At 71.2% G+C, this 56,172-nt stretch carries 52 protein-coding genes and 1 pseudogene (2 of these 53 cut by a window edge); 26 read left to right on the top strand and 27 right to left on the bottom strand.

Going from position 1 to position 56,172, the window contains the following annotated elements; translation table 11 throughout:
• Together ACIBHX_RS40620 and ACIBHX_RS40625 are read right to left on the bottom strand one after the other, a co-directional pair.
• Positions 1-2,544, bottom strand: partial view of an AAA family ATPase gene (locus tag ACIBHX_RS40620; RefSeq protein WP_397072827.1) — the 5' portion only. The gene continues 276 nt to the left of window position 1, outside the view; the window shows 2,544 of its 2,820 coding nt (coding positions 1-2,544); it begins with the start codon at positions 2,542-2,544; its stop codon lies beyond the left edge, outside the window.
• Between the two features lie 329 nt (positions 2,545-2,873).
• Complete coding sequence (locus ACIBHX_RS40625) at positions 2,874-3,743, bottom strand: LysR family transcriptional regulator (protein ID WP_397072829.1); 870 nt, start codon at positions 3,741-3,743, stop codon at positions 2,874-2,876.
• A gap of 550 nt (positions 3,744-4,293) precedes the next feature.
• On the opposite strand from ACIBHX_RS40625, the gene ACIBHX_RS40630 reads away from it, so the two are divergent.
• Positions 4,294-5,367 (top strand): neutral zinc metallopeptidase, encoded by a 1,074-nt coding sequence (locus tag ACIBHX_RS40630; protein WP_397072830.1) that lies wholly within the window; start codon positions 4,294-4,296, stop codon positions 5,365-5,367.
• A gap of 159 nt (positions 5,368-5,526) precedes the next feature.
• Positions 5,527-7,017 (top strand): LCP family protein, encoded by a 1,491-nt coding sequence (locus tag ACIBHX_RS40635; RefSeq protein ID WP_397072832.1) that lies wholly within the window; start codon positions 5,527-5,529, stop codon positions 7,015-7,017.
• 469 nt (positions 7,018-7,486) lie between these two features.
• Here ACIBHX_RS40635 and ACIBHX_RS40640 read toward each other — a convergent pair whose 3' ends face one another.
• Positions 7,487-7,927, bottom strand: a complete 441-nt coding sequence (locus tag ACIBHX_RS40640; RefSeq protein ID WP_397072833.1) for a PaaI family thioesterase — start codon at positions 7,925-7,927, stop codon at positions 7,487-7,489.
• Positions 7,928-8,084: 157 nt separating this feature from the next.
• Entirely contained in the window at positions 8,085-8,846 is a 762-nt protein-coding gene (gene atpB, locus ACIBHX_RS40645; protein WP_397072835.1) for a F0F1 ATP synthase subunit A, read from the bottom strand.
• 85 nt (positions 8,847-8,931) lie between these two features.
• On the opposite strand from atpB, the gene ACIBHX_RS40650 reads away from it, so the two are divergent.
• Positions 8,932-9,633 (top strand): TetR/AcrR family transcriptional regulator, encoded by a 702-nt coding sequence (locus ACIBHX_RS40650; RefSeq protein ID WP_397072837.1) that lies wholly within the window; start codon positions 8,932-8,934, stop codon positions 9,631-9,633.
• Between the two features lie 122 nt (positions 9,634-9,755).
• Here the strand turns inward: ACIBHX_RS40650 and ACIBHX_RS40655 are convergent.
• Together ACIBHX_RS40655 and ACIBHX_RS40660 are read right to left on the bottom strand one after the other, a co-directional pair.
• Positions 9,756-9,947: pseudogene (locus tag ACIBHX_RS40655) on the bottom strand (serine hydrolase); the annotation flags it as partial.
• A 27-nt stretch (positions 9,948-9,974) separates the two neighbouring features.
• Positions 9,975-12,005, bottom strand: coding sequence for a spermidine synthase (locus ACIBHX_RS40660; RefSeq protein WP_397072839.1), 2,031 nt, complete (start codon positions 12,003-12,005; stop codon positions 9,975-9,977).
• A gap of 182 nt (positions 12,006-12,187) precedes the next feature.
• On the opposite strand from ACIBHX_RS40660, the gene ACIBHX_RS40665 reads away from it, so the two are divergent.
• Positions 12,188-13,546, top strand: a complete 1,359-nt coding sequence (locus ACIBHX_RS40665) for a S8 family peptidase (protein WP_397072840.1) — start codon at positions 12,188-12,190, stop codon at positions 13,544-13,546.
• 4 nt (positions 13,547-13,550) lie between these two features.
• Positions 13,551-13,781, top strand: a complete 231-nt coding sequence (locus tag ACIBHX_RS40670; protein WP_397072842.1) for a hypothetical protein — start codon at positions 13,551-13,553, stop codon at positions 13,779-13,781.
• On the opposite strand, the gene ACIBHX_RS40675 is transcribed toward ACIBHX_RS40670, so the two are convergent.
• On the bottom strand, positions 13,762-14,484 hold the full coding sequence (locus ACIBHX_RS40675) for an ABC transporter permease (RefSeq protein ID WP_397072844.1): 723 nt from the start codon (positions 14,482-14,484) through the stop codon (positions 13,762-13,764). The genes ACIBHX_RS40670 and ACIBHX_RS40675 overlap by 20 nt on opposite strands.
• Positions 14,477-15,208, bottom strand: coding sequence for an ABC transporter ATP-binding protein (locus ACIBHX_RS40680; RefSeq protein WP_397072846.1), 732 nt, complete (start codon positions 15,206-15,208; stop codon positions 14,477-14,479). The genes ACIBHX_RS40675 and ACIBHX_RS40680 overlap by 8 nt, the downstream gene beginning before the upstream one ends.
• 66 nt (positions 15,209-15,274) lie before the next feature.
• Between ACIBHX_RS40680 and ACIBHX_RS40685 the strand changes: the two genes are divergently transcribed.
• On the top strand, positions 15,275-15,961 hold the full coding sequence (locus ACIBHX_RS40685; protein WP_397072847.1) for a TetR/AcrR family transcriptional regulator: 687 nt from the start codon (positions 15,275-15,277) through the stop codon (positions 15,959-15,961).
• On the opposite strand, the gene ACIBHX_RS40690 is transcribed toward ACIBHX_RS40685, so the two are convergent.
• Positions 15,898-16,218, bottom strand: a complete 321-nt coding sequence (locus ACIBHX_RS40690) for a DUF4190 domain-containing protein (RefSeq protein ID WP_397072848.1) — start codon at positions 16,216-16,218, stop codon at positions 15,898-15,900. The genes ACIBHX_RS40685 and ACIBHX_RS40690 overlap by 64 nt on opposite strands.
• A gap of 98 nt (positions 16,219-16,316) precedes the next feature.
• Between ACIBHX_RS40690 and ACIBHX_RS40695 the strand changes: the two genes are divergently transcribed.
• Both ACIBHX_RS40695 and ACIBHX_RS40700 read left to right on the top strand, forming a co-directional pair.
• Positions 16,317-16,790, top strand: a complete 474-nt coding sequence (locus ACIBHX_RS40695) for a nitroreductase family deazaflavin-dependent oxidoreductase (RefSeq protein ID WP_397072850.1) — start codon at positions 16,317-16,319, stop codon at positions 16,788-16,790.
• A gap of 47 nt (positions 16,791-16,837) precedes the next feature.
• Entirely contained in the window at positions 16,838-17,638 is an 801-nt protein-coding gene (locus ACIBHX_RS40700) for an ion transporter (protein ID WP_397072852.1), read from the top strand.
• On the opposite strand, the gene ACIBHX_RS40705 is transcribed toward ACIBHX_RS40700, so the two are convergent.
• The gene (locus tag ACIBHX_RS40705; protein WP_397072854.1) at positions 17,608-18,834 is read right to left on the bottom strand and encodes a low temperature requirement protein A; all 1,227 of its coding nucleotides are present in this window, start codon (positions 18,832-18,834) and stop codon (positions 17,608-17,610) included. The genes ACIBHX_RS40700 and ACIBHX_RS40705 overlap by 31 nt on opposite strands.
• A 2-nt stretch (positions 18,835-18,836) precedes the next feature.
• The gene (gene rpsD, locus ACIBHX_RS40710; protein ID WP_397072941.1) at positions 18,837-19,451 is read right to left on the bottom strand and encodes a 30S ribosomal protein S4; all 615 of its coding nucleotides are present in this window, start codon (positions 19,449-19,451) and stop codon (positions 18,837-18,839) included.
• 68 nt (positions 19,452-19,519) lie between these two features.
• Between rpsD and ACIBHX_RS40715 the strand changes: the two genes are divergently transcribed.
• The 4 genes from ACIBHX_RS40715 (at position 19,520) to ACIBHX_RS40730 (ending at position 23,498) form a co-directional block, all read left to right on the top strand.
• Complete coding sequence (locus tag ACIBHX_RS40715) at positions 19,520-20,221, top strand: DUF2470 domain-containing protein (protein WP_397072855.1); 702 nt, start codon at positions 19,520-19,522, stop codon at positions 20,219-20,221.
• Between the two features lie 89 nt (positions 20,222-20,310).
• Positions 20,311-20,793 (top strand): hypothetical protein, encoded by a 483-nt coding sequence (locus tag ACIBHX_RS40720; RefSeq protein ID WP_397072857.1) that lies wholly within the window; start codon positions 20,311-20,313, stop codon positions 20,791-20,793.
• The gene (locus ACIBHX_RS40725; RefSeq protein ID WP_397072859.1) at positions 20,790-22,916 is read left to right on the top strand and encodes a bifunctional polysaccharide deacetylase/glycosyltransferase family 2 protein; all 2,127 of its coding nucleotides are present in this window, start codon (positions 20,790-20,792) and stop codon (positions 22,914-22,916) included. Before ACIBHX_RS40720 ends, ACIBHX_RS40725 begins: the two co-directional genes overlap by 4 nt.
• A gap of 57 nt (positions 22,917-22,973) precedes the next feature.
• Positions 22,974-23,498, top strand: coding sequence for a hypothetical protein (locus tag ACIBHX_RS40730; RefSeq protein ID WP_397072861.1), 525 nt, complete (start codon positions 22,974-22,976; stop codon positions 23,496-23,498).
• 59 nt (positions 23,499-23,557) lie between these two features.
• On the opposite strand, the gene ACIBHX_RS40735 is transcribed toward ACIBHX_RS40730, so the two are convergent.
• Positions 23,558-24,745, bottom strand: coding sequence for an ROK family transcriptional regulator (locus ACIBHX_RS40735; protein ID WP_397072862.1), 1,188 nt, complete (start codon positions 24,743-24,745; stop codon positions 23,558-23,560).
• Positions 24,746-24,887: 142 nt separating this feature from the next.
• Here ACIBHX_RS40735 and zwf point away from each other — a divergent pair, with 142 nt between their 5' ends.
• Genes zwf through eda form a run of 4 tightly spaced genes read left to right on the top strand, consistent with a single transcriptional unit; the run spans position 24,888 to position 29,848 of the window.
• Positions 24,888-26,333 carry a glucose-6-phosphate dehydrogenase gene (zwf, locus tag ACIBHX_RS40740; protein WP_397072864.1) on the top strand — a complete coding sequence of 482 codons (1,446 nt, stop codon included), beginning with the start codon at positions 24,888-24,890 and terminating at the stop codon, positions 26,331-26,333.
• On the top strand, positions 26,333-28,273 hold the full coding sequence (edd, locus tag ACIBHX_RS40745) for a phosphogluconate dehydratase (protein WP_397072865.1): 1,941 nt from the start codon (positions 26,333-26,335) through the stop codon (positions 28,271-28,273). Before zwf ends, edd begins: the two co-directional genes overlap by 1 nt.
• Positions 28,270-29,250 (top strand): glucokinase, encoded by a 981-nt coding sequence (gene glk, locus ACIBHX_RS40750; protein WP_397072867.1) that lies wholly within the window; start codon positions 28,270-28,272, stop codon positions 29,248-29,250. The genes edd and glk overlap by 4 nt, the downstream gene beginning before the upstream one ends.
• Complete coding sequence (gene eda / locus ACIBHX_RS40755) at positions 29,237-29,848, top strand: bifunctional 4-hydroxy-2-oxoglutarate aldolase/2-dehydro-3-deoxy-phosphogluconate aldolase (RefSeq protein WP_397072868.1); 612 nt, start codon at positions 29,237-29,239, stop codon at positions 29,846-29,848. The genes glk and eda overlap by 14 nt, the downstream gene beginning before the upstream one ends.
• A gap of 9 nt (positions 29,849-29,857) precedes the next feature.
• Here the strand turns inward: eda and ACIBHX_RS40760 are convergent, their stop codons facing one another.
• Positions 29,858-31,111: an MFS transporter gene (locus tag ACIBHX_RS40760; protein ID WP_397072870.1), complete on the bottom strand. Its 1,254-nt coding sequence runs from the start codon at positions 31,109-31,111 to the stop codon at positions 29,858-29,860.
• 147 nt (positions 31,112-31,258) lie between these two features.
• Between ACIBHX_RS40760 and ACIBHX_RS40765 the strand changes: the two genes are divergently transcribed.
• Positions 31,259-32,929 (top strand): serine/threonine-protein kinase, encoded by a 1,671-nt coding sequence (locus ACIBHX_RS40765; protein WP_397072872.1) that lies wholly within the window; start codon positions 31,259-31,261, stop codon positions 32,927-32,929.
• Here the strand turns inward: ACIBHX_RS40765 and ACIBHX_RS40770 are convergent.
• The 8 genes from ACIBHX_RS40770 to ACIBHX_RS40805 all read right to left on the bottom strand — a co-directional run bounded on the left by ACIBHX_RS40770 (position 32,926) and on the right by ACIBHX_RS40805 (position 40,184).
• Positions 32,926-33,831 carry a D-isomer specific 2-hydroxyacid dehydrogenase family protein gene (locus ACIBHX_RS40770; RefSeq protein ID WP_397072874.1) on the bottom strand — a complete coding sequence of 302 codons (906 nt, stop codon included), beginning with the start codon at positions 33,829-33,831 and terminating at the stop codon, positions 32,926-32,928. The two genes, ACIBHX_RS40765 and ACIBHX_RS40770, sit on opposite strands and share 4 nt — an antisense overlap.
• Complete coding sequence (locus tag ACIBHX_RS40775; RefSeq protein ID WP_397072876.1) at positions 33,828-34,520, bottom strand: FadR/GntR family transcriptional regulator; 693 nt, start codon at positions 34,518-34,520, stop codon at positions 33,828-33,830. Before ACIBHX_RS40775 ends, ACIBHX_RS40770 begins: the two co-directional genes overlap by 4 nt.
• Positions 34,521-34,534: 14 nt before the next feature.
• Positions 34,535-35,155, bottom strand: coding sequence for a bifunctional 4-hydroxy-2-oxoglutarate aldolase/2-dehydro-3-deoxy-phosphogluconate aldolase (locus tag ACIBHX_RS40780; RefSeq protein ID WP_397072878.1), 621 nt, complete (start codon positions 35,153-35,155; stop codon positions 34,535-34,537).
• Positions 35,156-35,162: 7 nt separating this feature from the next.
• Entirely contained in the window at positions 35,163-36,074 is a 912-nt protein-coding gene (locus tag ACIBHX_RS40785; RefSeq protein WP_397072880.1) for a sugar kinase, read from the bottom strand.
• 104 nt (positions 36,075-36,178) lie between these two features.
• Positions 36,179-37,495, bottom strand: a complete 1,317-nt coding sequence (locus ACIBHX_RS40790; RefSeq protein WP_397072882.1) for an MFS transporter — start codon at positions 37,493-37,495, stop codon at positions 36,179-36,181.
• Positions 37,496-37,564: 69 nt separating this feature from the next.
• Positions 37,565-37,693, bottom strand: a complete 129-nt coding sequence (locus ACIBHX_RS40795; RefSeq protein ID WP_397072884.1) for a hypothetical protein — start codon at positions 37,691-37,693, stop codon at positions 37,565-37,567.
• A gap of 11 nt (positions 37,694-37,704) precedes the next feature.
• The gene (locus ACIBHX_RS40800) at positions 37,705-38,730 is read right to left on the bottom strand and encodes a LacI family DNA-binding transcriptional regulator (protein ID WP_397072886.1); all 1,026 of its coding nucleotides are present in this window, start codon (positions 38,728-38,730) and stop codon (positions 37,705-37,707) included.
• 5 nt (positions 38,731-38,735) lie between these two features.
• Positions 38,736-40,184, bottom strand: a complete 1,449-nt coding sequence (locus tag ACIBHX_RS40805) for a glycoside hydrolase family 13 protein (RefSeq protein ID WP_397072888.1) — start codon at positions 40,182-40,184, stop codon at positions 38,736-38,738.
• A gap of 251 nt (positions 40,185-40,435) precedes the next feature.
• Between ACIBHX_RS40805 and ACIBHX_RS40810 the strand changes: the two genes are divergently transcribed.
• Together ACIBHX_RS40810 and ACIBHX_RS40815 are read left to right on the top strand one after the other, a co-directional pair.
• Positions 40,436-41,722, top strand: coding sequence for an ABC transporter ATP-binding protein (locus ACIBHX_RS40810; RefSeq protein WP_397072890.1), 1,287 nt, complete (start codon positions 40,436-40,438; stop codon positions 41,720-41,722).
• A gap of 212 nt (positions 41,723-41,934) precedes the next feature.
• Positions 41,935-42,558: an FMN-dependent NADH-azoreductase gene (locus ACIBHX_RS40815; protein ID WP_397072892.1), complete on the top strand. Its 624-nt coding sequence runs from the start codon at positions 41,935-41,937 to the stop codon at positions 42,556-42,558.
• Here ACIBHX_RS40815 and ACIBHX_RS40820 read toward each other — a convergent pair.
• From ACIBHX_RS40820 to ACIBHX_RS40840, 5 genes are all read right to left on the bottom strand, one after another.
• Positions 42,555-43,745: a hypothetical protein gene (locus ACIBHX_RS40820; protein ID WP_397072894.1), complete on the bottom strand. Its 1,191-nt coding sequence runs from the start codon at positions 43,743-43,745 to the stop codon at positions 42,555-42,557. The two genes, ACIBHX_RS40815 and ACIBHX_RS40820, sit on opposite strands and share 4 nt — an antisense overlap.
• 110 nt (positions 43,746-43,855) lie before the next feature.
• Positions 43,856-45,010: an acyl-CoA dehydrogenase family protein gene (locus ACIBHX_RS40825; RefSeq protein WP_397072896.1), complete on the bottom strand. Its 1,155-nt coding sequence runs from the start codon at positions 45,008-45,010 to the stop codon at positions 43,856-43,858.
• Positions 45,011-45,014: 4 nt separating this feature from the next.
• Complete coding sequence (locus tag ACIBHX_RS40830; protein WP_397072898.1) at positions 45,015-45,530, bottom strand: MaoC family dehydratase; 516 nt, start codon at positions 45,528-45,530, stop codon at positions 45,015-45,017.
• 98 nt (positions 45,531-45,628) lie between these two features.
• Complete coding sequence (locus ACIBHX_RS40835) at positions 45,629-46,243, bottom strand: ACT domain-containing protein (RefSeq protein WP_397072900.1); 615 nt, start codon at positions 46,241-46,243, stop codon at positions 45,629-45,631.
• 164 nt (positions 46,244-46,407) lie between these two features.
• Positions 46,408-47,322: an ROK family protein gene (locus ACIBHX_RS40840; protein WP_397072902.1), complete on the bottom strand. Its 915-nt coding sequence runs from the start codon at positions 47,320-47,322 to the stop codon at positions 46,408-46,410.
• 53 nt (positions 47,323-47,375) lie between these two features.
• Between ACIBHX_RS40840 and ACIBHX_RS40845 the strand changes: the two genes are divergently transcribed.
• The 6 genes from ACIBHX_RS40845 to ACIBHX_RS40870 are packed head-to-tail and all read left to right on the top strand — an operon-like array spanning position 47,376 to position 54,067.
• On the top strand, positions 47,376-48,569 hold the full coding sequence (locus ACIBHX_RS40845) for an ABC transporter substrate-binding protein (RefSeq protein ID WP_397072904.1): 1,194 nt from the start codon (positions 47,376-47,378) through the stop codon (positions 48,567-48,569).
• The gene (locus ACIBHX_RS40850) at positions 48,562-49,455 is read left to right on the top strand and encodes a carbohydrate ABC transporter permease (protein ID WP_397072906.1); all 894 of its coding nucleotides are present in this window, start codon (positions 48,562-48,564) and stop codon (positions 49,453-49,455) included. The genes ACIBHX_RS40845 and ACIBHX_RS40850 overlap by 8 nt, the downstream gene beginning before the upstream one ends.
• Positions 49,452-50,252: a carbohydrate ABC transporter permease gene (locus ACIBHX_RS40855; protein WP_397072908.1), complete on the top strand. Its 801-nt coding sequence runs from the start codon at positions 49,452-49,454 to the stop codon at positions 50,250-50,252. Before ACIBHX_RS40850 ends, ACIBHX_RS40855 begins: the two co-directional genes overlap by 4 nt.
• Entirely contained in the window at positions 50,252-51,304 is a 1,053-nt protein-coding gene (locus ACIBHX_RS40860; protein WP_397072910.1) for an SIS domain-containing protein, read from the top strand. The genes ACIBHX_RS40855 and ACIBHX_RS40860 overlap by 1 nt, the downstream gene beginning before the upstream one ends.
• Positions 51,305-51,308: 4 nt before the next feature.
• On the top strand, positions 51,309-53,297 hold the full coding sequence (locus ACIBHX_RS40865) for a cellulase family glycosylhydrolase (protein ID WP_397072911.1): 1,989 nt from the start codon (positions 51,309-51,311) through the stop codon (positions 53,295-53,297).
• Positions 53,294-54,067 carry a GntR family transcriptional regulator gene (locus tag ACIBHX_RS40870; protein WP_397072913.1) on the top strand — a complete coding sequence of 258 codons (774 nt, stop codon included), beginning with the start codon at positions 53,294-53,296 and terminating at the stop codon, positions 54,065-54,067. The genes ACIBHX_RS40865 and ACIBHX_RS40870 overlap by 4 nt, the downstream gene beginning before the upstream one ends.
• On the opposite strand, the gene ACIBHX_RS40875 is transcribed toward ACIBHX_RS40870, so the two are convergent.
• A complete protein-coding gene (locus ACIBHX_RS40875; RefSeq protein WP_397072915.1) occupies positions 54,060-55,559 on the bottom strand; it encodes a hypothetical protein in 1,500 nt (499 codons plus the stop codon). The two genes, ACIBHX_RS40870 and ACIBHX_RS40875, sit on opposite strands and share 8 nt — an antisense overlap.
• An 82-nt stretch (positions 55,560-55,641) precedes the next feature.
• Between ACIBHX_RS40875 and ACIBHX_RS40880 the strand changes: the two genes are divergently transcribed.
• Positions 55,642-56,172: the 5' end (the start) of a BTAD domain-containing putative transcriptional regulator gene (locus ACIBHX_RS40880; RefSeq protein WP_397072917.1), read on the top strand. The gene runs 2,568 nt beyond the window's last position; 531 of the gene's 3,099 nt are visible here — the first part of the coding sequence; the start codon lies at positions 55,642-55,644; its stop codon lies off the right edge, out of view.

A 56,172-nucleotide genomic window follows, 5' to 3' on the forward strand; every position in this document is an offset into this window, starting at 1 on the left:
GCGGGCTCCGCAGGACTCGAAGAGCTTCGTCGCCTCGCTCAGGGTCTCCCTCGAGAGTTCCAGCTCTCCTGCCTCTCGCTGCGCGCCGCCGGCGGTCAGCAGGGCTCGGCCTGCGTCGAGCCGGCGCCCGCCGGAGATCAACTGACGCGAGGCCTCCACGGCGAGCACCGCGGCGGCGGCAGGATCCGAGGGCCGCAGCGCGTGGGCGCGTGCCAGCGGGACGAACCCCATGAATGCGGTGAGGTCGGGATCGAGAAGCGTGGCGGCTTCGTGCGCGTACGCCTGCGCGCCGGACAGCCGTCCCGATTCGGCATCCGTCTGAGCCAGCAGCTCCGCACAGGACAGGACAATCCCTGGCGACAGGTGCGGAGATTGGAAACGGTCGCAGGCATCGAGGATGGACTGCGCGCCTTCCGGCGAACGCCCATAGTTGATGAGCGCCACTCCGTGGGCGTACTGGGCGAGGGCGATCCACACCTCTTCGCCGCCGACGTTCACCCGCAGGCTTTCCTCGCCGGCGCGCAAGGCCGTGAGATGGTCCCCCGACCAGGTCGCGGCCAGGCAGTGCTGGGCCAGTGTCAGGACCCGCTGCTGTCCTGAACCGCACGACCGCGTCTGTACCAGGCTCTCCTCGGTGACTGTCATCGCCTCCTCGAGGCGCCCCAGACAGATCAGGGTCTGGGCGTAACCGGCCAGGAGGTCCGTCAGCACGTAGGCCGGGCCGTTCGCGCGGGCGACGGCGATGGCACGGGTGAAATGCCGAAGCGCTACCGAGTAGCGCCCCATCGCCGTCTCGGCGAAGCACGCTATACAGATCGCGTCCAGGCTCGCAGCGAGATCCCTGTCCGTGGAGTCGGCGATCATGTCTTCGGCCGCGCGTGCGTAGCGCAGGGCATCCCGTGTCCGCCCGGTACGGAAGGCCGCCATGGGCCGTAATGCGGCGACAGTGAGAGTGACACCGGGCTCCGACTCATCCGAGAGTTCGGCCAGCGACTCCAGCGCCGCCTGAGCCGCCGGATAGTCGGCCCGCAGGATGTTCTCCACCACCAGGTGCCTCCGCAGCACCCTCGCCTGACGACGAGAGGACGGGGGCGTCCGCTGGAGTTCCTCCAAGAGAAGAGTTCGCGCCTCGTGCGGCCGGCCGAGCTGCCGCTCGGCCAACGCGCAGAGGCTCACAGCCCGCGCTCTGAGCGCGGAATCGTCGGTCTGGAGCAACGCGAGCGTCGCTTGCGCGGTTTCCCGGGCTTCTGCCAACTGACCGCCCAGGCTCTGGGTCCAGCTCAGCTTCAGCAGGACGTCGAGCCGTCCTTCGGAGATGTCCGGAGAGTTCGGCATCCGATCAAGCGCGTTCCGCAACCAGCCCGCCGCGACCAGCGGGGAGGTCGCCCGTATCGCGGAAGCAGCGCTGAGCAGAGTCTCGATGGCATGCGGACCGCCGAGGGAGCCCGCGCGCTCCAGGTGATATGCCTGGCGTACCTCCGAGGCGCCGATGGCGGCGAGGTGGGCCGCGGCCCGTCCGTGTGCTCCCATCCGCCAACTCGTGGTCGACGATTCCTCCGCGGTTCGCCGGACCAGTTCATGACGGAACCTGAACCGGCCCGTGGACGTGGTCCGCACGATGTCTCGCAGCACGAGCTCATCGAGCGCCATCAGCGTTGCCGATTCCGGGACCTCGGCGGCCGTGGCCGCCATGAAAGGGGCGAAGTCATCGTCGAACGTCGCCGCCCCCTGCGCGACGAGCAGCGCCGTCGGCGTCAAGCGGTTCAGTTCTTCCTGGAAGGCGGCACGCACGCATGGCGGCAGCTCAGCGGTGCCCAGGAGGCTCATGTAGGCCAGCGCTTCGAGATAGAAGGGGTTTCCTTCGCTGGCTTCGTAGAGCGCCTGCCGTCGAGCTGGATCGATGCCGTCGTCGAAGAAGGGCTCCGCCTCGTTCCTGCTGAACGGCCGCAGCAGCACCGTGTTCGACCGGGGGCTGCCGCTGGACAGGAGACGGGCGAGCTTCGGAAAGGCCTGGGCCGTGCGGTAGGTGACCACCATCAGCATGGGCACGCCCGGCGGACGGCGGAGGAGGTGGTCCACGAACTCGATGGAGTGGTCGTCGGCGAGATGGAGGTCGTCGAGGATGAGCGTCACTCCCTGCGGGAGATCCAGCTCGTTGATCAGTTGCCGCAGTGCGCGGAACTCTCGATGATGAGCCTGCCGCGTGGGATCGGCATCCGCTGTCCCCGTCTGGAGATCGAAACCCGCCAGGACGTCCTCGCGCCGCGCCGCACCGGCTTTCGTCGCCATCGGGTCGTGACTCTTGGCGTCGAGAAGGTCATCGAGCGCATCGACGATGGTGCTGAGCGGGGCAGCGGAGGAGGTCTCGGCGATCTGGCGCCACGAGATCGCCATCCCTTTTGCTCCGGCCAGTTCGGCCAGCTCCCTGACGAACCAGGTCTTTCCCATACCTGGATCACCGGCGACCGCCAGGAACTGGAAGGTGCCCTGCGCGGCTTGGTCAATCAGCTGCTGGGCGATGTTCAGCAGGTCTTTCCGACCCACGAACGGGCGAGCCGGACCTGGCCTAGTCGTCATACGGTTGCCGCACCTGCATGATCGGAATCCCTTCCGCGTGGATGGCCGCAGGTTCGCGTGACCGCGTTTCGTCGTTACAAGAAGCCGCCGAGAAGCACCGCGCAGAGCCGGCCGGACAGGGGGTCGGCCACGCAGGTCGGCTGCGGTCGCGTCATGGGATGAGCATACGATCTTCGGAGCCGTGGCCGTAGGTCCATTTCCTGGTTGCGGGGCCTTGAGGAAGGCGTGTCAGCGCGGCGGACCACAGAACGGGCGGGCTTCGGGACGGCGCCGGGCGCGGGCGGCGCCGTCGGGGGTCAGGCTGCGGAGCCCTTCTCCGCCGTGGCCAGGAAGTCCTGGGCGATGAGGGGCAGGCGGCGGCGGGCGTGGATGACGGCGATGACGCGGCGGACGGCGGGTTCCAGGGAGCGGACGACGAGGCCCGCCCTGGCGGCCTGCTCGGCCATCCCCCGGTACCACAGGAGGGAGGCCTGCCCGGCGCGGACCGCGTTGAGCCAGCCGTTGCGCTCGTCGGTCTCCAGGACCACCACGGGATTGACGGCGTACTTGCCGAACATGGCGTCCAGTTCCCTGCGCCGGACGCTGCCACGGGCGGGCAGAGCGAGGCGCATACCGTCGAGGCAGCGCATCGGCACCGGGTTCGGCAGGTCCAGGCCCGGCGGGGAGATCAGGACGATCTCCTGTCGTTCGAGCGGATGGGTGATCAGGTCGGTGGGCACCGGCAGGTCGGTCAGGCCGAGATCGGCCCGCTGGTCCCTGATGGCGCTGACCACGGCGTCCCTGCCGTCGCAGCGCACGATGTGCACGCGGATCCCCGGATGCTCGGCGGCGTAGGCGGGCAGCAGCCGCCCCGCCAGACCGGGCTCGAGGCTGGGGGTCGAGGCGATGCGGAGTTCCGCCTCGGTGGCGCCGCCGTGGTTGGCCAGGCCCTCGATCTCGTGTACGGCGTCGAGCGCCTCCCTCGCCAGCTTCACCACTCGGCGGCCTTGCGCGGTGACCACCACACCGCGTCCTGAACGGGCGAACAGCGTCATGCCGAGCTCCCGCTCCAGATCCCGGATCGCGCGCGAAAGCGCAGGCTGCGCGATGTAGAGCGACCTGGCCGCGTCGGTCATGGTGCGGTGCTCCGCAGTCGCGACCACGTAGCGGAGCTGCTGCAGATTCATGCCACTGAAGCTAGGACACCGCCTGCCGCGCGGTCCGGGACATAGCGGAGATCACCTCGAATGATTTCGGACTGTAACCGAGTACCGCTACATCCGTGACGGGTGATAAATCAGTATGCTTCTGCCCCAAATTCGGCAAAGGTCCGGAGTGCGACCGCGCAAGGGCACTCATTGCGGACAACCGCGTAAAGGGGGATACACGGTGACAGGCAACGGGCAGTACCCACCCCCGCCACAGGGGCCTGGGCAGCCCCAGCGGCCACCGTCGCTGCCCTGGCCGCCGCCGGGGTACCGCCAGCCGCAACCTCAGGGGGGCGGGTACGGCGAGCCGTACCCGCAGCAGGCGCCTCCCCAGGCCCCGCCTTATCCGCCTCAGGCGCCTCCCCAGGGCCCGCCGTACCCGCCCCAGGCGCCTCCCCAGGGCCCGCCGTACCCGCCTCAGGGGCCGCAGTTCCCGCCACAGGGACCGCAGTTCCCGCCGCAGGGCCAGCCGTACCCGCAGCAGCAACCCCCGCCACAGCAGTGGGCGACACCACCACCGCCGCCGCCGATGCCCCCAGGACCGCCGGGGCCGCCGCGCGGGCCGTGGGGGCCGCCGCCGCGCAGGAAGAAGGGGATGGGCGCGGCCGGGATCCTGGGCATCGTGCTGGGCTCGGTGGCCGCGTTATTCGTGCTGATGGTGGTCGTGGGGGCGGTCTTCAAGAGCGCGAGCCACCAGGTCTACCAGCCGGTGGCGCTGCCGACCGAGAGCTCGTACGACCCGTATCACCCGCCGACCGAGTACACGCCGCCACCGGCGGAGACAACGCAGCCGACGCAGCCGACGGACGACTCGACGCCGACGCAGTCGCCCACGCAGGATCCGGTGAACCCGCCGCAGCAGGTCACCGTGAACCGAACGCTGAAGGGCAACACGCTCTACCGCGCCGGCGGGCTGCCGAAGTCGACCTGCCCCGCGGGCAACGGCAGCATCTTCAGCCACAGCCAGCTCAAGGCGCTGATCCTGAAGACGGGGCAGTGCATGAGCCGCGTCTGGGGCCCGGCGCTGGAGCGCCAGGGCATCCAGTTCCGCGCGCCGAACTACGCGATCACCCCCAAGGGCGGCAGGGGCGCGTGCGGCGACTTCCCGTCGCCGGGGAGCATGGTGCCCTTCTACTGCCCGCGCAACAACACGATCTACGCCTCCACCTCGGCGATGGCCAGGGGCAACGGCAACGCCCGCGGCTACGGCGAGTTCATCCAGTGGAACGGCGGGATCATCAGCATGATGGCCCACGAGTACGGTCACCACGTGCAGGAGATGTCCGGGATCATGGGCTCCTGGTGGGACAAGACGCTGGCCAGCTCCAGCCAGAGCGCGAAGCTCGCGCTGAGCAGAAGGTTGGAGCTCCAGGCTACGTGCCTCGGCGGCATGTGGATGAGGTCCGTGGCGAACTCCTATCCGGTCAGCCCGGCCAACCGCAACCGCCTGTTCGAGTTCTACGGTCAGGTCGGCGACTACCCCGGATGGCCCCGCGACCACGGGGCTCCCGTCAACAACAACCGGTGGTTCCGCCAGGGGTGGTTGCGCAACACGGCCTACCAGTGCAACACCTGGGCAGCGGACTCTTCGACGACGTCCTGACGTCATGCGGCGTTCATCTCAGCTTGGGCACATGTCTCGGATGTCCCTATATGGGAGCTAGAATCCTGGCAATCTTCTGTCCAATGGGGGGCAAAACCGCGTTTTGCCAGGTAGGCCTGTGAAGGAGCCGATGGGGTGGACTCAACCAGAAAACGGCGCGTGCCTCGGCGTACGCCCGTTCCTGCCGCCCCACGGTTCGCCAAGCCGCTGACGCTCGGCTCCGTCATCGGCTGGACCGCCCTGTCGGCCATCCTGCCCGGCGCCGCGCACCTGCGGGCCGGGCATCGCCGTACCGGGCTGGCGCTGGTCGGCGTCTACGCCGTGCTGCTGCTCGCCGCCCTGGCCTACGGCCTGACCAGGAACCTGAACAACCTCACCGTGTTCGCGGGCGCGGGCGCGCAGACGGCGGTCATCGTCATCGCTTCCGGCCTCGCGCTGGCCTGGTTCGCGCTGATCGCCGTCTCCTACGTGGTGCTGCGGCCCAACCGGCTCGACCAGCTCGGCCAGATCGTCTCCGGTGTGGCCATCGGCCTACTGTGCGTGACCGTGATGGCGCCGTTCGCCCTCACCGCCAACTACATGCTCACCTTCAAGAACACCATCGACAAGATCTTCCCCTCGGCCACCGACTCCGACGCGGCACCGGTGCCCACGGACCCGGCGAACCCGTGGGAGAGCAGCGATCGGGTCAACTTCCTGCTGATCGGGGGTGACGCCGCGGGTGACCGTACCGGCGTGCGGACCGACAGCATGACGGTGGCCAGCGTCAACACCAAGACCGGCAACACGGTGCTGCTGAGCCTGCCGCGCAACATGCAGCACGTGCGCTTCCCGCCGAACTCGCCGCTGCACAAGCAGTTCCCCAACGGTTACATGGCCGAGCTGCCCAACGGCGGGCTGCTCAACGAGGTCTGGCAGTACGCCAACGACAACCCGCAGCTCATGGGCGGCAAGAACAAGGGCCCGCGCGCGCTGATGGACGCCATCGGCTACACGCTCGGCGTGAAGATCGACTACTACGCCCTGATGAACATGTACGGCTTCGCCGACCTGGTCGACGCGATCGGCGGGCTCAAGATCCGCGTCGAGCGCGACATCAAGTGGGGCGGTCACTTCGGTACGGCAGGCACCATCAAGGCCGGTTACCGGCGCCTCGGCGGAGAGGAGGCGCTGTGGTACGGCCGGTCCCGGGTCGACAGCGACGACTTCTCCCGCATGGCCCGCCAGCGCTGCGTCATCGGCGCCTTCGCCCAGCAGGCGACGGCCGACAAGATCCTGCTGAACTTCTCCAAGATCGCCAACGCGACGAAGCGGCTGGCGCAGACCAACATCCCCAAGCAGCTCGTCGAGCCGCTGGTGGAGCTCGCGGTCAAGGTCAAGGGCGCCCGCATCACCAGCCTGCAGTTCGTGCCGCCGGAGTTCTACTCGGGCCGCCCGGACTGGCTCAAGATCCGGCGTGCCACGGCCAAGGCCCTCCAGGACTCCGCCAAGCCCGCCCAGCGCGCCCAAGCGGCCGACGTCACGGCCTCCCCCGGCCAGCCCACGGCCAGCCCCACCCGGACCCACCTGGCCCAGCGCCCCACCCAGACCCCCACCCAGAACGGCAGCAACAAGACCGCCAAGAGCCTCAGCGAGGTCTGCGGCCTCTAAGGGCATGGTCCTCGCCCCGGACCCGCCTGGACCACCACCCGTCTGACGCCCACCCACAAGGGAGCTGCGGGACACCGCCGCCGAGCCGGAACCCCGCTCCCCTGCATCGCCTCGGGATGGTGTCTCGCCATGTTCACCCAAGGCCACGAGCAGCGACCCCGCCGACGTGCCGTGCGAACCACTCCTCAGGGAAGCCGCCGGCGCCGCGCGAAACGCGATCACCACGCGGAGGGAGACACGGGGCACTACGCGGAGGACGCGAAGGCCGGGCACCACGCGGAGAGGGACCCGTTCAAGCTGCGTCGGACACGCGCCATGCCCTAGCTCCGCCCACTGGAAACGCCCATGGCCGGTCACACCACGCCGAGCCGGCCCCAAGCCCACCAAGCCCCGAGCCGCAGCCGTGGTGGTCGGCGAAGGTACCCCCGAAGCGCACGACCGAGCCCCGGGCATACCAAAGCCCCGGATCTTACGAGCGGACGGTCTGGATCCGGGTCGTGGCTGAGGCCGTGGCCACGAGCTTCCCGTCGGGGTCCACGAGCTCCCCGGACAGGAAGCACACCTCCTTGCCCCGTTGCACGACCCGCCCCCGCCCCACCAGCCGCCCGGGCCGCGCCGGGCGCAGGAACTGCACGTGAAGTGCCAGCGTGGGCGCGAACTTGTCCGGCGGCAGCGTCGCCACCAGCGCGGGCCCGAGCGTGTCGTCGAGCATCGCGGCGAGGAACCCGCCCTGGATCACCCCCACAGGGTTCGCGAACTGCTCACCCGCCTGGAACGCCACCTCGATGGTTCCCTTGTCGGGGTCGATCTCGACGAGCTCCCACCCTAAGAGCCGCGCGGCGGGCGGCTGGGGAAGCCGACCTTCGAGCATGTCCCAGAACGGCCCGCTCCTCTTGGTCTCCGTTTCCATGCGGGCCATTGAACAAGACCCCACCGACAATCCTTGGAGCTCGGAACGCCCACCGCTCCAAGCGAGCCATGCTCGGCCGGCGCCGGCCGTACGCGATCATGTGCCGTTCCGTGCGAGAGCGCCGGCGTTCTGATCCGAGCCGGGCGTACGGCGGGCGTCAGTGGGCGGGGTGGATGGCGTCGCCGAGGTACATCGCGGCCAGCATGGTGAACAGGTAGGCCTGCAGGAACTGGATGAACATCTCGAAGGCCGTCAGCACGCACGTCGCGAGCACGCCCAGGACGCCGACCGGAAAGCCGGGCAGCGTGGGATGGGCCAGGGTGAACCAGAAGCCGACCGCGCTGAAGAACGCCAGCAGCATGTGGCCGGCGAACATGTTGGCGAACAGCCGCACCGCGTGCGTGAACGGCGCCGTGACGAAGATGTAGACGAGCTCGAGCGGGGCGTACAGCACCAGCGCCAGCGCCTTGGGCAGCCCGGGCGGGAACATCGCGTTCCTGAAGAACCCGGCGAAGCCCTGGTGCCTGAAGCCGAGGTACAGCTTGATCACGTACACGACGGCGGCGAGCACGGCGGGGAAGGCGATGTGGGAGGCGACGGGGAACTGGATCACGGGCACGACACCCATCAGGTTCCAGGTCAGCGTGAGCAGGAACAGGGTGAGCAGGAACCCCATCCAGCGGTCGGCGTCCTTGCCGAGGAACGGCCGGGCGACCTGGTCGCGGACGAAGACGTAGGCGTACTCCCCCACGTTCTGCAGGCCGCGGGGCACCAGCCGGGGCCGGGCGAAGGCGGCCCAGCCCAGGCCGCAGATGATCACGACGGCGAGGACGGCGAGCAGCACGGGCTTGGTGAGCCAGGCGGGCGCGCCGTCCCACAGGGGAGGGAGGTCGAACAGGTCCGTGCCGGGGATGGGCATGGGCGGCTCCAGGTCGAAGGGGGAACCGGGTACGCCGTACCCGGTTTCGGAAATCCACCCTACAAAACCGGGTATGGTGTACGCAATGACGAATGTGTGGATGCGGCCCGAGGAGCCGGCCCGTGGCCCACGGCCGAGTTTCAGCAGGGCACAGCTCACCGAGGCGGCGATCCGGGTGGCCGACGCCGAGGGGCTGAAGGCGATCTCGATGCGGCGGGTGGCCGCCGAGATCGGCTCGGGCACGATGTCCCTGTACCGCTACGTCTCCAGCAAGGACGACCTGATCGACCTGATGCTCGACGCCGTGGCCGTGGAGTACCTGCCCGACGAGGTCAGCGGCGACTGGCGGGCGGATCTGCGCGGGCTGGCCGTACGCAGCCGGCAGGTGATGCTGCGCCATCCGTGGATCGCCCCGCTGACCGTGGGCCGCCAGACGGCGGGCCCGAACCGGATACGGGTGATGGAGGCCGCGCTGCGGACGGTCGACGGGCTCGGGGTCTCCATCGACGGGATGCTGACGATGGTCGGGACGGTGTCGGCGTTCGTCAGCGGGTTCGTGTCGTCCGAGCTGGCCGAGATCGAGGCGTCCCGGCAGACGGGGGTCGATCTCGGCCAGTGGCTGATGCGCCAGGCGCCCTTCATCGAGTCGGTGCTCAAGAGCGGCGACTATCCGCTGTTCACCCGCATGACGAAGGAGGGCGCGCGGCGCTACGTAGATTCGGAGGAACGCTTCTTCTACGGCCTCGACCGCGTCCTGGACGGCCTCGCCGCCCGGCTCCCCGACTGAACCGCTACGGGCACAGAACCGACTCCACGGTCTTGATCATGGCGAGGACGGCAGCGGTGGTGTCGCGGAGCGTGAGCGTGGCGGAGATCGCGAACACCTTGCCCCCGTCCGGCCAGTGAGCGGCCCGTCACCCTCTCGATGACCATGCCGAGGAGCGTGTAGTCGGTGTTGGAGTAGGAGAACCTCTCCCCCGGCTCGCCGGTGCGGGCCTGCGCGCGGGACTTCCTGACCAGGTCGACGGGGCTGTAGTAGGTGGTGCCCCCACCAGGCAGAGCGCGCTGATCGCGTGTGCGTACATGGCGCAGAGGAAACACCGTGCCGCGTTTCCGCGCCGTTTCCGGTCAGGCGGCTCGCCGGGGAAGCAGCGCGAAGGCCCCCAGGTAGAGCACGGCGGCCACGATGAGCAGCCCCCGGTAGCCGATCACGAGAGCCAGGTACTCCAGGCACCCGCCCACCATCGCGCCGAGCAGGTTCGCCCCGAACGACGTGGTGGGGTCGGCCGTGTCCGAGAACCGCTTGGCGAAGACCACGTTGGCGGCGAAGATCGGCAGGAACGCCACCACGACCGCGGCCACGGCCCGCACGGGGAGCGGCAGCGACAGCAGCCACGAGTTGGGCACCAGCCAGGCCAGCGCCAGCCCGGCGAGCAGCACGCCGTACATGACGGGCAGCGGCGGGGTGCGGAAGCGGCGCGTCACCTCGACCGCGGCGAGCACCGCGACCAGCACCCCGGCGAAGACGATCGCGTTGACCACCCACGTGGTGCCGAACAGCAGCGCGAACCCGGTCACGCTCTTGGTCTCCAGCAGCAGGAACGCCACGCCGAGCAGGAACAGGTCGGCGTAGGGACGCATCCGCCCGAAGGGCCCGGCGACCACGCGCACGGCGAGCAGGCTGACCGCCAGGATCAGCCCGAGCGTGATCAGGTAGATCGAGGGGACGTCGCGGTCCTTGAGGTACAGGAACGGGCGGTCGTCCCCGGTCGGCGGGGGCGTGCCCGCCGCCGCGCCGGCCCATTCCGTCTCGCACTTCTGCGCCGACGGCGAGACTCCGGCGGTGATCACGGCCTGCTGCCCGGCCTGGCTGACGACGTCGACGCACGGCTTGTGGCCGAAGGCCGCCTGCACGGTCGAGGCGAGCCGGTCCACCAGCCACGGTTCGCGGTAGTAGTTGTACATCGAGAACGCGCCGCCGGGTTTGAGGTGGGTCTGCGCCGCCCGCATGGCCTCCTCGGTGAACAGGTAGCTCTCCAGGCGCAGCGAGCTGGCCCCCGACACCAGCGTGAGCGAGTCGGGCAGGGCGAACAGGATCAGGTCGTACTTCTTCGGGGTCCGCTCCAGGTAGGCGCGCCCGTCGGTGATCGTGGTGGTCACGCGCGGGTCGGCGTAGGGCTTGTCGGGGTGGACGGAGCCGCCGAGCTCGCGCAGCTTGGGGTCGATCTCGACCGCGTCGACGTGTTTGGCGCCCTTCGACAGCGCGATCGCCACGTCTGTGCCGCTGCCCGCGCCCACGATCAGCACGTCGTCCAGCGGCGTGCTGGAACGCTCGTACGGCAGGCCGTACTGCCGCTCCCACTGCAGTCGCGCCGCGGCGGGCACGGCCTGCTGGTGCGGGATGCCGTTGACCGAGATGTCGGTGACGGGCACCCCCAGCTGCATGAACTGCTTGAAGGTCACCTTGTAGTAGGGCGACCAGATCGCCCCCGCGGTCAGCGTCTCCGACAGCAGCAGCGTGACGATCGCCAGCGACGGCACCGTGACCAGGAACAGGTAGTGCGCCAGCGGCCTGGGCGTCAGCAGCAGCCCGTAGCAGATCGCCGCGACGAGCCCCCAGAACACCGGCGGCGCGCTCAGGTACGACAGCGCCGTGAACGCCACGATCCCGCTCAGGCTGCCGATCAGGTCGTAGCGGTAGGCCTCGAGCCGCGGCAGTTCGGGGAAGCAGCGCCCGACCAGCTCGGCGGGCCCCATCAGCGTCAGCGCCGCCGCCGCGAAGATCACCGGCAGGATCGCCCACGCCGGCGGCCCCGTGGTCGCCAGCGACGTCCAGTACAGGACGCCCTCGGTGTTCCTGTCGACGGTCACGGGGAACATCAGCACGACGACCACGAGCCCGAACAGCACCACGGGCGAGTAGTACGGCTGGCGCCCCGACCTGCCCACGCGCAGGAACCCCAGCCCGATGCCGAGGAACGAGCCGAGCAGCACGAAGTTGGTGAAATAGCTCAGGTGGACGATGTTCGACCCGGTCCACCGGATCAGGGCCAGCTCGAGGAAGAGCATGAAGGCGGAGGCCAGAATGAGCCTTGGCCGCACCGCCAGCCAGTGCTCGCGGGTGGGTTGTGAAGGGGCCAGCGATGCCTGCGCCGTCATGTCGACTCACCGTAGTGAACAGACCGAAATCACGGAAGCATGATGCCCGAGATTGAATGACGCCCGCTTCGCGCATTTTGCGGCATTCCAGCAGGTCAGAAACCCTTCGATGCGCTGGACGCGCCCCCGCGGATGAAGGAATGTTGGTGCGTTCGTTCCCTCCAAACGTTCGGTGGTACATCATGCGGGTCCTCATCCAGCTACGCCCCTCACCAGATCTCGTCGCGGCCGTCGCCGATCCCGGCCGGACGGCCACCACGGCCGACGTCGCCGACTCCCTGCCGGGAGTCGAGCTCGACTCCGCCTTCACGCCGGTGGCAGTCCCCCGCCCGATCCCCGCGGCGGGCGGCGACCCGCTCTCCCTCAACCAGCCCCTGGACTTCTCGCTGGCCGCCGAGGACGCCTCGGTGCTGGTGCGCGGCACGATCTCCGACGACGAGTTGGCCACCAGGGTGACGCTGCTGCCGACGCTGCGGCCCGACGTGGTGGGCGTGTTCGCCGACCCGGTCGTGCAGTCGTCGATGACCTGCGGCGGCGACCCGCCGCTCGGCGACTGGCACGACGTCGAACGCCTGCTCAACGTGGCGGGCCTGCACGCCGAGGGCCTGGACGGCGCCGGGGTGCCGCTGGCCGTCTGCGACACGGGCATCAACGCCGCGCACGTGGCCAGGCAGCTGGGCCGCGGCGTCACGCTGGACGCCGAGCGCAGCTGGAACCCGGCCGGCGTCGAGGGCAGGCCGGGCGAGTTCGAGGTCGACCACGGCAGCATGTGCGCCTTCGACGCGCTGATCGGCGCGCCGCAGGCCTCGCTGATCGACATCCCCGTGCTGCGCTCCACCCGGCCGGGCGGCTCGGCGATGGACGGCCTGCTGTCGGACGCGGTGGCCGCCTTCGCGCACCTGCGGGACGTGCTCGACATGCAGCCCGCGGGCACCAGGACGCTGGTGGTCAGCAACTCCTGGGGCTCGTTCTCCCCCGAGTGGGACTTCCCCGTCGGGCATCCTGGCAACTACTCCGACAACGCCGCCCACCCGTTCAACCTCATCGTGGCCAGCCTCGACAGGGCCGGCGCCGACGTGCTGTTCGCGGCGGGCAACTGCGGGCGCGAGTGCAAGGACGCCCGCTGCGCCTGGCCGACCAGGCCGATCTGCGGGGCCAACTCCCACCCGCGGGTGCTGTCCATCGGCGGCGTCGACACCAACGGCGAGCGGGTGGGCTACTCCTCGCAGGGGCCGGGCCGGCTGACCGCGCGCAAGCCCGACGTGTGCGGGTACACGCACTTCTCCGGCTCCAAGGCCTTCGGCGACACCGAGCCCGACTCCGGCACGTCGGCGGCCACGCCGGTCGTGGCGGGTCTGGTGGCCGCCATCCGCTCCCACTGGCCCGCCTCGCGGCTGTCACCCGCCCAGCTGCGCGCGCTGCTGCGCCGTACCGCGGAGGACCGCAGCGACGTGGGCTTCGACTACGACTACGGCTACGGGATCGTGGACTCGGCCGGCATCGTCGCCGCGCTGCAGCGAAGGGCCAAGAGCGTAGCGTGAGGACATGGTCCTCATCACGGTACGGCTTGCGCGGGGCGCCACCCTCGCCGACGCGATCGACCGGCTCGACCTGGCCGAGGAGGACGTCGACACCTCCTACGGCCTGGTCGCGGTCGACCCCGACAAGGGGCTGTACGCGCTGCGCGTGAGCGACAGGGCGGGCCGGAAGGTCGGCCCGCCCTTCGCCGATCCCAAGATCGAGCCGTTCGGCCCGCCTAGGCGTTCTCGCGATTGAACACCCGGGTGCCGATCCACAGGCTCACCAGGGCGAACGCCACGGTCACCGCCACGCCGGCGATGACCGTGCCGGTCAGGTAGCGCCCGGCGAACAGGTCGCGCATGGCCTCGAGCACGTAGCGGAACGGGCTGACGTGCGAGATCGCGTTCAGCCAGCCCGGAGCCATCGACATGGGCAGGAACGAGCCCGACAGCAGCACCAGCGGCACCACGACGGTGGTCATGACCGGGGCGAAGAGCTGGTCGTTCATGGTCAGCGCGGCCGCGTACGACAGCGAGGCGAGACTGACGCCGAGCACGACCATCAGCACCAGGCTGACCAGCACGCCCGCGGGAGCCGCCCGCAGCCCGAACGCCACCCCGACGGCGACCAGCAGCACCGTCTGGATGATCAGCGTGACGGCGTTGTTGAGCACGCGGCCGAGCAGCAGTGACAGACGCCCTGCCGGGGTGACCCGCATCCGCTCCAGCACGCCGGAGCGCTTCTCGAAGACGACGCCGAAGCCGGCCAGGCCGGTGCTGATCAGCCCGAGCTGGATGATCAGGCCGGGCACCAGCGTCTCCCAGGTGCCGATCCTGGCGAAGATCGGGCCGAACAGCACCAGGAACAGCAGCGGCTGCACCGCGCCGAAGACGATGCCCACCTTCTGCCGGAGGGTGATGCGGAAGTTGTGGTGGAACAGCACCCAGGTGTCACGCAACGCCTGCCTCCTCGCGCAGGGAGCGGCCGGTGATGTCGAGGAACACGTCGTCGAGCGTGCGCCCGCCGGTCTTGAGCTCGGCGGGGGTGCCCTCGGCCACGATCCGGCCGTGGTCGATGATCAGGAGCCGGTCGCAGAGCGCGTCGGCCTCGTCCAGGTAGTGGGTGGTCAGGAACACGGTCGTGCCCAGCGCCCTGATGTGGTCCCACAGGTTGGCCCTGCTCTGCGGGTCCAGACCGGTCGTGGGCTCGTCCAGGAAGATCAGCGGCGGCCGGTGCAGCAGGCCGAAGGCGATGTCGAAGCGCCGCCGCTGGCCGCCCGACAGCGCGCCGCCGGGCATCTTCTCCATGCCTGACAGTTCGAGCTTCGACAGCACCTCGGCGGACCTGGTCTCCGCCTCGGCGCGGCGCATGCCGTACAGCATCGCCTGAAGGATCAGCTCCTCTCCGATCGGGTTGACCGGGTTGATCCCCCCGCCCTGCGAGACGTAGCCGATGCGGCGGCGCACGCCGCGCGGGTCGGCAAGCAGGTCGTGGCCGGCCACCGTGGCCGTGCCCGAGGTGGGGGTGAGCAGCGTGGTCAGCATCCGCATGGTCGTGGTCTTGCCGGCGCCGTTGGGACCGAGGAACCCGACGATCTCCCCCGCTTCCACCGATATGTCCACGCCTTTGACGGCTTCCACGCCGCCTTTGAAGGTCTTGCTCAGACCCACAGTCTTGATCATTTCATCGCCTCCAAATTTAGAGTAGCTGAAAATTTGGAGTCACTGCAACATTGATAGCATAGGGGCGTGGAAGAGGGACTGCGGGAGCGGAAGAAGCGGGAAACCCGGCAGCGCATCGCGGACATGGCGATGGGCCTGTTCATGATTCACGGCTTCGACAAGGTGACCGTGGCCGACGTGGCCAGAGCCGCCGACGTGTCCGTGAACACGGTGTTCAACTACTTCGGCACCAAGGAGGACCTGTTCCTCGACCGGCAGTCGGAGGTGGGGTTCCTGCCGAGCGGGGTGGTGCACGGGCGCCGGCCGGGCGAGAGCGTGGTGGCGGCCTTCCGCCGCGACTTCCTGGAGGCCATCGAGCAGCGCGACTGGCGCTACGGCCTCAACGACGGCTCCGACGTCTTCGGGCGCCTGGTGGGCGACAGCCCGTCACTGATGGCCCGGATGCGGGAGCTGGAGCACGAGCGCAACACGAACCTGGCGAACACGCTGGCGGAGGCCACCGACGCCGACCCGGACGACCTGACGCCGCAGCTCGTGGCGGCGCAGATCCTGGAGACGACGCGGCTGCTGTCCAGGAACGCGGTGCGGCGCAAGCTGGCGGGGGAAACCTGGAGCGAGATCCAGCCGTGGCTGCGCGAGCAGGCCGAGGCGGCCTTCGATCTGCTGGAGACGGGGATCGGCGGCTACGGTCAGCTGTTGGACAGCCCGCCCAGCAACGCGATCCCGCCGAAAAGCACGAAGAACAGCACGTAGAAGCCGATGATGGCGATCATGAGCCAGGTGGCGACCATGCCGCAGATCCGTCCCGCCTGGACCTGGCCGCGGTTCTCGTAGTAGTAGCCGCTGCCGTCGATCTCGCGGAGCGCCTTGTTGCCCATCGACCAGGCGAATGGGCCCAGGATGGTGCAGATCACCAGGCTCAGGATGCCCAGCACCAGGATGGTGGTCCCGTTGGGGTGCGTCTGGGGCGGCGGACCGTAGTAGGACGGGCCGTAGTTCGGATACGACATGCTGGCTCGAACCCCCGTCTGCTACGTGTTTTAGGTGGGTTTTATACCACAGGGCCGGGCGGCATGGCATTTGAACGAGCGCTTGCTACACTCCCGGCATGCTCGGGTTCCTCAAGCCCTTCTTCCAGTGGCTGGCCGGGACCGACTGGTTCATGAGGGTCGGTCCCCGTTTCGTGCCGCAGCTCGACCGCGCGGTGCACCGGATCTTCAAGCGCCTGGGCAGCAGCCAGGTGATCCCCACCCTGGTGCTGTTCCACACCGGCGCCCGCAGCGGGCTGCCCCGCCGTACGCCGCTGGCCTGCCTGCCCGTCGAAGGCGGCTTCCTGGTCGTGGGGAGCAACTTCGGGCTCCCCCAGCATCCGGCCTGGACGGCCAACCTGCTCGCCGAGCCGCACGTCAGGGTCAGCTACGCGGGGCGCGAGGTCCCCGCCGAGGCCAGGCTGCTGACCGGCGCCGAGCGGGAGGCGGTCTGGCCGGACCTGCTCGCGCTGTGGCCCGTCTACGCGGCCTACACCGCGAAGTCGGGCCGGGAACTGCGGGTCTTCTCGTTGACCAGCTCTCAATCCGGATAAGCCATGATTAGGGGGCATTTGATCAAGAACTACTAGGAGTCCCCCTCGTGCGCGACCGCGTCCGCCATGTCATCGAGCATCCGCGCTTCCAGCGGTTCATCGTCGGCCTGATCCTCGTCAACGCCGCCACGCTGGGCCTGGAGACGTTCCCGGCCGTGCTGAGCCGCTTCGGCCCCGAGCTGCACGTGATCGACCACGCGGCCCTGTACATCTTCGTGGCCGAGCTGCTCGCCAAGATCTACGTCGAACGCCTGCGCTTCCTGCGCGACCCGTGGAACATCTTCGACGCCCTGATCGTCGGCATCGCCCTGGCACCGGCCACCGGCGAGTTGTCCGTCCTGCGCTCGCTGCGCATCCTGCGCGCCCTGCGCCTGCTGTCGGTCGTCCCCAGTCTCCGCCGCGTGGTCTCCGCCCTGCTGCGCGCCCTGCCGGGGATGAGCTCGATCGTGGTGCTGCTGTCGCTGGTGCTGTACGTGGCCGCCGTGATGGCCACCAAGATGTACGGCGGGGCAGCCCCCGACTACTTCGGCTCGCTCCAGACGTCGCTGTTCACCCTGTTCCAGACGATGACCGGCGAGGCCTGGCCCGACATCGCGCGCGAGGTGATGTCCGTGCACCCCTTCGCGTGGGTCTTCTTCGTGATCTTCATCCTGATCTGCACGTTCGTGGTGCTCAACCTGTTCATGGCGGTCGTGGTGAGCGCCATGGACGAGGAGTCCGCCGAGGAGCGGGCGGAGCTGGAGGAGGACTCGGCCGCCTCGACCCGGCTCATCCTGGACGAGCTGGCGGCGTTGCGCCAGGAGGTGGCCGCCCTGCGTCAGGCGACCGCGGGCGTGGACGGCTTGTAGAGCACGCGCCACAGGGCGACCAGGGCCAGCAGCGCCACCACGATCCACGCCTGGACCAGCCCCGCGAAGACGGCCACGACCGGCGGAGCCGCCACGGAGGGCAGCGCCCAGCCCCACAGCCAGCGCCGCTCCGCCCGGTTGGCCACGCCGAGCACGGCGGAGGCCAGGAAGTACACGGCCAGCCCGCCGCACAACACCCAGACGATGCCGCCGTGCAGGTGCGCGGACGCGTCCTCCGCGACCACGCCGAGACCGGCGGCGGTGGCGGTGATCCCGGCGGTCATCACATAGTGGGCGGGCATCGCGACGGCGGGCCTGAGCCCGTTCTCGCTGGCGTCGGGCACGGCGCTCAGCCCGTACTGCAGCGTCAGCCACCACAGCGACACGATCAGCCCGAACCCACCGAGCGCGGCCAGGCCGAGCGCCTGGTCCCAGCTCTTGCCCGAAGCGGCGACCACCACCTGCATGACGGCCTCGCCGAGCACGATGATGACGAACAGGCCAAGCCGCTCCCCCAGATGCGCCGAGTGCAGGATGGCGGCGGTGGGCACCGTGATCTCCTGGGACCGCAGGCCGAACTCCTGCCTGCGTTCCTCTCGCTTGCGCAGCCGCTCGGCCTGCGCCTGCGCCTGCTTCACCACCCTGTCCGGGTCCAGGCTCGCGCGGACGGTGAAGGTGATGTCCAGCACGGCGCCCAGCCCCCACAGCACGTACCGCCACGCCACCGGGTCGCCGGGGGCCGGCGGGTCGATCCAGAGCGAGGCGACCCACGGGATCACACCCACGCCGATGTGGACCGAGGGCCAGGAGATCAGGATGTTGCCCGACCCCTGCAGGGAGCGGGCCGCGACGGCACGGCAGAAGACGTAGGCGGCGATGAACCAGGGGTCGTGGGTGTTGTCACCGCTGCCTAGGCTCAGCGCGTGGCCGACGTCGGGGGCGGCGGCGGCCATGACCGCGATGCCGAACATGCACAGGAGCATGCTGCGCACGCGCGTCTTGTCGCCCCTGACGTTGGCGTAGAGCGTCATCGACGTCCAGACGCTCCACACCGCGTAATAGAGCATGGCGAACAGCGCCACGTCGAGCCAGGTCGGGTGCTGCAGGCGGTGCGCCAACTGGGCGACCGCCACCACCACGACGAGGTCGAAGAAGAGTTCCAGCCAGCTGGCATGCCGTTCACCCGCGTCACTCACGGCTAACGAGAATAGAACTCCACCACGAGTTGCTCGTCCACGGGGACCGCGATCTGCTCGCGCTCGGGCCTGGCGGTCAGCGTGAAGCGCAGCTCGGCCAGGTCGACGACCAGGTAGGGGGCGGTGCGCTCGTCGGCGTGGACGCCCTCGGCGGCGGCCACGAACGGCTGCATCTTCCTGGACCGCTCGCGTACCGCGACGACCTGCCCCGGCTTGACCAGGTAGCTGGGGATGTCCACCTTGCGGCCGTCGACGGAGATGTGGCCGTGGCTGATGTACTGCCTGGCCGCGTAGATCGAGGGCGCCAGACCTGCCCGCAACACCAGCGATGCCAGCCGCGACTCCAGCAGCGTGACCAGTTCCGCGCCCGACGCGCCCTGCTTGCGGACCGCCAGGTCCCAGTAGCGGCGCAGCTGGCGTTCCGAGACGTCGTAGTACCAGCGCAGCTTCTGCTTCTCCATCAGGCGCATGCCGTAGTCGCCGGTGCTGCGGCGGTTGGTCTTGCGGCCGTGCTCGCCCGGCGGGTACGGGCGCTGCTCGAAGTAGCGGACGGCTTTCCTGGTCAGCGGCACGCCCGCGCGACGCGACAGCCGCACCTTCGGACCGGTGTAGCGCACATTCACCTCAATGTGATTAGGTAATCCTTACTTAGGTAAGCCTAACCTAGCATGCCAAGGAGTCGTCCATGCTGCCGATCCCCGAGCGGATCCGCACCCTCGCCGCGACCGCGAGCCTCGCCCGCCTGTCCGTGGACGGCGTGCCCTGCCCCGCCCGCGGCGGCGTGGACGGGCGCGGCCGCCCGGTGCTGCTGGTGCGTCCCGGTGAGCCGCTGCACGGGTTGCGCGAGGACGCCGTGGTGTCGGTGAACCTCACGGCGATGCGCCTGCTGGGCGACGTGGAGCACCCGCGCGGCCTGCTGGAGGTGCAGGGCTGGGTCGAGCCGGTACCCGCCGGCCAGGCGCGCGAGGCCGCCGTCGCCGTCGCGGCGCGCCACGCCGACGAGAGCCTGTTCGAGGCACTCGAGCGGTACGGCGAGCGGGACGTGCCCCGCCTGCTGCGGCTGGACGTGGGCCAGGTCGTCTACCTGACCGGGGAGGAGTCCGGCGTGCTGGACGCCGACGACTACCTGGCGGCGGCGCCCGACCCACTGGCGGAGACAGCCGAGCGGGTGCTGGCCCACGTCAACGACTCGCACCGGGCACAGCTGGCCATCGGCGTGGCCAGGCAGCTGGGCGAGCACGTGGGCCAGGCGTGGCTGTGGGAGCTGGACAGGTTCGGCGCCACGGTACGGGCGGACGAGGCGCTGATCCGCTTCCCCTGGCCCACGCCCGCGCACAGCGCCCCGTGCCTGGAGACCGCGCTCCGTGGTCTGCTCTGCACGTGCTGACACCTGAGCCTGAAGGTTCGCTGTGAATCAAGCGCAGGCTCCGCCACTTTGACCAGATAAGTCCTCACCCGTCACTACGATCTCCGCCTGTGAACGACCCCCAGCCGACGGCCGTCTTCGTCGACCACAGTGGCCGGCGCAGGCGCGTGCTGATCGCGGCCGCCGCGCTCACCGCCGTCGTCATGCTGGCCGTGGCCGCGATCCTGGTCGGCGGGGCGTTCTCCAACACCACCCTGGACGTGGTGGGCTGGCCAGGCGGCGGCCCCGACGGCAAGCAGCCGCCCGGCGCGATCAGGTCGGCGCCCTCCACGCGGCCCGCCACCCGCCGCCCGAGCCCCACTCCCGCCCCGGCGTGGACGCCGTCGGCCACCAGGTCCCGCACCACGACGCCCACGCCCACGTCCTCGCCGACGCGGAGCCGTACTCCCGCGCCGTCCGGGACCCCCACCCCGAGGCGGACGACCGCCACGCCCACGCCTACGGAAGCGGTCACCACCGATCCGGCGCCGCCGGGAAGGACCAAGCAGCCGCCGGGCCTGGATCCGACGAAGACGCACGGCCCGAAGAAGTGACGACCACCGTCACCACGACGGTCCAGGCGCCGCGCCGGCAGCCGGACCCGCGCGGCCACTGGCTGGTTGTCCTGTGCGGCGTGCTGCTGATGGTCGGCGCGCTCGTGCTCAACGGATACGCCACCAACGAGGTCGGCGAGACCCACGCCGCCCCCGCGACCTCCTCCTCCGAGGACCTGGGCGGCGTGGACCGGGGCGGGCCGCTGGTCAACCTCACCGGCGAGGGCTCGCAGAGCGCGCGCGTGCCCGCCAAGACGGTCGCGCTGACCTTCGACGACGGTCCCGACCCCATCTGGACGCCGCGGGTGCTCGACGTGCTGAAGCGGCATGGCGCGAAGGCCACGTTCTTCACGGTCGGGGCCCGGGTCGCCGAGAACCCCGATCTCGCCCGGCGCATCGTCGCCGAGGGGCACGAGCTGGGCAACCACACCTACGCGCACGCCGACCTGACCGGCGTGCCCGCCTGGCGGCTGCGGCTGGAGGTGTCGCTCACGCAGAAGGTGATCGCGGGCGCCACCGGGTTCCAGACCAGGCTCGTGCGCCTGCCGTACTCCTCCACCCCGGAATCCGTCACCGGGCCGCAGGTGCGCGCGATGCGCGAGCTGGGCGGGGCCGGCTACCTGGTGGCGCTGGCCGACCTGGACACCAAGGACTGGAGCAGGCCCGGCGTCGAGAAGATCGTGCGGGCCGCAGTCCCCGAGCGGGGACGCGGCGCGGTGATCATGATGCACGACGCGGGCGGCGACCGCGCGCAGACGGTCGCCGCGCTCGACCGGCTGCTCACCCGGCTCGACCACGGCGGCTACCGGGCCACGACGCTGACGGTGGCGCTCGGACTGGGCTCGGCCTACCTGCCGGCGGGCGGCTTCGACCAGGTGGCTGGGTCGGTGCTGGGCTTCGCTCAGCGCGCCTCCGGCACGTTCACGCGCGCTCTGTCGTGGGTGCTGGCGATCGCCGGGGTGCTCACGCTGGCCCGGCTGCTGTTCTTCCTCGCGCTGGCCTGGCTGCACGTACGGCGGGCCAAGCGCGGGCGGCGGCGGACGGGCGCGGCCCCGCCCTGGCCGGCACCGCCTCCGGTCAGCGTGATCGTGCCTGCCTACAACGAGGAGGTGGGCATCGAGGCCACCGTGCGCTCCCTGGTGAACACCGCCTACCGCGGGCAGGTCGAGGTGATCGTGGTCGACGACGGGTCGAGCGACGCCACGGCCGCGCGGGCCGCCGCGCTCGGCCTGCCGCAGGTGCGGGTGGTCCGGCAGGCCAACGGCGGCAAGCCCGCCGCGCTCAACACCGGCGTCGCGCACGCCTCGCACGAGATCCTGATCATGGTGGACGGCGACACCGTGTTCCAGCCGGACACCATCGGCCACCTGGTCGAGCCGCTGCGCGATCCGGGGGTCGGCGCCGTCAGCGGCAACACCAAGGTGGGCAACCGGCGCGGGATGCTGGGACGCTGGCAGCACATCGAGTACGTGATCGGCTTCAACCTGGACAGGCGCGCCTTCGACCTGCTGGGGTGCATGCCGACCGTTCCCGGCGCGATAGGCGCGTTCCGCGGGGCGGCGCTGGCCCAGGTGGGCGGGCTGAGCGTGGACACGCTGGCCGAGGACACCGACCTGACGATGGCGATCTGCCGCGCCGGGTGGCGGGTGGTCTACCAGGAGAAGGCGCTGGCCTGGACCGAGGCGCCCACCACGATCGGCCAGCTGTGGCGCCAGCGCTACCGCTGGTGCTACGGCACGCTGCAGGCCATGTGGAAGCATCGCGGGGCCGCCGTGGAGCGCGGCACGTTCGGCCGGCGCGGGCTCGGGTACCTCACGCTGTTCCAGGTGCTGCTGCCGCTGCTCGCGCCCGTCGTGGACGTCATGGCGGTGTACAGCGTGCTGGTCGGCGAGCCGCTGCCCGTCGTGGCGGTGTGGGCGGGGTTCGTGCTCGTGCAGGCGATGACAGGCTGGTACGCGCTGCGGGTCGACCGCGAGCGGGCCTCGGTGCTGTGGGTGCTGCCGCTGCAGCAGTTCGTCTACCGGCAGCTGATGTATCTCGTGGTGATCCACTCGGTGGTGACCGCGGTGCTGGGCGTGCGGCTGCGCTGGCAGACGATCCGCCGCGAGGGCACGTTTTCTTGATCACGATTCGTCCGGCCGGGTCCCATTCGGTGCGCGGCGTCACTATCATCGACGGTCGTGGGACTGACCGAGCGGCGCCGACGCATCGTGATGGCCGTCAGCGTGCTGCTCGGCACCCTGATGCTGGCCTTCGCCGCGGTTCTGGTCGGTGAGGCGTTCACGGGCACCTCGCTCAACCTGATCGGCATGCCCGGCGCGGATTCGCCGAGCGTTCGCCACTCGGAGGCGGCCGCGATCGAGTCGAAGTCGGGCTCCTCGCCGCGCACGCCTCCCGCGCGCCGCCAGCCGGCCGCGCCGCCTGCCACGGTCAGGCAGCACACGCGGGCGACGCCCAAGTCCGACCAGCCGCAGGGCACCGTCTCGCCCCGTCCGTCCGCCACACCGCACCCGGAGGCCACCTCCCCGCGGCCGGTGGCGGCCGCGCCCATCCCGCCCGGGGGGGTGACGTTCCTGCCCGCGCCGGTGCGCACCGTCAAGGTCCGGCCGCACAGGACTCCCAGCCCGAGCCCGTCGGGGACGCGCCGGCCCAGGACCCCCAAGCCCACGGTCAAGCAGCACGTTCAGCACGAGAGCGACGAGTAACCGCGCCACGGATCCGCTGCTCGCCGTACAGGGCGCGGGCGGGCCGGCGCGGCGCGGAGCTAGATTCCCGCGAGGCGATGTGTGAGGGTCTCGTCCACCGCGTCCGGGGACAGGACGTGGTCGAGGACCATCACCGCGCACCCGGTGATGCCGGCCCCGGCGCCCAGGCGTGACGGCTCGATCCGCAGCCGGCGGGTCGCCAGCGCGGTCGAGCGCCGGTAGACGACCTCCCTGATGCTGGACACCAGCGGCCCGAACGCCTCGGCCATGTCGCCGCCGAGCACGACCACCGACGGGTTGAGGATGTTCACGGCCCCGGCCAGCACCTCGCCGATGCGCCGCCCGGCCTCGCGCACGATCGCCATGGTGCCCGCGTCGCCCGCCCGCACCAGCTTGGTCACGTCGGCGATGGTCTTGACGTCGCGCCCGGCCTCGCGCAGCTCGCGCAGCAGCGCCGTACCGCTGGCGACGGAGTCGACGCAGTCGATGTTGCCGCAGCGGCACAGCACGCCGCCGCCGTCGCGCACGGGGATGTGCCCGATCTCCCCCGCCGCGCCGAGCGCGCCGCGCAGGATCCCGCCGCTGGCGATCACCCCGGCGCCGATCCGCGTGGAGACCTTGACGAACATCAGGTCGCTCAGCTCCGGGTAGACACCGCGGTGCTCTCCGATGGCCAGCACGTTCACGTCGTTGTCGACCAGGACGGGCACGTCGAAGCGCGCCCGGATCAGCGGCGGGATCACCACCCCCGTCCACGAGGCCATCACGCGGGCGCTCTCGGTGCGCCCCTCGGCGAACTCGACGGTGGCGGGCACGCCCATCCCGACGCCGCGCACCATCTCGCGCGGCCGGTCGCCGAGCAGCTCCTCCCAGGTGTCCATGAGCAGCGGCAGGACGACGTCCGGCCCCTCCTCGACGTCGATGGCGAAGTCGCGCCCGTCGATCTCGCGCCCGGCCAGGTCGCAGATCGCCACCCGGGTACGGCTGGCGCCCAGCGCGGCCACCAGCACCACGCCTCCGGCGGCGTTGAACTCGAGCCGGACGGGCGGCCTGCCTCCGGTGGAGGGGGCGTCGGCGCGCTCGACGACCAGGCCACGTTCAAGCAGCTCACCCACGCGCAGCTGAACCGCGGGACGGGACAGGCCGGTCACCCTGCCGAGGTCGGTCCGCGTGACGGCCTCACCCGTGCGAATGAGGCGGAGCACCTCGCCACTGGTGGCGAGGGTCCCGGAGGTACGTCGAGACATCGGCTAAGTGAATCACAGGAGGTTAGGTAATGAAAGGTCGCTACTTTCTTATCTCAAATAGCAAAACTCTGCTTGTGTGAGCACCAAACCCTCGCTAGTGTCCGTTCTGTCCTTGCTTGGTAGATCATCGGAGTTCTCTGCCATGTCCTCCCCCTCCGCGCACGCTGTCGATTTGGTGGTCTTCGGCGGCACAGGCGACCTGTCCATGCGCAAGCTGATCCCCGCCCTGTACCACTGCGACAGGGACGGCCGGCTGGCGCCCGAGTCGCGCATCGTGGCCATGTCCCGCGGCGGCCTGACCGACGCCGACTTCCGCGGCAAGGTGGACGCCGAGGTACGCGACCAGGTGCCCGTTGACGACCCCGAGCTGTGGCGCCGCTTTCTGGGCCGGTTGCACCACGTGTCGGTGGACGTCGGAGGCGAGGACACATCCGGATGGGCCGCGTTGAACGCACTGCTGGGCGGGTTCGAGCAGCGTGACCGGGTGTTCTATCTGGCGAGCCCGCCGATGACGTTCGGGCCGTTCTGCCGTGAGCTGGAGGCCGCCGGGCTGGTGACGCCGCTCTCGCGGGTGGTGCTCGAGAAGCCGCTGGGCCGCGACCTGACCAGCGCGCAGCTCATCAACGACGAAGTGGGCGCCATCTTCGACGAGCGGCAGATCTTCCGCATCGACCACTACCTGGGCAAGGAGACCGTGCAGAACCTGCTCGTGCTCCGCTTCGCCAACGCCTTCCTCGAGCCGATCTGGAACTCGCTGTGGATCGACCACGTGCAGATCACCGTGGCCGAGACCGTGGGCACGCCGGGCAGGCGCGGCTACTACGACCAGGCGGGCGCGCTGCGCGACATGGTGCAGAACCACCTGCTGCAGCTGCTCTGCCTGACCGCGATGGAGCCGCCCGCGCGCAACGACAAAGAGGCCATCCGCGACGAGAAGGTCAAGGTGCTGCAGGCGCTGCGGCAGCTTGACGAGGCCTCCGAGGCCGCCCGGTTCACCGTGCGCGGCCAGTACGACGGCTACCTCGACGAGCCGAGCAGCACGCCGCCGAACGACGCCTCCAAGCGGGTCGAGACGTTCGTCGCGGTCAGGGCCGAGGTCAAGAACTGGCGCTGGGCCGGGGTGCCGTTCTACCTGCGCACCGGCAAGCGGCTGCCGCGCCGTACGTCCGAGATCGTGGTGCAGTTCAAGGACGTGCCGCACTCCATCTTCCCCGGCGGGTCGCCGAACCGGCTGGTGCTGCGGCTGCAGCCGGAGGAGGGCATCCAGCTGCACATCATGGCCAAGGAGCCGGGCGCGGGCGAGGTGGCGCTGAAGCCGGTGCCGCTCAAGCTCAGCTTCGGTGAGACGTTCACCGCGCGGGTGCCCGAGGCCTACGAGCGGCTGCTGAACGACGTGCTGGCCGGCAACCCGACGCTGTTCATGCGCCGCGACGAGGTGGAGGCGGCCTGGCGGTGGATCGATCCGATCCTGGCCGCCTGGGAGGCGTCCGGCGACCTGCCCGAGCCCTACGCCCCCGGTACGGCCGGTCCCACCGGCGCCCACGAACTGCTCGGCCGCAGCGGTCGCGTCTGGCACGAGGAGGCCTGATGAACAACGTCATCCAGGAGATCACCGAGCGGATCGCCGAGCGCAGCGGCGCCAGCCGTACCGCCTACCTCGCGCGGATCCGCCGCGACGGCGAGGCGGCGCACGCCAAGGGCCCGGCCCGCACGCACCTGGGCTGCGCGAACCTGGCGCACGGCTTCGCGGCCGCGCCCGCCGAGGACAAGCAGGCCCTCAGGGTCGTCGGCAGCGCCGCCAAGCCCGGCGTGGCGATCGTGACCAGCTACAACGACATGCTCAGCGCCCACCAGCCGTACGAGACGTACCCGGCCGAGCTGAAGCAGGCCGTGCGCAGGGCGGGCGGCGTGGCGCAGGTCGCGGGCGGCGTGCCCGCCATGTGCGACGGCATCACGCAGGGCCGCCCCGGCATGGAGCTGTCGCTCTACAGCAGGGACGTGATCGCGATGGCCACGGCGATCGCGCTGTCGCACGACATGTTCGACGCCACGCTGCTGCTGGGCGTCTGCGACAAGATCGTGCCGGGCCTGCTGATCGGCGCGCTGCACTTCGGGCACCTGCCGACGATCTTCGTGCCGGCCGGGCCGATGACCTCCGGGCTGCCGAACAAGGTCAAGGCGCGGGCCCGCCAGTCCTTCGCCGAGGGCAAGGTCGGCAGGGAGGAACTGCTCGACGCGGAGGCCAAGTCCTACCACTCCCCCGGCACCTGCACGTTCTACGGCACGGCCAACTCCAACCAGGTGCTGATGGAGGTCATGGGCCTGCACCTGCCGGGCTCGACGTTCGTCAACCCGCACACCGAGCTGCGGCACGCCCTGACCGAGGCGGCCGGCCGGCGCGCGGTGGAGATCACCGCGCACGGCGGCGAGTACACGCCCGTGGGCGAGCTGGTCGACGAGCGGGCCATCGTGAACGCCTGCGTCGCGCTGCTGGCCACCGGCGGGTCGACGAACCACACGATGCACCTGGTCGCCATGGCGGCCGCCGCCGGGATCGTGCTGACCTGGGATGACCTGGCCTGCCTGTCGAAGGTGGTGCCGTCGCTGACCAGGATCTACCCCAACGGCCAGGCCGACGTGAACCACTTCCGCGACGCGGGCGGCATGCAGGTGCTCATCGGCGACCTGCTCGACGAGGGGCTGCTGCACGCCGACGTGCTGACGGTGGCCGGGCGCGGCCTGGACCGCTACCGTGACGCGCCCTGGCTGGAGGACGGGCGGCTGGCCTGGCACCGGGTCAACGGCGGCAGCGCCGACCCGGACGTCCTGCGGCCGGTGTCGGACCCGTTCGCGGCCGACGGAGGCATCCACATGATCTCCGGCAACCTCGGCACCGCGGTGTCCAAGGTGTCGGCTGTCAAGCCGGAGCACCTGGTCATCGAGGCGCCCGCCAAGGTGTTCGACGACCAGCTGGAGCTGCTTGCCGCCTTCGAGGCGGGGACGCTGGACGGCCAGGACTTCGTGGCCGTCATCCGCTACCAGGGGCCGTCGGCCAACGGCATGCCCGAGCTGCACAAGCTCACGCCGCCGCTGGCCGTCCTGCTGGACAGGGGGCAGCGGGTGGCGATCGTCACGGACGGCCGGATGTCGGGTGCGTCGGGCAAGGTGCCGGCCGCCATCCACCTGTCGCCGGAGGCGGCCGACGGCGGGCCGATCGCGCTGGTGCGCGACGGTGACGTGGTCAGGCTCGACTCGGCCGCGGGGACGCTGGAGCTGCTGGTGCCGGCCGAGGAGCTGGCCCGGCGTACCCCCGGCGGGCGGCCGCTGAGCGACGCCGAGTGGGTGGGGACCGGGCGCGAGCTGTTCGCCGCCTTCCGCCGCATGGCCGGGCACGCCGAGCAGGGCGCGGGCATCTTCGGCGTCAGCGGCGCCGAGTCGCCGCATCACGGGCCGGGCCTGGGCTTCGTGGCCGAGGCGGGCTCCTCGCACCTGGAGTCCGGGGTCACGCCCGTGGTGACGGTCAAGTGAGCTCGTTCGCACTGCCCTGGCTCGTCGCCGACATCGGCGGCACCAACGCCCGTTTCGGGCTCGTCACCTCCCCCGGCGCGGCGCCCGAGCGGGTCGCCGTGCTGGCGGGGGCCGATCACGCCACCCTCCCGGAAGCCGTAGCCGCCTATCTCGTGGATCACGCGGGCGGAGTGCGGCCGGGGGCGGCCTGCGTGGCCGTGGCGGGTCCCATCGAGGGCGAGTCCTACCGGCTGACGAACCTGCCCTGGCAGGGTTCGGTACGCGACCTCGGCATCCCGTACGCGGTGCTGCTGAACGACTTCGAGGCGCTGGCCGTGTCGCTGCCGCACCTGTCCGGCGACGACCTGGTCCCGCTCGGCGGCCCCGCGCCCGCGCACGGCGTGAAGGCGGTGCTCGGCCCGGGCACCGGACTGGGCGTGGCCGGGCTGGTGCCGGCCGAGCACGGCTGGACGCCGATCCCCGGTGAGGGCGGCCACGTCACCGTGCCGGTGCTTGAGGCCCGCGAGCTGGAGATCGTGCGTGTGCTGCACGCGCAGGGCCTGACGCACGTGCAGGCCGAGCACGTGCTGTCGGGACCCGGCCTGGTGCGGCTGCACCGCGCGCTGGCCGCCGTCAACGGGGTCGGCGCGCCCGAGGTGACCGCCTCGGACATCGTTTCGCGGCTGGACGACTCGCTGTGCGCCGAGACCGTCGAGGTGTTCTGCGCGATCCTGGGGAGCTTCGCCGGGAACGTCGCGCTGACGCTGGGCGCCCGCGGCGGCGTCTATCTCGGCGGCGGCGTGCTGCCCCGTATCGTGGACCGCGTGCGCGCCAGCGACTTCCGCGCCCGCTTCGAGGCCACCCCCAACCTCACCGACTACCTCTCGGCCATCCCCACGTCCCTGATCGTGGCGCCGCAGCCCGCGCTCACCGGTGCGGCGGCCTGGCTGACTCAAGTGCTGACCCAGCAGACAAGGAAGACCTATGAGCCTGCTTGACCTGGCCCCCGTGATCCCGGTCGTGGTGATCGACGACGCGGCCACCGCCGTGCCGCTGGCCAGGGCGCTCGTCGCCGGCGGCCTGCCGGCCATCGAGGTCACGCTCCGTACGGCCGCCGGCCTGGAGGCCATCGCCCGCATCGCCGCCGAGGTGCCCGACGCCGTGATCGGCGCGGGGACGGTCCGCACGCCCGCGGGCGTGCGGGCGTCGGTGGCGGCGGGCGCGAAGTTCCTGGTCTCCCCCGGCACGACCCCGGCGCTGGTCGACGCGATGACCGCGAGCGGCACACCGTTCCTGCCGGGCGTGGCGACGGCTTCGGAGGCCATGGCGCTGGCCGAGCGGGGCATCACGGAGCTGAAGTTCTTCCCCGCCGAGGCGGCCGGCGGCCTGCCGTATCTGAAGTCCCTGGCCGGGCCGCTGCCGGAGGTGCGCTTCTGCCCGACGGGCGGGGTGCGGCCCGAGACCGCACCCGACTACCTGGCGCTGCCGAACGTCGGCTGCGTGGGCGGCACGTGGCTCACCCCCGCCGACGCGCTGGCCTCCGGCGACTGGGCGCGCATCGAGAAGCTGGCCGCGGAAGCGGCCGCGCTCCGCTAGCGGCCCGGGTTAGCGGCCCAGGGTGGCGGCGCGGATGCCGCGGCGGAACAGGGCCGGCAGGCACAGCACCGTGCCCAGGCCGCCGATCCAGACCGCGCCGCGCAGCCCGGTCAGCTCGATCGCGGCGGAGGCCAGCAGGCTGCCGAGCGCGATGGCGCCCCAGATGAGGAAGCGCTGCACCGAGGCGACCCGGCCGAGCAGTTCCGCCGGCGTCTCGGTGTGCCGCTGCGTGGCCGAGGTCGGCCCGAACGCCCCGTCGCCCACGCCGTGCAGGATGCTGCCCGCCACCAGGCCCAGGGTGCCGAGCAGCCCGCCGTACGAGCCGAACAGCGGCATGAGCACGATGCCACTCACCGACACCGAGGCGGCCACCACCAGCCCGCGCGCGGTGCCGAAGCGGCGGATCAGGCGGGCCGACAGGATGTTCCCGATCGGGAAGCCGGCCGCGGCGGCGCCCACCACGACACCGATGCCCAGCGTCGACAGGCCGAGCACGTCGCGGCCGTAGAGGACCAGGCTCGTCTCGATCATGCTGAGGAACAGCACGTACACGGTGCCGCAGGTCAGCACCGGCTCCAGCAGCGGGTGGCCGATCGCGAAGCGCAGCCCGGCGGCGATGTCCCTGCGCAGCCAGCCGCGCTCGCGCTCGACCGCGGCGGTCCGCTCCTCCTTGTGCCTGATCGACGTCAGCGACAGCACCGAGACCAGGAAGCTGACCGTGTTCGCGGCGACCGCCCCGGCCAGCCCGATCATCGCGATGACGGGGCCCGCCACGATCGGCCCGACGGCCTTCGCGGTCGACTCCGACAGCGCCAGCCGCGTGTTGCCGCGGTGCAGCTCGCGCTCGTCGTGGAACAGCGACGGCAGGTAGGAGGTGTAGGCCACCTGGAAGAACACCACCGCCGATCCGCTCAGCAGCACCAGGCAGAACAGCAGCGGGAACGTCAGCGCGCCGGTCGCGGCCAGCACGAAGATCGAGCCGAACGCGATGATCTGCACGCCGTCGCACACGAGCATCGTCGTCCTGCGTGGCAGCCTGTCCACGATCGCGCCGGCGGGCAGCCCCAGCGGCAGGAACGGCAGGAACAACGCGAACGGCAGCAGCGCCGCCTGCGCGGCCGACGCGCCGAGCAGCGTCACGGCCAGCAGCGGCAGCGCGAGCGTCATGAACTGGTCGCCGAACAGCGAAAGGGACTGCCCGGCCCACAGCAGGGCGAAGTCGCGCCGGGCGGTCGGCACGCGGGGCGTGGTCACGGTGGTCATGGGCCGAGTTTCCGCGCAGGCCAGGATGGCACGCTGGCGGGAATCGGACGCTGCGGCGCGAGGTCCGATTCCCGCCAGGGCCCTCGAGCCGCGTTCCTCCGTTAGAGTCTTGGGGGAAAAGGGCATGCCGCGCGGAGGATCGGTCGGTTGAGGCGGCGGGATGACGACGGTGAGAGGACCACGACGTTGGGGCAGCAGGGGCGCTCCGCCGGTTCGCCGCTGACGCCGGACGACCCGCCGGGTATCGGCTCGTACGAGCTGGTCAGCCGGCTGGGCTCGGGCGGCATGGGCACCGTCTACCTGGCGCGCGGCGGCGACGGCGCGAAGGTCGCGCTCAAGGCGATCCGCCGCGACTACACCGCCGACCCCGTCTACCGGGCGCGCTTCCTGGAAGAGGTGTCCAACGCGCGCAAGGTCGCCTCGTTCTGCACCGCCCGTGTCCTGGACCACGGCGAGGACCAGGGCAGGCTGTACCTCGTCACCGAGTACATCGACGGCATCTCGCTCGAGGACCAGCTGATCGAGCACGGCCCGCTGCCGCCGTCCGTGCTGCACTCGATGGCCGTGGGCGTGGCGGCGGCGCTGACCGCGATCCACGCCGCGGGCCTGGTCCACCGCGATCTCAAGCCGGCCAACGTGATGCTGACGCTGGCGGGGCCGCGGGTGATCGACTTCGGGCTGGCCAGGTCGACGCACGTCAGCGGCGGCCACACGAACGCCGGGATGGTCATGGGCACGCCCGGCTGGATCGCTCCCGAGCAGGTCTTCGAGGGCCGCACGAGCCCTGCGGGCGACGTGTTCGCCTGGGGCTCGCTGGTGGCCTACGCCGGGCTCGGCGGGCATCCGTTCGGCGAGGGCGACGCGTACGTGATGGCGGCCCGCGCCCGCACCGCGCCGCCCGACCTGCGGGGCCTGCCCGCGCCGCTCGACCGCCTGGTCGCCGCGGCCATCCACCCGGACCCCGCGCGCCGGCCGCCGGCCAAGCAGCTGCTGCTCGAGCTCGTGGGCGCCGCCGACGAGCCGGCCGCGCAGCTGGCCGCCACGCGCCACCTCACGAACTCGTGGAACCCGGCCGCGTTCCCGCCTCTCAACACGCAGGTACGGCCGGCCGCCCCGCCGCCCCGCCCGAACCAGACAGGCCAGGGCCCGCTCCCCCCGCCGCCCAGCCAGGCAGGGAAGGGACCGCTTCCAGGTAAGGGACCGCTTCCTCCGCCGCCGAGCCGGACCGTGCAGGCGCCGACTCCGCCGCAGCACCCGAACCAGACCGGTCAGGGACCGCTGCCGCCGCCCGGCGGTCACACGGGCCAGGTGCCGCTGCCGCGGCCGCCCTTCACCCCGCCGAGGCAGAAGCGCAGCGTGCTCGGCGGCTGCGTGACGGCGCTGGTGATCGCGGTGGTGCTGATGCTGTTACTGGTCGCGCTGCTGATCTGGGTCATCCGCTCGCCCGATGCGGTCAGCGCGACGGGCCCGGTGAAGGACGGCAAGCTGACGTTCACGGTGACGAGCACGAAGTGCCCCAAACCCGCCAAGCAGGCCACCCAGCGCTCCTGCCAGATCGCGCTGAAGGTGAGCAACGACGACATCGAGGGCCGCGTGCTCTACCCGGGCCAGCAGAAGCTCCGCGACGAGGACGACGGCCAGTACGCGGCCTCCAAGCTGCTCGACAGGAACGGCGCCGAGATCACGCCGATCAGGATCGGTCCTGGCGAGTCGTTCGTCGGGGCGCTCCAGTTCGACCTGCCCAAGACCGCCAAGGCCGACTCGGTGGAGCTGCACGACTCGGCGCTGAGCGCCGGAGCCCGGGTCAAGCTGGGCTAGAAGCCCTCATCCGGACAGACCCTGCCCTCCAGCGGCGAGCCTGCGCTCAGGTTCCTGACGTTGGCCGTGACACGGTTGGCCAGCCCCCGCCAGTAGCAAGCGCGCGGGTTCGCGGAGTGCGGCGTGATCAGCACGTTGTCGAGATCCCACAGCGGGTGCCCCGCGGGCAGCGGCTCGGGATCGGTGACGTCCAGCGCGGCCCCGCCGATGATGCCGTCGCGCACCGCCTCGACCAGGTCCTCGGTCACGACCAGACCTCCGCGGGCCACGTTGACCAGCCAGGCCTCCGGCCGCATCAGCGCGAACTCGGCCGCGCCCATCATGCCGCGCGTGCCCGGCGTGGCGGCGGCGGACACGACCACATAGTCGGCCCACGGCAGCACCTTGTGGTAGTCGGCCCTGGGCACGACCCGGTCGGCGCCGTCGACGTGGTCGCTGTCGGTGACCGCCATGATCCGGCAGCCGAACGGCTGCAGCAGCCGGATCAGCGCCCGTCCGATGCCGCCGCAGCCGACGATCGCCACCGTGGACCCGGCGAACTCCCTCGAGCGGTTCGGCCCCCACTGCTTGGCTCCCGCGAGCCGGTGCAGGCCGCGGGCGGAGGCGAGCATCACGGCCAGCGCGTGTTCCGCGACGGCCATGCCGTACGAGCCGGTGGCGGCGGTGAAGACCGGGTGGTCGGCGATCACCCCGGCGTCCGCCCAGCGCTCCACGCCGGCGTGCGGCAGTTGCACCCAGCGGATCCGCTTGTGCAGCATCGAGCGGATCTCCTCGGGGTCGTCGCTGCCGTAGTAGACGATGGCCTCCGCCTCCTCCAGCGGGACCAGCTCACCGCCGGCCCGCCGTACGGCGTCCATCAGTACGGGCACAGGTTCGGGTCCGACGTGTACAGCGATATTCACAGCAGGGACTCCACCTCGTGGTCGGCGATTGCCAGCAGGGCGCGGACGCCCGCGGACGCCCCTGCGGCGTCCGCGGCGTCGATGGCGTCGGCCACGAACCGGTGCTGGTCGGCGGCCGCGTGGGACAGACGTTGCGGCAGCAGGGCGAGCTCCTCCCTGGATTCGAGCAGTTCCTGGGTGACCTCGGAGAACTGGGCGAACATGCCGTTGCCCGAAGCGGACAGCAGCACCCGGTGGAAGGCCGCGTCGGCGGCCACGTACCCCTTGCGGTCTCCAGCCGTCGCCGCGGCCCCCATGTCCGCGGCGTGCCGGCGGAGGGCCTGTTTGGCCTGCTCATCCGCGTTGGCCGCGGCGAGCGCGGCGGCCGACACCTCCACGGCCGTGCGCAGCTCCGACAGCTCGCGCAGCTGTTCGGCCCGGTACGGCGAGGCCAGCCGCCACCGGATGACCTGCGGGTCGTACAGGTTCCACGCGCTCAGCGGCAGCACGGTGACGCCGACGCGGGGCCTGCTGGTGACCACCCGCATGGATTCCAGCACGCGCACCGCCTCGCGGGCCACGGTGCGCGAGACGCCGTAGCGCTCCTGGAGGTCCTCCAGCCGGAGGATGCCGCCCTCCGGGATCTGTCTGGCGGCCAGGGCGCGGCCGATGCCGTCGACCACCTGTCCGTGCAAACCCTGCAGTCTCATGTTCCACCTCTCCATCAGCGCGCCGCGGCGAGCCTGTCGAGCAGCGCGGCCACCCGCTCGCCTGCCGCGGCGGCGCCGCCTGACGTCAGTGCCGAGCCCATGCCGCAGGCCACGGCGCCGGCCGCGATCCAGTCCGGCGCGTTGTCGATCGTCACGCCGCCGGTGGGGATCACGGGAGCCTGCGGCAGCGCGGCGCGCACGTCCCGCAGCCAGGCCGGGTCCACCCCGGAGGCGGGGAACAGCTTGAGCCCGTCGGCGCCCTCCTCCAGAGCGCGCACCATCTCGGTCGGCGTGGCGATGCCGGGGAAGACCGGCACGCCGTATCTGTGGCCGGTGCGGATCACGGCGGGGTGCAGGCTGGGCGAGACCAGGAAGCGGGCGCCCGCCTCGATCGCGGCGCGCGCCGCGGCCTCGTCGAGCACGGTGCCCGCCCCGATCAGCGCCTCAGGACGGGACTCGGCGAGCCTGGCCAGCGCGCTCACGGCCCTGGGCGTGGTCAGCGCGACCTCGACGGCGCGCAGCCCGGCGTCGAGCACGGCCTCGGCGGCGGCCACCGCCTCCTCGGGCCGCGCGGCGCGCACGATGCCGAACACGCGCTGGCCGGTAACGGCCGCCACGGTTTCCCAGCGGTACATCCCTCTCCTATCGGTGGACGGTCTCGGCGCCGGCGAACGCGGCCAGCGCCCGCTCCAGCCCCTCCCGGTGCGGCAGTCCGTCGGTGTCGTTGGCGCACTGCACGACCAGCGCCGCCACCGCCGCCGCCTCTCTCATGCAGCTCTCGTACGGCAGGCCGCGCAGCATTCCCGACAGGAACCCCACGGCGAACCCGTCGCCCGCCCCCACGGGGTCGACCGCGGTCACCGGGAACGGCTCCTGCCTGATCCCCTGGCAGCTGGCGGACTTGTCGCGGTGCTTGACCACGAGCAGCGGCCCGGGGCCGGGTTCGCCGAGCAGCTCCAGCTCGTCCTCGCCGGCCAGCACCACGTCGGCCAGGTCCATCAGCGGGGCGACGCGCTCGCGCCACCGGCCGGGCGTGCCGAGCTTGAGCCGGACGTTCGGGTCGAAGCTCACCGTGGCTCCTGCGTCGCGGGCCAGCTCGGCCAGGCGCAGCACGGCCCGGTGCGCGGACTCCGAGAGCATCGCGGTGATGCCGGTGAGGTGCACCAGCCGGGCTCCGGCCACCGACTCGCCTGTGAGCTCGCCGGGACCCAGCCGGGACGCGGCCGACGCGGCCCGGTAGTACTGCACGTCGATGCCGCGCGCCGGGTGGCTGTCGCGCAGCAGCAGCCCCGTCGGCGCGTCCGGGTCGACCACCGCGTGGTCGGTGTCGATGCCGTCGGCCCGCAGCTGAGCCAGAACGGAACGGCCCGCCGGGTCCGCGCCGACGCGGCCCAGCCAGCGCACCCGGTGGCCGAGCCTGGACAGCCCGGCGGCCACGTTGGTCTCGGCGCCCGCGACGGACGCCCGGAACGCGCGGGCGCGCTCCAGCGGGATCCCCGGCTCGGCCACCATGAGCAGCATGGCCTCGCCGCAGACGACAACTTCGGGTGTCACAGGCATACTCCTTAATGATGCTATCAAATGATGATAGATGCCCGTGACGTGACGAGACCGCGGCGCGGAACCGGGGTTCCGCGCCGCGGTGCCGTAGGAGAAGGTCAGACGTAGGCGGCGTGGTCGCCGATGTCGATCTTGGAGCGGTCGGGCAGCGCGAGCGCGGCGAGGAAGCCGATGGCCGCACCGATGATCATGAAGATGGAGATGGCCTGCCACCCGAAGCTGTGCAGCAGCCATACCGCGATCAACGGCGCGGGCCCGCCGGCGATGACCGAGGCCAGCTGGTAGCCGAGCCCGGCCCCGCCGTAACGCAACCCCGTGGGGAAGCTCTCGGCGATGAACGAGGCCTGCGGACCGTATTCCATCGAGTGCTGCACCTGCGTCACCATGATCGTCAGCAGGATGATGATGGCGACTCCGGTGTTGAGCAGCATGTAGTACGGGAACGCGATCACCGCCAGCAGCGCGGCTCCGATCAGGTAGAGCCGCCGGCGGCCGACCCGGTCACTGAGATGGCCGAAGTAAGGGATCGCGAACAGCTCCACCGCGGCCGCGCAGGACACCGCCAGGAACGCGAACGTCTTGGACATCCCGATGTCAGGGGCGGTGATGTAGGTGATGACGAACGTGGTGTACAGGTAGAACGGCATCTGCTCCGAGACTCGCAGCAGCGCGCTGAGGACGACCTCCTTCGGGTGCTTCTTGAGCACTTCGACCACCGGCAGCTTCGCGACCTGCCGGGTCTCCAGCACCTTGGCGAACAGCGGGGTCTCCATCACCCGCAGCCGGACCCACAATCCCACGCCGACCAGCACGAGGCTGGCCAGGAACGGGATGCGCCAGCCCCAGACCTTGAACGCGTCGCCCGCCGAGAAGGCCAGCAGCGACATCATGCCGGTGCCGAGTATCAGCCCGATGGGGACGCCGACCTGCGCCCAGCTGGCCATCAGGCCACGCCTGCGCTGGTCGCCCCACTCCATCGACAGCAGCACCGAGCCGCTCCACTCGCCGCCGACCGCGATGCCCTGCAGGATGCGCAGGACGACGAGCAGGATGGGCGCCCAGACGCCGATCGTGGCGGTGCCGGGCAGCAGGCCGATCAGCGCGCTGGAGACACCCATCATGACCAGCGTGACGATGAGCGTGGCCTTGCGCCCGATGCGGTCGCCCCAGTGGCCGAAGATCGCCGCACCGACGGGCCTGGCCGCGAAGCCGACGGCGTAGGTCGCGAACGCCGACAGTGTTCCCGCGTAGGGCGAGGACTTCGGGAAGAAGACCTGGGCGAAGACGGTCGCCGCGGCCGTGCCGTAGAGGAAGAAGTCATACCATTCGATGGCGGTTCCGACGACGCTGGCCGTGGCCGCCTTCCGGACCTGGGAGCGGTGTTCTTCGGCTGTGAGTCCGCTGGTGTCGCTCATGTTGCGCCTCCCGCTTTCAGCCAGGATTACCCCCAGTTGCGGGGTGCACACAAGAGCGTTGTCAGATCGTTAGAAGGCCCGCTCGAGCAGGGGTTCCTCGGTGATGGGCGCCTCGTGGGTGCCTGGAACGGTGCACGCGTGCGCCCCGGCGACGGCGCCCTTCCTGACGCACGACGCCAGCGGCTCTCCGCGCAGCATGCCGTACAGGGTCACCGGTTGACCAGCGGCCCCGACCCGGTGGAGCCGCGTACCACGAGCTCCGGCTGGAAGATCAGCTCGACGTGCCTGGCCTGGGTGCCGTTGACCTCCTCGAGCAGCGTCTGCACCGCGGCCGAGGCCATCGCGCCGATCGGCTTGCGCACGGTCGTCAGCGGCGGATCGGTGAAGGCGATCAGCGGCGAGTCGTCGAACCCGACCACCGACACCTCGCCCGGCACGGCCAGCCCCTTCTCGCGGCAGGCCCTGATCGCGCCGAGCGCCATCAGGTCGCTGGCGCACACGATGCCGGTGCAGCCGCGCGACAGCAGCTGCGCCGCGGCGGCCTGGCCGCCCTCGACGGAGAACAGCGAGTGCGCGATCAGGTCGTCCACGTCGGCCGCGCCGAGCAGCTGCGCCATGGCCTGCCGGTAGCCCTCGATCTTCCTGATCACCGGGACGAACCTGCGTGGGCCGAGCGCCAGCCCGATCCGCTCGTGGCCGAGGTCGACCAGGTGCTGCACGGCCAGCCGGGCCGACAGCCGGTCGTCGGGCGAGATGAACGGCGCGTCGATGTGCTCGCTGTAGCCGTCGACCAGCACGATCGGCAGGCCGCGGTCGGTGAGGCGGGTGTAGCGGTCCATCCGCGCGGTGGTGTCGGCGTGCAGGCCCGAGACGAACACGATCCCGCAGACGCCCCTGTCGACCAGTAACTCGGTGAACTCGTCCTCCGGCGCGCCGCCCGGCAGCTGGGTGCACAGCACCGGCGTGTAGCCGTGCTGGGTCAGCGCCTTCTCGATGGCCTGCGCGAAGGCGGGGAAGATGGGATTGTCCAGCTCGGGGGTGACCAGGCCCACCAGGCCGTTGCTGCGCTGGCGCAGGCGCGGCGGGCGCTCGTACCCCATCAGATCCAGGGCGGTCATCACCGCCTGCCGGGTGCCCGAGGAGACCCCCGGCTTGCCGTTGAGTACCCGGCTGACGGTGGCCTCGCTCACTCCGGCCTGGGCGGCGATGTCGGCGAGGCGAGCGTGACCGTTCATGGCGATTACTTTACTTTCCACCAGGCCGCTGAATCGGGCGCGCCTGGCGTGTCCGATGCGACCATCAGCTCCCCTTCGATCGCGAAGTCCACGTGCTCGCCGGTCAGGTTGACGGCGCAGACCAGATCGCCCCTGCGGAACAGCAGCGTGCCACCGGGCGAGCCGAGCCACTCCAGGTCCCCCGCGATGCCACGCCTGAGCTCCAGCGCCTTCCTGTAGAGCTCCAGGGTGGAGCCGGGGTCGCCGGTCTCGGCCTCGACACTCTTGTCCGACCAGTCCGCGGGGATCGGGAGCCAGGGATCGGTCCAGCCGAGGTCGCGCGTCCACGGCAGCGGCACGCGGCAGCCGTCGCGGCCGCTGTCCGGGTCGCGCAGCCGCTGCGGGTCCTGGCACACCTCGGCGGGCAGGTCGAGCACCTCGGGCAGACCCAGTTCCTCACCCTGGTAGAGGTAGGCCGAGCCGGGCAGCGCCAGCGTCAGCAGCGCGGCGGCCCGCGCCCTGGCCAGGCTGCCGTAGCGGGTGACGTGCCGCTTGACGTCGTGGTTCGACAGCACCCACGTGGTGGGCGCGCCGACGGAGCCGGAGGTGGCCAGGGACTCGTCGATCGCCCTGCGCAGTTCGCCGGCCTCCCACGGGGCGAACAGGTAGTGGAAGTTGAAGGCCTGATGCAGCTCGTCCGGCCGGATGTAGAGGGCCAGCCGCTCCGGGCTGGGCGCCCACGCCTCGGCCACACCGATCCGCTCGCCGGGGTAGGAGTCGAGGATGCGCCGAAACGAGCGGTGGATGTCGTGCACGGCGTCGTTGTCGAAGTACGGGACCTTCTGGCTGCCGACCATCCGCACCTGGTCGGGGTGGCCGATGTCGGGCAGGTCCGCGGGCTTGACCATGCCGTGCGCCACGTCGACGCGGAAACCGTCGACGCCCAGGTCCAGCCAGAAGCGCAGGATCTGCTCGAACTCCTCGCGGACCACCGGGTTGTCCCAGTTCAGATCGGGCTGCTCAGGCGCGAACAGGTGCAGGTACCACTGCCCGTCCTCGGTCTGCGTCCAGGCGGACCCGCCGAAGATCGACTCCCAGTCGTTCGGCTTGTCACGGAAGATGTAGCGGTCGCGCAGGCCCTGCTGGAACCACGCGTGCCGGTCGGAGGTGTGGTTCGGCACGATGTCCACGATCACCCGGATGCCGAGCCCGTGCGCGTCGTCGACCAGCGCCTTGAAGTCGCCCAGCGTCCCGAACAGCGGATCGACGTCGCGGTAGTCGGCCACGTCGTAGCCGAAGTCGGCCATCGGCGAGGTGTAGAAGGGTGTCAGCCAGATCGCGTCCACGCCCAGGCTCTTCAGGTACGGCAAGCGGTCACGGACCCCGAGCAGGTCGCCGACGCCGTCGCCGTTCCCGTCCGCGAAGCTCCGGACGTACACCTCGTAGATCACGGCGTCACGCCACCAGGCGGTCACATTACCCCCATGAGGTCAACTCTTTCCGCAAATTTCTGCAAGAGATTACAGCATCGCCATATCTCCGGCCAATCGGATGTAACCGCTGGTGAGCGGACGGTGCGCCTCCGTACGGCCTGTCCGAAACTCAGTCCGAAAACGGCCCGAAGCAGATTCTTTATGTCAAGGGTGGACATGCGGCGTTAAGGCGCGATGTACTACCCCTTCAATCAGCCCCCGTCACTGGTGACACGCGTGCAAGGTGTGGGCCCATGAGCTCGGTCGTTCTGGACAAAGTGACCAAGGTGTACCCGGGCGACTACCTCGCGGTCGACCAGCTGAGCCTCAAGGCGGGGGACGGCGAGTTCCTGGTACTGCTCGGGCCCTCCGGTTGCGGCAAGTCCACGCTGCTGCGGATGATCGCCGGACTGGAGGAGATCACCGAAGGCGACCTGTGGCTGGACGGCCAGCTCGCCAACCACCTGGCTCCCCGCGACCGCGACGTGGCCATGGTGTTCCAGAACGGCGCCCTCTACCCGCACAGGACGGTCCGAGGGAACATCGCCTTTCCCCTGGAGATCGCCAAGTCGGACCCGGCGATGGTGCGCGAGCGGGTGACCGAGCTGTCCAAGGCGCTACACATCGACGAGACGCTCGAGCGCCGGCCGGGAACGCTGTCCGGCGGGCAGCGGCAGCGGGTGGCGATGGGCCGGGCGATCGTCCGGCAGCCCAAGCTGTTCCTGATGGACGAGCCGCTGTCGAACCTGGACGCCGGCATGCGGACCGAGTTACGGATGGAGATCTCCGCCCTGGTCAGGTCGCTCGGCGTCACCACGATCTACGTCACTCACGACCAGGTCGAGGCGCTGACCCTGGCGGACCGCATCGCCATCCTCAACCGCGGCGTGCTGCAGGACGTCGGCACGCCTGCGCAGATCTACAACGACCCCGCCACGGCCTTCGTCGCCGCCTTCCTCAACTCGCAGCAGCTGAACCTGCTGGCGGCCACGGTTCGCACGCCGCAGAACCAGTACGTGCTGCTCGACTTCGGGCCGCACCGGCTGACGATCCCGTGGAGCGATCCGCGCGCCTACGCCATCTCGCAGCACACGGGCGGGCAGGTGCTGGTCGGGATCAGGCCCGACGGCCTGGTCCCGGTGCCGGAGAACTTCGAGGGGCCCTCCTTCTTCGGGCGGGTGCGCACGCTGGAGTACCACGGGCACGAGTGGCTCGCCTACGTCGAGTGCGGCGTGCCCTCGGCGCCGGTGCCCGAGCCACCGGACCGGCGCGCCCCGGCCAACGGGCACAGCAACGGCTCCGGCGGACTGGGCGGCCTGGTGCGCCGGCTGTTCCCCGGCCGCGAGGAGCAGCAGCACCAGGACCAGGAGCACGTCGGGCCGCACGCGGGCAGCGGCATCCACCGCCGCTCGGACATCATCGTCCGCCTCGGTGGCCGCCCGGCCTGGCGCCCCAACGACGCGGCCCGCGTCGGGGTGGACATCTCCCGCATCATGATCTTCACCGAGTCGGGCGCCCGCATCGACCCCCCGCGCCGGTAGTTCCCTTCTCTGTTTCTGTACGGCGAGCCGCCCCACCGCCAGTCGCCGCACTTCGACTGAGGACCTCCAGGGATACGCCCGCTGACCGGGTGACAGCAGGCCGCCGTCACAACTCCGCCCTCCCTTGCGTATCCGCTCTTGACCAACCGGACCGTGGTCCGTATCGTTGCATGCGCATCGATAAACGGACCACAGTCCGGAAGGAAAAGGCTATGAGTAAGTTGCTGCATGTTTCAGCGTCGCCGCGGGGTGAGGAGTCGATCTCGAGCGCCATCGCCGAGGTCTTCGTCGAGGAGTACCGCCTCACGCACCCGGATGACGTGGTGGACCGCTTCGACCTGTGGGACGGGTCGCTGCCTGAGTTCGGGCCCGACGCGGCGCGGGCGAAGATGACGGTCTTCGGCGGCGGCACGCCCGAGGGTGCGCAGAAGACGGCCTGGGACGCGGCCATCGCCACGTTCGAGCGCTTCGACGCCTACGACCGGTACATGTTCAGCGTGCCGATGTGGAACGCCGGCGTGCCGTACAAGCTCAAGCAGCTCATCGACGTGATCAGCCAGCCGGCCAGGATCTTCGACGTGCACCCGGAGACGGGCTACCGCGCCCTGCTGACGGGCAAGCGCGCGGCCGTCGTCTACACCAGCGCGGTGTGGGGTCCCGGCCTCGGCCCGGAGTTCGGCACCGACTTCCAGTCGACGTTCTTCGGCGACTGGCTCCGCTGGGCCGGCATCGCGGACGTCCAGGAGATCCGCCACCACCCCACCCTCACCGGCGACTACGACGAGGCCCGCAAGCAGGCCGACGCCTCCGCCCGCCACATCGCCCGCACTTTCTAGGGCGACCAGCGGGGGCCGTCGGGGGTGTCCTCGACGGTGATGCCACCCGCGAGCATGGCGGTGCGGAGGGTGTCGGCGAGGTCGTAGGCGCCGTCGCGGCGCAGCCGGTCGCGCAGCGCGAGGAGGGGCTCCACCAGCGCGCGGACGCGTTTGGTCGAGGCGAGTTCGCCGAGCTCGCCGATGAGCAGGCGCAGGAGCTCGCGGGCCTCGTCCACGCCGCCGGCGTCCTCCTCCGTGTCGGCGGCCCAGGCGACGAGCGCCGCCTCCAGGTCGAGCACCGCCCGGGCGGCCGCGACCGGGTCGGCCCCCTCCGCGGCCTGACGGAAGTGCTTCTCGCACGAGCCGCACACCTCCGCCAACGTCTCCTGCGGGGCCGGAGCAGGGGCTTGGCCCCGCGGCGGGGCGGGCCGGGCCGTGGCGGAGCCCCGGGTCAGGCGGCGGACCTCGTCGAGCGAGGTGGTCGTCCCGGCGGGCAGGACGACCTGCGAGCCGCGCACCCGCACCGTGAGCCCGCCCCGCCCGGCCACCTCCACCTGCTCGGTCCGCAGGTCCACCAGAACCGCCGTGTGCTCGTCGACGCCCAGGACGGCGGTGCCCTCGGGCAGCTCCCGCTCCATCCTGGCCAGCCGGCGCTCCCCCAGGTAGCAATACCGGGTGTCGTGGGTGCCGCCCTCGGCGTTGTCGTAGTGCGGGATCAGCACCGCCCGCAGGTCCAGTTCGGCCAGCAGGTCGAGCCCAGGACGCCAGTGCGGCTCGGCGCCCACCTTGTAGATCTCGTACACGGGCACCGTGGCCGCGCCCGCCGTACACGCCGCGGCGGAGGCCAGCACGGTCACCCCGCGCCCGGCCCGCACGCGGGCCCGCAGATCACCCGCCACCGGCGTGGCCAGCCACCGCTCGAGCGCGTAGGTCGGGCTGCCCGGCCCGGAGAACACCCAGTCGGCGCCCGCCACCTCGTCCCCGACCTCCACCGTCAGCCCGACGCTCCGCGCGAAATAGGCCCGCGCCCTGGCCGAGATGTCGGCCGCGTTCTCCTGGAAGGCGTACGGCGTGTCCAGCAGCACCGCGCGCGGCCCAGGACGCAGGCAGCGCACCGCCCGGCGGTGGATCTCCACCATCGTCGGGCTGGTCTCCCCCGACCCCATCAGCACCAACAGCCCCGGTTGCCCCTGCATCACGGACGCCACGCTTTCGACTACAGCGACACGAGCCGAACTCTTCAAGAGGTCGCGCCTTGATGCGACCAGAAAGCTGCTGCGAAGATCTGGCACCAAGCAGCGGTCAGGGATGCCCGCGCTCACCAGCCGATGTGCCCCTTGCCCGACACCAGGGACTTGGCGATGACCAGACGCTGCACGTCGTTGGTGCCCTCGCCGATGGCCATCAGCGGCGCGTCGCGGTAGAGCCGCTCGACCACGAACTCCTGCGAGTACCCGTACCCGCCGTGGATGCGCATGGCCTCCAGCGACGCCTTGAGCGCGACCTCGGAGGCGAAGTACTTGGCCATACCCGCCTCCATGTCCACCCGCTTGCCCCCATCGGCCTGCGACGCCGCCCAGTAGGTGAGCAGCCTGGCGGCCTGGATCTCGGTCGCCAGGTCGGCGATCTTGAGCTGGATGGCCTGGAAATCGGCGATCGGCTGCCCGAAGGCCGTCCGCTCCCGCGCGTAGGACAGCGCGGCGTCGTAGGCGGCCTGCGCCACCCCGACCGCCCGGGCGGCGATGTTGATCCGCCCGATCTCCAGCCCGCCGAGCACCTGCTGCATGCCGCGCCCCTCGACGCCGCCGAGCAGGTTGGCCGCGGGCACGCGCACGTCGTCCAGCACGACCTCGCACGTCTCCGTGCCCTTGTAGCCGAGCTTGGGCAGGTCGCGGCTGACGCTGAAGCCGTCGTCGATCAGCAGCACCGACATGCCCTTGTGCGCGGGCTCGGTGATCGAGGTCTTGACCAGCACCGGCAGCGGCGAAGCGTGCCTGGCGTTGGTGATCCACGTCTTGGTGCCGTTGACCACGTAGTGATCGCCGTCCCGTACGGCGCGCGTCTGGATCCCCTGCAGGTCCGTGCCCGCGCCCGGCTCGGTCAACGCCAGCCCGGTACGGCGGGCGCCGGTCGCCAGGTCGGGCAGGTAGCGCCGCTTCTGCTCCTCGGTGCCGTGGCGGGCGATCATCCAGGTGGACAGCGAGTGCGAGCCGATCGTGCCCGCCACGCCCATCCAGCCCCTGGCGATCTCCTCGAAGACGAGCGCGAAGGACACCATGTCCGCGCCCAGTCCGCCGTACTCCTCGGGCACAGTGAGCCCGAACAGGCCCATCTCCTTCATCTTGGCCACGATCTCCGTGGGATACCGGCCGGAGTGCTCCCACTCGGTGGCCACGGGGACGATCTCCTTGTCGACGAAGGCGCGCAGCGTCTCGCGGAAGGCCTTCTGTTCCTCGTTCAGCTCGAAATCCATGGCTCTACTCCAGGGGTCCGGTCTTGGCGCGCGGGAAGTAGCCCTTGTCGTGCGGCGCGTCTCGCTTGTAGACCATGACGGTCCGCGTCCACGACATGAGCTCGTCGCCCTCCTGGTTGAGCCCGCGGGTGCGGCAGGTGACGATGCCCGCGTACGGCCGCGACTTCGACTCCCGCTTGGCCACCACGATGGACTCCGCGTACAGCGTGTCGCCGACGAAGACCGGATGGGTGAGCCTGATCTCGTCCCAGCCCAGGTTCATCATCGCCGTCTGGCTCACGTCCATGACCGACAGCCCGAGGACGATCGCCACCGACAGGCCGGAGTTCACGATGATCTTCCCGACCGGGGCTTTGGCGGCGAAGTGGGCGTTGAAGTGGTTCTGGTTGGTGTTCATGGTCAGCAACGTGAACCAGGTGTTGTCGGCCTCGCTGATCGTGCGGCCGAGCGGGTGCTGGTAGACGTCGCCGACCACGAAGTCCTCGTAGTAGCGGCCGATATGGGCTTCGTGCAGCGTCACGGGCGGCTCCTCGCGCTCCAGGTTCCAGAATATTGTTTCAGTCCGGATCCGGTGCGGCAACGAAGCGCGCCCGTCACGCCGTTACGGCGGGCCAGCCGTCAGGACGGCGGGGCGAGTGAGGGCGCCAGGGCCGCGACGATGCCGACGATGCGCGAGGCGCGGTCGAGCTCGGCGCGGTGGAAGCCCGGCCCCTCCGAGCGGGCGATCACCAGGTGCAGGCCCTCGCGCTCCACGGGCAGCAGCATCAGGCGCAGGTCGTCCGACGTGCGGATGGTGGGCCGCGTCGGCGGGTCCGGCAGGTCGAAGACGGCGGGAGCCGACAGGCTGGCGTGGCGCACCGCGTCGCCGGCCAGGGCGAGCGACCACTCCGCCCCGCACAGCCCCGGCAGAGCGTCCACCAGCGTGGCGAACCCGCGGCCCGGCTCGGCCACGACGTGCATGAGCAGGTCGTAGTCCGGCGCCGACCCCGGCACCTCCTTGGTCGGCCAGACCCCCTCCACGCGCACGCCGGGCACGGCCGACAAGCGGTCGCGCACCTCGGCGGACGTGGTGTTGCCCGGCCAGGACACGGTGAAGTCGTCGACGGCCCGGCCCGCCTCGCGTTCGAGCACGGTCACCTGCAGGATGTCCGCGCCCAGCGCGCCCAGCGCCCGCGCCACCTGGCCCAGCCCACCCGGCCGGTCCGGCAGCGATACCCTCAGTCGTAGCAGCATGCGTGCCTCCTTCCAGGTGGTCCACAGTGCCCCGGCAACGTTTCGGGATTGTTCCACGCACATTTCCGGTATTTCCCAGGATGCGACCCCCCTTACGGATTGTCGATAACCGGGGTTGTGTGCGCTCCGGAGATCTTCTGGCGTTCCCCGCATGACATCGCGGATCACCGGCGTGTTCCGCTGAGCGCGACCAGCGGCACGGCGCCGAGCAACCCGCCGTCGCCGCCCAGCGCGGCCGCCACGATCCGGGTGCCGCGGGCGGCCGCGCCGTACGCGTGGCGTCGCACGGCCCGGCGGGCGGGCTCGAGGAGGCGTTCGCCCTGCGCGTCGGCGACGCCGCCGCCCACCACGACCAGCCCGGGGTCGTAGGCGTTGACCAGGCCGACCATGCCGGCGGCGAAGGCGGCCCTGGCCCACTCCATGATCGCGGCGGCGGAGGCGTCGCCTTCGAGTTCCCGCGCGGCCACCGTGGGCGCGGGCACGCCACCGGCGGCGATCCCCGAGCCCGAGGCCAGGGCCTCCAGGCAGCCGCGGTTCCCGCACCCGCAGCGCGGCCCGCCGGGGTCGACGGGGAAGTGGCCGATCTCGCCCGCGTACCCGTGGGCGCCGGTGAGCAGCCGCCCGCCGTACACGATCGACGCGCCGATGCCGGTCGAGACGGTCACGTAGGCGAAGTCGGCGACTCCGCGCGCGGCGCCGAACGTCGCCTCGCCGAGCGCCGCCACGTTGGTGTCGCGTTCGATGACGACCGGCGGTCCCAGCGCGCCGAGCGGTTCCGCGAGCGGCACCTCGGGCAGGTTGGCCGACACCTCGATCGCCCCCGCGGCCCGGTCGAGCGGTCCCGGCGCGGAGACCCCGATGGCCAGCAGCCCGGGCCGCAGCGCCGCCCTGGCTTCGGAGACGACCTCCTCCACCAGCTTGGCCGCGTCCTGAGGGGTGGGGATCTCGCGCCGGTGGTGGATGGTTCCCGCGCCGTCGACGACGGCGGTCCGCACGCGGGTGCCGCCGACGTCGATCGCGAGGACCAGTCCGTCGAGCGGCGGGGCGGGAAGGGACAGGGGCTTGACGTAGCGACGCACGGCGCCAATGCTATGAAGCTCATAAGCTTCTAATCAATACCCCAGGAGATCCCATGCACCGCAGTATCGGTGCGCTGGTTCTGCTGCCCTGCCTGGCCGCCTGCGGGACGGCTGCGACACAGAAGGGCCCCACGACCATCACGGTCTGGGACTACTACGGCAGCGCCACGCCCATCAAGCCGGTCGTCGGGGAGTTCGAGCGCACCCACCCGGGCATCAAGGTCGACTACCAGGCCTACGACTACGAGACCATGCGCCAGAAGTACGCCACCGCGGTCTCCGGCGGCACCGCGCCCGACGTGGCGACGCTGGACATGACGTGGATCCCGGCGTACGCGGCGAAGAAGACGCTGGCGCCGCTGCCGGACAAGCCGCTGGACACCCTGTACGGCAAGGGCGCGCTGGAGGCGATGAGCTTCGACGGCCACTTCGTGACCGCGTTGTACGACTTCGACGCCTACGCCCTCTACTACCGCAAGGATCTGATCAAGGATCCGCCGAAGACCTGGAACGATCTCATCGCCACGGCCGCCCATCTCAAGCAGGGCAGGTTCCAGGTACTCCCGGACACCTTCCACTTCACCCAGTTCCTCTTCCAGGCGGGGGGCGACCTCGTCCAGGGCGGCAAGGCGGTCTTCCAGGGCCCGCAGGGCGTCAGGGCGCTCACCCAGCTGCACGACCTGCTCAAACGGGGCGGCGTCTACTGGGGCGACGACCAGGGCGACTCCAGCGGCATCGCGGGCGTGAAGGACGGCAGGATCGCCATGTTCCTCAACGGCCCGTACATGATGGGCGTGCTGAAGGACGGCGCCCCCGACCAGAAGGGCAAATGGGCCGTCGCGCCCGCCCCGATCGACGTCCAGCCCGGCTCCTACCTCGGCGGCACCGGCCTGAGCATCCCCGTCACCTCCGAGCACAGGGACGCCGCCTGGCAGTTCATCCAGTTCCTGCTCCAGCCGCGGCAGCAGGTCAAGGTCTTCACAGAGGCGGGCGCCGCGCCCGCGACCGAGGCGGCGCTCAAGGACCCGGCCCTGACCAGTCCTGACCCGTACTTCGGCGGCCAGCAGACCTTCCCCGTCTTCCAGCAGGCCCTGGCCACCGCCCGCCACTACCCCTACGTCAAGCAGTGGACGGACATCGACCGGGCCGTCCAGGACGCGGTCACCACGGCGCTGCTCGACAAGAAGTCCCCGCAGCAGGCGCTGTCGGACGCGGCGAAGGAGGTCGACGATCTACTCGTTGACTGAGCCGGCCGTCCGCCCCGCGCGCAAGCACCGCACGACGCGCAGGAGACGGCCCGACCTGATGCCCTACCTGCTGATCGCGCCCGCCCTGCTGGCCGCGGCCGCCTTCCTGTACCTGCCGATGATCGTGTCCGCGTACTGGAGCATGACGGACTACACCGGCGTCACCGCGCCCGCCTTCACCGGGCTGAGCAACTACGCCGAGCTGTTCGGCTCGGCCAGGTTCCGCCAGGCGCTGGTCAACACGGCGGTCTTCACGGTCGCCGGCATGGGCGTCGGCCCCGCGCTCGGCCTGAGTGCCGCCCTCCTGCTCAACCAGCGGGTCAAGGGGGTCGGCTTCTTCAGGACCGTCTACTTCCTGCCGGTGACCACCTCCCTGGTCGTCACCGCCACGGTCTGGAAGATGATCCTCAACGAGGACGGCATCCTCAACACCGCCCTCGGCCTGTTCGGCGTGCCAGGCCACGCCTGGCTGGCGGATCCGTCGACCAGCCTGCTCGGCGTCGCCGCGGCCAGCATCTGGCAGGGCTTCGGCTTCGAGACGGTCGTCTTCCTGGCCGCTCTGCAGTCCATCCCGCGCGACCTGTACGGCGCGGCCGCGGTGGACGGCGCCGGCGCGCTTCGCCGCTTCTGGCACGTCACGCTGCCCGGCCTGCGGCCCACCCTGCTGTTCGTGTACGTGGTCGGCGTCATCGGCAGCTTCCAGGCCTTCGACCAGATGTTCGTGATGACCCACGGCGGTCCCGCGGGCTCGACCACCACGCTGGTGTACTACCTGGTCGACCGCTTCAAGGACCTGGAGCTGGGCAAGGCCTCGGCGGTGGCGTACGTGCTGTTCCTCATCCTGGCCGTGCTGTCGTACCTGCAGCTCAGAGGGGAGCGCCGGTGAAGCGCGCGCTCGTGTACGCCACGCTGGTGATCACCGCGGTGGCGATGGCCTGGCCGTTCCTGTGGATGGTCCGCACCTCGCTGCGCACCCCCGCCGACGTGTGGACGCCGGGCTGGCTCCCGCAGACCTTCGACGCCTACGGGCGGGTGTTCACCGCGCTGCCGTTCGGCCGGTTCCTGCTCAACAGCTCGATCGTGACGGCCGCCGTGGTGCTGCTGAACGTCGTGTTCGACACGGCCGCCGCCTACGCCTTCGCCAAGCTCCGCTTCCGCGGCAGGACCCCGCTGTTCTGGCTGCTGCTGATCACGCTGATGGTCCCGTTCCAGGTGAACCTGGTGCCGCTGTACCGGCTGATGGTGGAGCTGCACGCCACCGACACCTACTTCGGGCTGATCGGGCCGAGCGCCGTGCAGGTGTTCGGGGTGTTCCTGATGCGCCAGTACCTGCAGTCCATCCCGGACGCCGTGCTGGAGTCGGCCCGCCTCGACGGGGCCCGTGAGCTGCAGATCCTCCGCAGGATCGTCTTTCCCGTGGCCAGGCCCGCGATGGCGGCGCTGGCCATCTTCACCTTCCTCGGCGCGTGGAACGACTTCCTGTGGCCGCTGATCGTGACCGACTCGGAGCAGATGCGCACGCTGCCCGTCGGGCTCGCGCTGCTGGCCAGGAAGAACAGCGTGAGCTGGACGGACAGCATGGCCGGGGCCGTGATCACGATCCTGCCCATGGTGGCGTTCTTCGCGGTGCTGCAGCGCCGCTTCGTCGAGGGTCTTACCGCAGGCGCAGTAAAGGACGGCTGATGCACGACATCTTCCTCAACGAGATCCTCGGCCAACCGGCCGCGATCGAGCGCTCGGCGCGGGCGCTGGAGTCCCAGCGCCCGCAGCTGGTACGGCTGGCCGCACTGGCCTCCGGGGCGCGCCACGTGCTGCTGACGGGCATGGGCGCCTCCTACGACGCGTGCCTGGCGGCGGCCAGCGTGCTCGGCTCGGCCGGGGTCCTGGCCACCACGGTCAACACGGCCGAGCTGGTCCACTTCCGGCGCCCCGCGCTGTCGGAGGACACGCTGGTGGTGGCGATCAGCCAGTCGGGCCGGAGCGCCGAGCTGGTCCGCCTGACCAGGTCGGGCATCCGTGCCCGCCTGGTCACCATCACCAACGGCGTGGACAACCCGCTGGCGGCCGCGGCCGACGTCGCCCTGGACACCGCGGCGGGGCCGGAGCTCGGCCCGTCCACGATGACGTTCGCCGCGACCTTCCCCACGCTGAGCGCGGTGGCGAAGGTGATCGCGGGAGCGGAGAGCGGCGCGGCCGTGGGGATCATCGCCGGCGAGGTGGCCGCGGCCCGGGCTGCGGCGGCCGCGGCGACGCGGCTCCTGGCCGACCCCGGTGGCCTGGCCGAGGTCGTGGCCGGGTGGGCGGGTGACCGTACCGGGGCGGTGCTGGTGGGACGTGGCACGGCCAGGGCGGCGGCCGATCTGGGGGCGCTGGTGCTGAAGGAGGCCGCGGGGTTCGCCGCGGAGTGCCTGGACGCGGCGGAGTTCCGGCACGGGCCGCTGGAGCTGGCCGGTCCCGGATTGGCGGTGGCCGTGGTGGCCACCGAGCCGGAGACGTTCGCGCTGGACGTGGCGCTGGCCCGGGAGGTGGCCTCGCACGGCGCCGCCGTACTGCTGCTGGCGGGCGAACCCGTGGAGGCCGGGGTCACCGTGGTGCCGGTCGGCAGGGCCGACAGGCTGCTGATGCCGGGGGTGGCGGCGATCCCGTTCCAGGTGCTGGCCTGGCGGCTGGCGGTCGCGCAGGGCCGCGATCCCGGCCGGTTCACGGTGGGCAACAAGATCACGACAAGGGAGTAGAGGGTTGCGTTACCTGCAGATCGACGGGCGTCCTGTCATTCCGGTGGGCACCCACGTGGTGCCGCCGGAGGGGCCTGACTGGCCGTGGCGGACCACGGCGAAGGCGTTCGACGAGGCGTTCGCCCGGATGGCCGCGCTGGGACTGAACCTCGCCAGGATCGACCTGATCTGGGCGGCCGTCGAGCCCTCCCCCGGCGTCTACGACGAGGAGCACCTGAGGGTCCTCGACGAGATCCTGGAGTCCGCCGGGCGCCACGGCGTGTACCTGCATCCGACGCTGTTCGTCGGCGGCGAGGTGGGTGACGCGTTCTGGGACGTGCCCTGGCGCGCGGGCCGCAACCCGCACGCCGACGCAGACCTGCGCGCGACGCAGGTGGAGCACGCCAAGCGGTTCGCCGAGCGGTGGGCGGGCGAGCCGGCGATCATCGCGTGGGACCTGACCGACGAGCCGCCGTTCTGGGCCGTCGAGGGCACCACCGACGACGACGCGAGAGCCTGGACGGCGGGCCTGGTCGAGGCGCTGCGCCCGGCGGGGCACCCGATCACGGTCGGCACCGCCTCGCAGGAGGTGGACCACGGGCCGTTCCGCGCGGACGTGGTCGCGCCGCTGCTCGACTTCGCCTGCGTCCACCCGTATCCGATCTACTCGCCGGAGCTGTACCCGGACGGGCTGCTCGACGCCCGGATGACCCACGCCGGCGCGTTCGAGGTGGCGCTGGCGGCGGGGGCGGGCAGGCCGGTGATGCTGCACGAGTTCGGCGCCTCGTCCACGCAGTTCGACCCGGCCCGCATCGCGGCCTACGACCGGCTGCTGTGCTGGTCGGCGCTCGGGCGCGGGGCGATCGGGTTCGTGTCGTGGTGCTGGAGCGACTGCGAGCCGGCCGCCTACCGCCGCGTGCCGTACTCGCGGATGCCGCACGAGACCCAGTTCGGCATGGTCACCGCCGGCGGCGAGCTGCGGCCCCGCGGGCAGGTGCTGGCCGACCTGGCCGCCACGCTGAAGGAGCTCGACCTGGTACGGCACGCCGCCCACGGCCCGGCGCCGCGGGCGGCGATCGTGGTCCCGCACGAGTACGTCCACCCCTACGACCCCGCCTCCTACGGCCTGGAGGCCCCGCACGGCCCCTACGTGCCCGCCGAGCTGACCTGGCGCCCGGACCCGAGCGTGAAACCCCTGGTCCGAGCCTGGCTCAACGCCTTCGTGCTGGCCGCGGGGGCGGGCATGGCCGTCTCCTTCCCCAGGGAGCGCCTGGACGAGGTGTGGCCGTCCGAACGCCTGGTCATGCTGCCCGCGCCGCTCGCCTCGACCACCACGTCGCTGTGGCACGTGCGCGCCTCCTACTGGGACGGTGCCCCCGAGTACCTGGCCGGGGGCGGCACGATCTACGCCTCCCTGTCGGCCGACGTCGCCATCCCCGACCTCGACAAGCTGACGGGATGCGCGATCGCCGACCGCGCCCCCGCGGCCGACACGATCACCCTTCGCTTCCTGGAGCCCTGGGGGCCGTTGCGGCCGGGCGCCGTCCTCACCCTCCCCGCCGTGGACGACGATCCGACGCTGCGGGGTGTACGGCTGACCGTGACGGGCTCCTCGGCGAAGGTCATCGCGGTGGACGCGGAGGGGGCACCCGCCCTGGTGGCCGCCGGACACTTCGTGATCTGCGGCTATCCCGTCGAGCTCCTGCTGGCCAGGATCCCCGACGCGCACCGCCGCCACCCCGAGTGGAAGGCGCTCTATCAGGGCCTGGCCGATCTGGCCGACGCCCGCGAGGACGCCTGGGCCGAAGGCGTCACCAGCGGCGCGCTGCACGGTCCCGAGGGCGGCGTGCTCGCCCTCACCAACCACTCCCCCGATCCCGTCGAGGCCACCCTCCACCTGCCCGAGGCGGCGAAAGCCGTACACCTCCTCGAACCCCACGGCAGGCAGCCGATCGGCGAGGCGCGCGTCCGAGTGGCGGGGCACGGCGCCGCTCTGGTTGTGTGGGACACGTGAGCGTCTTCAGCGGCGGCCCCATCAGGCTCGAACAGGGCCCGATCCCCCTGCACTACCAGGTGTACCAGCACATTCGCGACGCGCTCGACCGCGGGGCGCTCCGCCCTGGCGACCGGCTGCCCGGTGAGCGGGAGCTGTGCGACTTCTACAGCTGCAGCCTGATCACCGTGCGGCGGGCGCTGGACGAGCTCACCCGCGACCGCCGCCTGGTGCGCATGCGCGGCCGCGGCACCTACGTCACCGAGGCGCCCGTCGAGCGGAACCTGCAGCTGCTCGGCTCGTTCACCCAGGAGATGCGCGCGGCCGGGCTGGAGCCCTCCTCCCGGCTGCTGGCCGCCCGCGAAGAACCCGCCTCGGGCGTGGTGGCCGCCGCGCTGCGGCTGGAGCCCGACGCGGCCACGATCTACCTGGAGCGGCTGCGGCTGGCCGACGGCGAGCCGCTGGTGCTCGAGGAGGTGCACCTGCCCGCCGCCCGCTTCCCCGGGCTGCTGGAGGAGGACCTGGAGGGCGGCTCGCTGTACGGGCTGCTGGCCGACCGCTACGACACGCGGCTGGACCACGCCGAGGAGACCATCGAGCCGGTGGCGCTCGGCACCCGCGAGGCCGAGCTGCTCGACCAGCGCCGTGGCAGGCCCGCACTGCTGATCGAGCTGCTCGCCTTCGACCAGCAGAGCAGGCCCGTCGAGCACTGCCGGAGCGTGGTGCGCGGCGACCGGGCCCGTTACCGGGTCGCCGCGCAGGGTTCACGCGCGATCCTCGACCTCAGGTGAGCCGGTCGGTTACTCCTCGGATGGCCGCCTGAAGCGCGGAGTCACCCGGCACCTCCTGGACGAAGTACCACCAGAAGCAGCCGCCCACGCTGCGCGCGTAGCCGAGGGCCGCGGCGTAGTACTGGGCGGCGACCGCGCGCCTGCCGGCCAGAGTGTCGCTCTGGTTGAACGCCCAGAACGCCTTGGTGGTGTCGGACGACCAGTAGTCGAGCTCCCCGACCGCGATCTTCTGCGCGGGGAACTCGGCCTGCAGGGCCCGCATGACCTGGTCGAAGGCCAGCCCCATGGGCGCGTCCTCCACGTAGGTGGACAGGGTCACCACGTCCAGGTTCTGCCGGGTGGCGGCGGGCAGGTTGGCCCGCGCCCAGTTGAACGTCGACCAGGTCGCCGCGTCCGTGCCCAGCTGCCAGTACAGCGTGAGCACCACCTGGGCGGAGCCCTTCGACCGGATGTAGGCGGCCGCGTCGGCGATCTTGTTCTTGATCCGGTCGTTGGCCGGCACCAGCGTGCCGTTGCAGGTGCCCGAGCTGTCGGTGTAGCCGTCCACCCAGCAGCCGTTGACCTCGTTGGCCACCTCCCACGCCTCGACGCCTGGGTAGGCGTCCACGTAGGCCTTGATCCGCGCCAGGTACTGGGCCCGCGTGTAGCCCGAGGCGAACGTCGAGTCGATCGGCTGCCCGAGGACCTTCAGCCCGGCCGCGTGCGCGGCGTTCACCGCGGCCCGGTAGTGCTCGACATCGCCGTGGTCCGCGCCCGGGTCGAACACGATCCGCACCCACCCGAACGGGCTGGTCAGGGTGCTGGCCAGCGACGCCCAGCCGGGGTAGGCGGTCACGTTGTCGACGGTCAGCCCCATCCACGGGCCCGTGCCGTGCGCCTTGGCGTAGGCCGGGCCGTACTCGCTGAGCAGCAGGTCGTAGGCCGTGTGCACGGCGCTGAGCGCCCGCTGGCCGTACTTGCCCCTGTCGGCGTCGGTGGTGGCGGCGTCCGCCGAGCTCAGGTTGCTCGCCGCGCCGGCGTAGGCGTTGTCGAAGGCGGCCGAGTGCACGTAGTCGGTCCGTACGGCGAGCGCCGCGTCGAGCCGCCGCTTGGCGTCCCTGGCGGCCTCGTGGTTGAACACGATCGTCCCGCCCGAGGTGAAGCCGCCGCCGCCGTGGTCGACGATGACGGTGGAGTAGCCGCGCGTGGTCGGCCAGTTCACCGCGAAGGCCACCGCCTGTCCCGGGATGTCGAAGCGCCACCGGGCCGGCGATCCGCTCTTGTACAGCGGGTACTCCTTGACGTCCTGCAGCGTGGCCGGGTCGAGCAGTGCGTCGCTGTCGCTGCCGCCGGTGCCGTGCATCACGGTCTTCACCTGGGTGGCGGTCAGCTCGGTGCCGTTTCCGGCGCTGTCGTAGAACTTCAGCACCACCGTGCCGCTCGCGGCGTATGCCGGTGCTGCGGCCACCAGGGAGGCGGCCATGAGGACGAGAGCGAGTAAGACGCGTCTCATGCGATCATCTCCATTCGATCGCATCGAAGATTATAAGTTTATGAGAAGGATGCCTAGCCCCGAATGCGGCAGAATCGGCGCCGTGCGATTCGGCGTCCTAGGTCCCCTCGAGGTGCGCTCGCCCGACGGCGAGCCCGTCCCCCTCGGCGGGCCGCGGCCGCGCGCCGTCCTGGCCATGCTGCTGCTCGAGGCCGGGCGGATGGTGTCCGTCGAGCGGCTCATCGACGGCCAGTACGGCGAGCAACCCCCGGCCGGGGCCGCCAACGCCGTGCAGGCGCAGATCTCCCGGGTGCGCCGCAACCTCCCCGCGGACCTGGTCGAGTTCCACGGGACCGGCTACCGGCTGGCGGTCGACCCGGAGGACGTGGACGTGCACCGGTTCGAGCGGCTGGCCCGCGAGGGACGTCGGCTGCTGGCCGCCGGGCAGCCCGCCGCGGCGGCGGCCGCGCTGCGCGAGGGACTGGAGCTGTGGCGCGGTCCCGCGCTGGCCGACGTGGCCGACGCGCCGTTCGCCGCCACCCAGGTGACCAGGCTGGAGGAGCTGCGGCTCGACGCCACCGAGGACCTCCTCGAGGCCGAGCTGGCCCTGCCGGACGGCAACCCGATCGCCGGG

The organism is Nonomuraea sp. NPDC050536 (assembly GCF_044457685.1).
GTDB lineage: Bacteria > Actinomycetota > Actinomycetes > Streptosporangiales > Streptosporangiaceae > Nonomuraea.

Excerpts from the sequence above, each read along its gene's own strand:
- ACIBHX_RS40625 (WP_397072829.1), bottom strand. The coding sequence starts at position 3,743 with ATGAATCTGCAGCAGCTCCGCTACGTGGTCGCGACTGCGGAGCACCGC.
- ACIBHX_RS40630 (WP_397072830.1), top strand. The coding sequence starts at position 4,294 with ATGCCCCCAGGACCGCCGGGGCCGCCGCGCGGGCCGTGGGGGCCGCCG.
- ACIBHX_RS40640 (WP_397072833.1), bottom strand. The coding sequence starts at position 7,927 with ATGGAAACGGAGACCAAGAGGAGCGGGCCGTTCTGGGACATGCTCGAA.
- atpB (WP_397072835.1), bottom strand. The coding sequence starts at position 8,846 with ATGCCCATCCCCGGCACGGACCTGTTCGACCTCCCTCCCCTGTGGGAC.
- ACIBHX_RS40650 (WP_397072837.1), top strand. The coding sequence starts at position 8,932 with ATGACGAATGTGTGGATGCGGCCCGAGGAGCCGGCCCGTGGCCCACGG.
- ACIBHX_RS40660 (WP_397072839.1), bottom strand. The coding sequence starts at position 12,005 with ATGACGGCGCAGGCATCGCTGGCCCCTTCACAACCCACCCGCGAGCAC.
- ACIBHX_RS40665 (WP_397072840.1), top strand. The coding sequence starts at position 12,188 with ATGCGGGTCCTCATCCAGCTACGCCCCTCACCAGATCTCGTCGCGGCC.
- ACIBHX_RS40670 (WP_397072842.1), top strand. The coding sequence starts at position 13,551 with ATGGTCCTCATCACGGTACGGCTTGCGCGGGGCGCCACCCTCGCCGAC.
- ACIBHX_RS40680 (WP_397072846.1), bottom strand. The coding sequence starts at position 15,208 with ATGATCAAGACTGTGGGTCTGAGCAAGACCTTCAAAGGCGGCGTGGAA.
- ACIBHX_RS40690 (WP_397072848.1), bottom strand. The coding sequence starts at position 16,218 with ATGTCGTATCCGAACTACGGCCCGTCCTACTACGGTCCGCCGCCCCAG.
- ACIBHX_RS40695 (WP_397072850.1), top strand. The coding sequence starts at position 16,317 with ATGCTCGGGTTCCTCAAGCCCTTCTTCCAGTGGCTGGCCGGGACCGAC.
- ACIBHX_RS40715 (WP_397072855.1), top strand. The coding sequence starts at position 19,520 with ATGCTGCCGATCCCCGAGCGGATCCGCACCCTCGCCGCGACCGCGAGC.
- ACIBHX_RS40735 (WP_397072862.1), bottom strand. The coding sequence starts at position 24,745 with ATGTCTCGACGTACCTCCGGGACCCTCGCCACCAGTGGCGAGGTGCTC.
- zwf (WP_397072864.1), top strand. The coding sequence starts at position 24,888 with ATGTCCTCCCCCTCCGCGCACGCTGTCGATTTGGTGGTCTTCGGCGGC.
- edd (WP_397072865.1), top strand. The coding sequence starts at position 26,333 with ATGAACAACGTCATCCAGGAGATCACCGAGCGGATCGCCGAGCGCAGC.
- eda (WP_397072868.1), top strand. The coding sequence starts at position 29,237 with ATGAGCCTGCTTGACCTGGCCCCCGTGATCCCGGTCGTGGTGATCGAC.
- ACIBHX_RS40760 (WP_397072870.1), bottom strand. The coding sequence starts at position 31,111 with ATGACCACCGTGACCACGCCCCGCGTGCCGACCGCCCGGCGCGACTTC.
- ACIBHX_RS40775 (WP_397072876.1), bottom strand. The coding sequence starts at position 34,520 with ATGAGACTGCAGGGTTTGCACGGACAGGTGGTCGACGGCATCGGCCGC.
- ACIBHX_RS40780 (WP_397072878.1), bottom strand. The coding sequence starts at position 35,155 with ATGTACCGCTGGGAAACCGTGGCGGCCGTTACCGGCCAGCGCGTGTTC.
- ACIBHX_RS40790 (WP_397072882.1), bottom strand. The coding sequence starts at position 37,495 with ATGAGCGACACCAGCGGACTCACAGCCGAAGAACACCGCTCCCAGGTC.
- ACIBHX_RS40795 (WP_397072884.1), bottom strand. The coding sequence starts at position 37,693 with ATGCTGCGCGGAGAGCCGCTGGCGTCGTGCGTCAGGAAGGGCGCCGTC.
- ACIBHX_RS40800 (WP_397072886.1), bottom strand. The coding sequence starts at position 38,730 with ATGAACGGTCACGCTCGCCTCGCCGACATCGCCGCCCAGGCCGGAGTG.
- ACIBHX_RS40810 (WP_397072890.1), top strand. The coding sequence starts at position 40,436 with ATGAGCTCGGTCGTTCTGGACAAAGTGACCAAGGTGTACCCGGGCGAC.
- ACIBHX_RS40815 (WP_397072892.1), top strand. The coding sequence starts at position 41,935 with ATGAGTAAGTTGCTGCATGTTTCAGCGTCGCCGCGGGGTGAGGAGTCG.
- ACIBHX_RS40825 (WP_397072896.1), bottom strand. The coding sequence starts at position 45,010 with ATGGATTTCGAGCTGAACGAGGAACAGAAGGCCTTCCGCGAGACGCTG.
- ACIBHX_RS40835 (WP_397072900.1), bottom strand. The coding sequence starts at position 46,243 with ATGCTGCTACGACTGAGGGTATCGCTGCCGGACCGGCCGGGTGGGCTG.
- ACIBHX_RS40845 (WP_397072904.1), top strand. The coding sequence starts at position 47,376 with ATGCACCGCAGTATCGGTGCGCTGGTTCTGCTGCCCTGCCTGGCCGCC.
- ACIBHX_RS40860 (WP_397072910.1), top strand. The coding sequence starts at position 50,252 with ATGCACGACATCTTCCTCAACGAGATCCTCGGCCAACCGGCCGCGATC.
- ACIBHX_RS40875 (WP_397072915.1), bottom strand. The coding sequence starts at position 55,559 with ATGAGACGCGTCTTACTCGCTCTCGTCCTCATGGCCGCCTCCCTGGTG.